Source organism: Ruegeria sp. CL6 (genome assembly GCF_056536465.1).
The window spans coordinates 283,569-337,103 of record NZ_JBQFPR010000003.1 but is presented as its reverse complement, the minus strand read 5'-3'; the positions used below and the strand labels follow the sequence as shown (position 1 = coordinate 337,103).

General features: G+C 58.7%; 62 protein-coding genes (1 of these 62 cut by a window edge). 31 read left to right on the top strand and 31 right to left on the bottom strand.

Features of this window, described 5'->3' with window-relative positions; translation table 11 throughout:
• Positions 1-25: 25 nt before the first annotated feature.
• A complete protein-coding gene (locus ACR0LH_RS11235; RefSeq protein WP_480721011.1) occupies positions 26-208 on the top strand; it encodes a DUF1674 domain-containing protein in 183 nt (60 codons plus the stop codon).
• 4 nt (positions 209-212) lie between these two features.
• Here ACR0LH_RS11235 and ACR0LH_RS11230 read toward each other — a convergent pair whose 3' ends face one another.
• A complete protein-coding gene (locus tag ACR0LH_RS11230) occupies positions 213-1,067 on the bottom strand; it encodes a LysR family transcriptional regulator (RefSeq protein ID WP_170483635.1) in 855 nt (284 codons plus the stop codon).
• A 99-nt stretch (positions 1,068-1,166) separates the two neighbouring features.
• Between ACR0LH_RS11230 and tmpA the strand changes: the two genes are divergently transcribed.
• The 3 genes from tmpA to ACR0LH_RS11215 are packed head-to-tail and all read left to right on the top strand — an operon-like array spanning position 1,167 to position 3,555.
• Positions 1,167-2,303 carry a 2-trimethylaminoethylphosphonate dioxygenase gene (tmpA, locus tag ACR0LH_RS11225; RefSeq protein WP_480721009.1) on the top strand — a complete coding sequence of 379 codons (1,137 nt, stop codon included), beginning with the start codon at positions 1,167-1,169 and terminating at the stop codon, positions 2,301-2,303.
• Entirely contained in the window at positions 2,300-2,890 is a 591-nt protein-coding gene (gene tmpB / locus ACR0LH_RS11220) for a (R)-1-hydroxy-2-trimethylaminoethylphosphonate oxygenase (RefSeq protein WP_170777388.1), read from the top strand. Before tmpA ends, tmpB begins: the two co-directional genes overlap by 4 nt.
• Complete coding sequence (locus ACR0LH_RS11215; protein ID WP_480721007.1) at positions 2,887-3,555, top strand: ureidoglycolate lyase; 669 nt, start codon at positions 2,887-2,889, stop codon at positions 3,553-3,555. The genes tmpB and ACR0LH_RS11215 overlap by 4 nt, the downstream gene beginning before the upstream one ends.
• A 32-nt stretch (positions 3,556-3,587) precedes the next feature.
• Here the strand turns inward: ACR0LH_RS11215 and ACR0LH_RS11210 are convergent, their stop codons facing one another.
• The gene (locus tag ACR0LH_RS11210) at positions 3,588-4,688 is read right to left on the bottom strand and encodes an NADase-type glycan-binding domain-containing protein (protein WP_480721005.1); all 1,101 of its coding nucleotides are present in this window, start codon (positions 4,686-4,688) and stop codon (positions 3,588-3,590) included.
• A 109-nt stretch (positions 4,689-4,797) separates the two neighbouring features.
• Positions 4,798-5,607, bottom strand: a complete 810-nt coding sequence (gene dapB / locus ACR0LH_RS11205; protein WP_480721004.1) for a 4-hydroxy-tetrahydrodipicolinate reductase — start codon at positions 5,605-5,607, stop codon at positions 4,798-4,800.
• A gap of 90 nt (positions 5,608-5,697) precedes the next feature.
• Here dapB and rbfA point away from each other — a divergent pair, with 90 nt between their 5' ends.
• The 8 genes from rbfA (at position 5,698) to ACR0LH_RS11165 (ending at position 11,475) form a co-directional block, all read left to right on the top strand.
• Entirely contained in the window at positions 5,698-6,093 is a 396-nt protein-coding gene (rbfA, locus tag ACR0LH_RS11200) for a 30S ribosome-binding factor RbfA (RefSeq protein WP_170387673.1), read from the top strand.
• The gene (locus tag ACR0LH_RS11195) at positions 6,090-6,827 is read left to right on the top strand and encodes a phosphodiester glycosidase family protein (protein WP_480721003.1); all 738 of its coding nucleotides are present in this window, start codon (positions 6,090-6,092) and stop codon (positions 6,825-6,827) included. The genes rbfA and ACR0LH_RS11195 overlap by 4 nt, the downstream gene beginning before the upstream one ends.
• 60 nt (positions 6,828-6,887) lie before the next feature.
• Positions 6,888-7,793: a tRNA pseudouridine(55) synthase TruB gene (gene truB / locus ACR0LH_RS11190; RefSeq protein WP_480721002.1), complete on the top strand. Its 906-nt coding sequence runs from the start codon at positions 6,888-6,890 to the stop codon at positions 7,791-7,793.
• Between the two features lie 21 nt (positions 7,794-7,814).
• Positions 7,815-8,318, top strand: coding sequence for a DUF1643 domain-containing protein (locus tag ACR0LH_RS11185; protein ID WP_170387679.1), 504 nt, complete (start codon positions 7,815-7,817; stop codon positions 8,316-8,318).
• Positions 8,319-8,413: 95 nt separating this feature from the next.
• A complete protein-coding gene (locus tag ACR0LH_RS11180) occupies positions 8,414-9,409 on the top strand; it encodes a calcium-binding protein (protein ID WP_480721000.1) in 996 nt (331 codons plus the stop codon).
• 145 nt (positions 9,410-9,554) lie between these two features.
• The gene (gene rpsO, locus ACR0LH_RS11175; RefSeq protein ID WP_480720999.1) at positions 9,555-9,824 is read left to right on the top strand and encodes a 30S ribosomal protein S15; all 270 of its coding nucleotides are present in this window, start codon (positions 9,555-9,557) and stop codon (positions 9,822-9,824) included.
• Between the two features lie 255 nt (positions 9,825-10,079).
• Positions 10,080-10,709 (top strand): porin family protein, encoded by a 630-nt coding sequence (locus ACR0LH_RS11170; protein ID WP_170696737.1) that lies wholly within the window; start codon positions 10,080-10,082, stop codon positions 10,707-10,709.
• A gap of 115 nt (positions 10,710-10,824) precedes the next feature.
• Positions 10,825-11,475 carry a sulfotransferase family 2 domain-containing protein gene (locus tag ACR0LH_RS11165; protein WP_480720998.1) on the top strand — a complete coding sequence of 217 codons (651 nt, stop codon included), beginning with the start codon at positions 10,825-10,827 and terminating at the stop codon, positions 11,473-11,475.
• A gap of 78 nt (positions 11,476-11,553) precedes the next feature.
• Here the strand turns inward: ACR0LH_RS11165 and gntH are convergent, their stop codons facing one another.
• Both gntH and ACR0LH_RS11155 read right to left on the bottom strand, forming a co-directional pair.
• Positions 11,554-12,810, bottom strand: a complete 1,257-nt coding sequence (gntH, locus tag ACR0LH_RS11160; protein WP_480720997.1) for a guanitoxin biosynthesis MBL fold metallo-hydrolase GntH — start codon at positions 12,808-12,810, stop codon at positions 11,554-11,556.
• Positions 12,811-12,955: 145 nt separating this feature from the next.
• On the bottom strand, positions 12,956-14,557 hold the full coding sequence (locus tag ACR0LH_RS11155) for a BCCT family transporter (RefSeq protein ID WP_170387687.1): 1,602 nt from the start codon (positions 14,555-14,557) through the stop codon (positions 12,956-12,958).
• 420 nt (positions 14,558-14,977) lie between these two features.
• Between ACR0LH_RS11155 and pnp the strand changes: the two genes are divergently transcribed.
• On the top strand, positions 14,978-17,125 hold the full coding sequence (gene pnp / locus ACR0LH_RS11150; protein ID WP_170387689.1) for a polyribonucleotide nucleotidyltransferase: 2,148 nt from the start codon (positions 14,978-14,980) through the stop codon (positions 17,123-17,125).
• Positions 17,126-17,179: 54 nt separating this feature from the next.
• Here the strand turns inward: pnp and ACR0LH_RS11145 are convergent, their stop codons facing one another.
• Positions 17,180-17,815, bottom strand: a complete 636-nt coding sequence (locus ACR0LH_RS11145; RefSeq protein WP_480720996.1) for a DUF1326 domain-containing protein — start codon at positions 17,813-17,815, stop codon at positions 17,180-17,182.
• Between the two features lie 299 nt (positions 17,816-18,114).
• Between ACR0LH_RS11145 and ACR0LH_RS11140 the strand changes: the two genes are divergently transcribed.
• Positions 18,115-18,837 (top strand): glycosyltransferase family 25 protein, encoded by a 723-nt coding sequence (locus tag ACR0LH_RS11140; RefSeq protein WP_480720995.1) that lies wholly within the window; start codon positions 18,115-18,117, stop codon positions 18,835-18,837.
• Positions 18,838-18,880: 43 nt separating this feature from the next.
• Here the strand turns inward: ACR0LH_RS11140 and ACR0LH_RS11135 are convergent, their stop codons facing one another.
• A complete protein-coding gene (locus tag ACR0LH_RS11135) occupies positions 18,881-19,531 on the bottom strand; it encodes a peroxiredoxin (protein WP_170355987.1) in 651 nt (216 codons plus the stop codon).
• 218 nt (positions 19,532-19,749) lie between these two features.
• Between ACR0LH_RS11135 and ACR0LH_RS11130 the strand changes: the two genes are divergently transcribed.
• On the top strand, positions 19,750-21,189 hold the full coding sequence (locus ACR0LH_RS11130; RefSeq protein ID WP_170387695.1) for an aldehyde dehydrogenase family protein: 1,440 nt from the start codon (positions 19,750-19,752) through the stop codon (positions 21,187-21,189).
• Positions 21,190-21,243: 54 nt separating this feature from the next.
• On the opposite strand, the gene ACR0LH_RS11125 is transcribed toward ACR0LH_RS11130, so the two are convergent.
• On the bottom strand, positions 21,244-22,095 hold the full coding sequence (locus tag ACR0LH_RS11125) for a bifunctional helix-turn-helix domain-containing protein/methylated-DNA--[protein]-cysteine S-methyltransferase (RefSeq protein ID WP_170777378.1): 852 nt from the start codon (positions 22,093-22,095) through the stop codon (positions 21,244-21,246).
• 116 nt (positions 22,096-22,211) lie between these two features.
• Here ACR0LH_RS11125 and nth point away from each other — a divergent pair, with 116 nt between their 5' ends.
• The 3 genes from nth to ACR0LH_RS11110 are packed head-to-tail and all read left to right on the top strand — an operon-like array spanning position 22,212 to position 24,327.
• The gene (nth, locus tag ACR0LH_RS11120) at positions 22,212-22,856 is read left to right on the top strand and encodes an endonuclease III (protein ID WP_170387699.1); all 645 of its coding nucleotides are present in this window, start codon (positions 22,212-22,214) and stop codon (positions 22,854-22,856) included.
• Complete coding sequence (locus ACR0LH_RS11115; RefSeq protein WP_170483609.1) at positions 22,853-23,842, top strand: adenosine kinase; 990 nt, start codon at positions 22,853-22,855, stop codon at positions 23,840-23,842. The genes nth and ACR0LH_RS11115 overlap by 4 nt, the downstream gene beginning before the upstream one ends.
• Positions 23,839-24,327 (top strand): hypothetical protein, encoded by a 489-nt coding sequence (locus ACR0LH_RS11110; protein WP_480720994.1) that lies wholly within the window; start codon positions 23,839-23,841, stop codon positions 24,325-24,327. Before ACR0LH_RS11115 ends, ACR0LH_RS11110 begins: the two co-directional genes overlap by 4 nt.
• Before the next feature lie 2 nt (positions 24,328-24,329).
• Here ACR0LH_RS11110 and ACR0LH_RS11105 read toward each other — a convergent pair whose 3' ends face one another.
• From ACR0LH_RS11105 to ACR0LH_RS11090, 4 genes are all read right to left on the bottom strand, one after another.
• The gene (locus ACR0LH_RS11105) at positions 24,330-25,166 is read right to left on the bottom strand and encodes a DUF547 domain-containing protein (RefSeq protein WP_480720993.1); all 837 of its coding nucleotides are present in this window, start codon (positions 25,164-25,166) and stop codon (positions 24,330-24,332) included.
• A gap of 129 nt (positions 25,167-25,295) precedes the next feature.
• Entirely contained in the window at positions 25,296-26,006 is a 711-nt protein-coding gene (locus ACR0LH_RS11100; RefSeq protein ID WP_480720992.1) for a glutathione S-transferase family protein, read from the bottom strand.
• A 64-nt stretch (positions 26,007-26,070) separates the two neighbouring features.
• Complete coding sequence (gene sigZ / locus ACR0LH_RS11095; protein WP_480720990.1) at positions 26,071-26,610, bottom strand: RNA polymerase sigma factor SigZ; 540 nt, start codon at positions 26,608-26,610, stop codon at positions 26,071-26,073.
• A 6-nt stretch (positions 26,611-26,616) separates the two neighbouring features.
• On the bottom strand, positions 26,617-27,102 hold the full coding sequence (locus tag ACR0LH_RS11090) for an RNA pyrophosphohydrolase (protein ID WP_170696765.1): 486 nt from the start codon (positions 27,100-27,102) through the stop codon (positions 26,617-26,619).
• 138 nt (positions 27,103-27,240) lie between these two features.
• On the opposite strand from ACR0LH_RS11090, the gene ACR0LH_RS11085 reads away from it, so the two are divergent.
• The gene (locus ACR0LH_RS11085) at positions 27,241-29,268 is read left to right on the top strand and encodes an FAD-dependent oxidoreductase (RefSeq protein WP_480720989.1); all 2,028 of its coding nucleotides are present in this window, start codon (positions 27,241-27,243) and stop codon (positions 29,266-29,268) included.
• Between the two features lie 128 nt (positions 29,269-29,396).
• Here the strand turns inward: ACR0LH_RS11085 and ACR0LH_RS11080 are convergent, their stop codons facing one another.
• Positions 29,397-29,837: a DUF4399 domain-containing protein gene (locus ACR0LH_RS11080; RefSeq protein ID WP_480720987.1), complete on the bottom strand. Its 441-nt coding sequence runs from the start codon at positions 29,835-29,837 to the stop codon at positions 29,397-29,399.
• Between the two features lie 228 nt (positions 29,838-30,065).
• Between ACR0LH_RS11080 and ACR0LH_RS11075 the strand changes: the two genes are divergently transcribed.
• A complete protein-coding gene (locus tag ACR0LH_RS11075) occupies positions 30,066-30,971 on the top strand; it encodes a LysR family transcriptional regulator (RefSeq protein ID WP_170387716.1) in 906 nt (301 codons plus the stop codon).
• A 51-nt stretch (positions 30,972-31,022) separates the two neighbouring features.
• Here ACR0LH_RS11075 and ACR0LH_RS11070 read toward each other — a convergent pair whose 3' ends face one another.
• On the bottom strand, positions 31,023-31,940 hold the full coding sequence (locus ACR0LH_RS11070) for a hydrogen peroxide-inducible genes activator (protein ID WP_170615339.1): 918 nt from the start codon (positions 31,938-31,940) through the stop codon (positions 31,023-31,025).
• A 96-nt stretch (positions 31,941-32,036) separates the two neighbouring features.
• On the opposite strand from ACR0LH_RS11070, the gene ACR0LH_RS11065 reads away from it, so the two are divergent.
• The gene (locus ACR0LH_RS11065) at positions 32,037-32,999 is read left to right on the top strand and encodes a sodium-dependent bicarbonate transport family permease (protein ID WP_480720985.1); all 963 of its coding nucleotides are present in this window, start codon (positions 32,037-32,039) and stop codon (positions 32,997-32,999) included.
• A 4-nt stretch (positions 33,000-33,003) separates the two neighbouring features.
• Here the strand turns inward: ACR0LH_RS11065 and ACR0LH_RS11060 are convergent, their stop codons facing one another.
• The 4 genes from ACR0LH_RS11060 to ACR0LH_RS11045 are packed head-to-tail and all read right to left on the bottom strand — an operon-like array spanning position 33,004 to position 35,922.
• Complete coding sequence (locus ACR0LH_RS11060; RefSeq protein ID WP_480720984.1) at positions 33,004-33,909, bottom strand: OmpA family protein; 906 nt, start codon at positions 33,907-33,909, stop codon at positions 33,004-33,006.
• Positions 33,906-34,478, bottom strand: coding sequence for a peroxidase-related enzyme (locus ACR0LH_RS11055; RefSeq protein ID WP_170412156.1), 573 nt, complete (start codon positions 34,476-34,478; stop codon positions 33,906-33,908). Before ACR0LH_RS11055 ends, ACR0LH_RS11060 begins: the two co-directional genes overlap by 4 nt.
• Positions 34,475-35,203, bottom strand: a complete 729-nt coding sequence (locus ACR0LH_RS11050) for a GNAT family N-acetyltransferase (protein WP_170804363.1) — start codon at positions 35,201-35,203, stop codon at positions 34,475-34,477. The genes ACR0LH_RS11055 and ACR0LH_RS11050 overlap by 4 nt, the downstream gene beginning before the upstream one ends.
• Entirely contained in the window at positions 35,200-35,922 is a 723-nt protein-coding gene (locus tag ACR0LH_RS11045) for a molybdopterin-binding protein (protein WP_170696780.1), read from the bottom strand. Before ACR0LH_RS11045 ends, ACR0LH_RS11050 begins: the two co-directional genes overlap by 4 nt.
• Positions 35,923-35,973: 51 nt before the next feature.
• On the opposite strand from ACR0LH_RS11045, the gene sfsA reads away from it, so the two are divergent.
• On the top strand, positions 35,974-36,684 hold the full coding sequence (gene sfsA, locus ACR0LH_RS11040) for a DNA/RNA nuclease SfsA (RefSeq protein ID WP_480720983.1): 711 nt from the start codon (positions 35,974-35,976) through the stop codon (positions 36,682-36,684).
• Positions 36,685-36,710: 26 nt separating this feature from the next.
• Here the strand turns inward: sfsA and ACR0LH_RS11035 are convergent, their stop codons facing one another.
• On the bottom strand, positions 36,711-37,526 hold the full coding sequence (locus ACR0LH_RS11035; RefSeq protein WP_480720982.1) for a class I SAM-dependent methyltransferase: 816 nt from the start codon (positions 37,524-37,526) through the stop codon (positions 36,711-36,713).
• 215 nt (positions 37,527-37,741) lie between these two features.
• Here ACR0LH_RS11035 and map point away from each other — a divergent pair, with 215 nt between their 5' ends.
• Positions 37,742-38,554, top strand: coding sequence for a type I methionyl aminopeptidase (gene map, locus ACR0LH_RS11030; RefSeq protein ID WP_170387731.1), 813 nt, complete (start codon positions 37,742-37,744; stop codon positions 38,552-38,554).
• Here the strand turns inward: map and ACR0LH_RS11025 are convergent.
• The 3 genes from ACR0LH_RS11025 to ACR0LH_RS11015 all read right to left on the bottom strand — a co-directional run bounded on the left by ACR0LH_RS11025 (position 38,542) and on the right by ACR0LH_RS11015 (position 40,558).
• On the bottom strand, positions 38,542-38,721 hold the full coding sequence (locus tag ACR0LH_RS11025) for a hypothetical protein (protein ID WP_170777365.1): 180 nt from the start codon (positions 38,719-38,721) through the stop codon (positions 38,542-38,544). The two genes, map and ACR0LH_RS11025, sit on opposite strands and share 13 nt — an antisense overlap.
• A 68-nt stretch (positions 38,722-38,789) precedes the next feature.
• Positions 38,790-39,350 carry a 16S rRNA (guanine(966)-N(2))-methyltransferase RsmD gene (gene rsmD, locus ACR0LH_RS11020; RefSeq protein ID WP_480720981.1) on the bottom strand — a complete coding sequence of 187 codons (561 nt, stop codon included), beginning with the start codon at positions 39,348-39,350 and terminating at the stop codon, positions 38,790-38,792.
• On the bottom strand, positions 39,347-40,558 hold the full coding sequence (locus tag ACR0LH_RS11015) for an NAD(P)/FAD-dependent oxidoreductase (RefSeq protein WP_480720979.1): 1,212 nt from the start codon (positions 40,556-40,558) through the stop codon (positions 39,347-39,349). The genes rsmD and ACR0LH_RS11015 overlap by 4 nt, the downstream gene beginning before the upstream one ends.
• A 99-nt stretch (positions 40,559-40,657) precedes the next feature.
• On the opposite strand from ACR0LH_RS11015, the gene ACR0LH_RS11010 reads away from it, so the two are divergent.
• The 4 genes from ACR0LH_RS11010 (at position 40,658) to ACR0LH_RS10995 (ending at position 42,190) form a co-directional block, all read left to right on the top strand.
• The gene (locus ACR0LH_RS11010) at positions 40,658-41,143 is read left to right on the top strand and encodes a peroxiredoxin family protein (protein ID WP_170387739.1); all 486 of its coding nucleotides are present in this window, start codon (positions 40,658-40,660) and stop codon (positions 41,141-41,143) included.
• A gap of 102 nt (positions 41,144-41,245) precedes the next feature.
• Positions 41,246-41,491 carry a glycine zipper 2TM domain-containing protein gene (locus ACR0LH_RS11005; protein WP_170387741.1) on the top strand — a complete coding sequence of 82 codons (246 nt, stop codon included), beginning with the start codon at positions 41,246-41,248 and terminating at the stop codon, positions 41,489-41,491.
• Positions 41,492-41,502: 11 nt separating this feature from the next.
• Positions 41,503-41,850: an EF-hand domain-containing protein gene (locus ACR0LH_RS11000; protein WP_480720978.1), complete on the top strand. Its 348-nt coding sequence runs from the start codon at positions 41,503-41,505 to the stop codon at positions 41,848-41,850.
• A gap of 28 nt (positions 41,851-41,878) precedes the next feature.
• Positions 41,879-42,190 carry a hypothetical protein gene (locus tag ACR0LH_RS10995; protein WP_170483571.1) on the top strand — a complete coding sequence of 104 codons (312 nt, stop codon included), beginning with the start codon at positions 41,879-41,881 and terminating at the stop codon, positions 42,188-42,190.
• Here the strand turns inward: ACR0LH_RS10995 and ACR0LH_RS10990 are convergent.
• The 4 genes from ACR0LH_RS10990 to ACR0LH_RS10975 are packed head-to-tail and all read right to left on the bottom strand — an operon-like array spanning position 42,187 to position 44,929.
• Positions 42,187-42,480 carry a 4a-hydroxytetrahydrobiopterin dehydratase gene (locus ACR0LH_RS10990; RefSeq protein WP_170387748.1) on the bottom strand — a complete coding sequence of 98 codons (294 nt, stop codon included), beginning with the start codon at positions 42,478-42,480 and terminating at the stop codon, positions 42,187-42,189. The genes ACR0LH_RS10995 and ACR0LH_RS10990 overlap by 4 nt on opposite strands.
• Positions 42,477-43,664 carry a GNAT family N-acetyltransferase gene (locus ACR0LH_RS10985; RefSeq protein ID WP_170804369.1) on the bottom strand — a complete coding sequence of 396 codons (1,188 nt, stop codon included), beginning with the start codon at positions 43,662-43,664 and terminating at the stop codon, positions 42,477-42,479. Before ACR0LH_RS10985 ends, ACR0LH_RS10990 begins: the two co-directional genes overlap by 4 nt.
• 45 nt (positions 43,665-43,709) lie before the next feature.
• Positions 43,710-44,477, bottom strand: coding sequence for a glycerophosphodiester phosphodiesterase family protein (locus ACR0LH_RS10980; RefSeq protein ID WP_480720976.1), 768 nt, complete (start codon positions 44,475-44,477; stop codon positions 43,710-43,712).
• Complete coding sequence (locus ACR0LH_RS10975; RefSeq protein ID WP_170483563.1) at positions 44,474-44,929, bottom strand: RidA family protein; 456 nt, start codon at positions 44,927-44,929, stop codon at positions 44,474-44,476. The genes ACR0LH_RS10980 and ACR0LH_RS10975 overlap by 4 nt, the downstream gene beginning before the upstream one ends.
• 342 nt (positions 44,930-45,271) lie before the next feature.
• On the opposite strand from ACR0LH_RS10975, the gene ACR0LH_RS10970 reads away from it, so the two are divergent.
• Positions 45,272-46,042: an MlaA family lipoprotein gene (locus tag ACR0LH_RS10970; protein WP_170483713.1), complete on the top strand. Its 771-nt coding sequence runs from the start codon at positions 45,272-45,274 to the stop codon at positions 46,040-46,042.
• Positions 46,032-46,640 (top strand): Tgt2/MlaC family protein, encoded by a 609-nt coding sequence (locus ACR0LH_RS10965; RefSeq protein WP_170696802.1) that lies wholly within the window; start codon positions 46,032-46,034, stop codon positions 46,638-46,640. The genes ACR0LH_RS10970 and ACR0LH_RS10965 overlap by 11 nt, the downstream gene beginning before the upstream one ends.
• Before the next feature lie 66 nt (positions 46,641-46,706).
• On the opposite strand, the gene ACR0LH_RS10960 is transcribed toward ACR0LH_RS10965, so the two are convergent.
• The 4 genes from ACR0LH_RS10960 to ACR0LH_RS10945 are packed head-to-tail and all read right to left on the bottom strand — an operon-like array spanning position 46,707 to position 50,882.
• The gene (locus tag ACR0LH_RS10960; RefSeq protein ID WP_170387758.1) at positions 46,707-47,804 is read right to left on the bottom strand and encodes a sn-glycerol-3-phosphate ABC transporter ATP-binding protein UgpC; all 1,098 of its coding nucleotides are present in this window, start codon (positions 47,802-47,804) and stop codon (positions 46,707-46,709) included.
• Between the two features lie 3 nt (positions 47,805-47,807).
• Positions 47,808-48,713: a carbohydrate ABC transporter permease gene (locus tag ACR0LH_RS10955; protein ID WP_170483557.1), complete on the bottom strand. Its 906-nt coding sequence runs from the start codon at positions 48,711-48,713 to the stop codon at positions 47,808-47,810.
• The gene (locus ACR0LH_RS10950) at positions 48,706-49,578 is read right to left on the bottom strand and encodes a carbohydrate ABC transporter permease (protein WP_170387762.1); all 873 of its coding nucleotides are present in this window, start codon (positions 49,576-49,578) and stop codon (positions 48,706-48,708) included. Before ACR0LH_RS10950 ends, ACR0LH_RS10955 begins: the two co-directional genes overlap by 8 nt.
• A 59-nt stretch (positions 49,579-49,637) precedes the next feature.
• Positions 49,638-50,882, bottom strand: a complete 1,245-nt coding sequence (locus ACR0LH_RS10945; protein ID WP_170387764.1) for an ABC transporter substrate-binding protein — start codon at positions 50,880-50,882, stop codon at positions 49,638-49,640.
• A 220-nt stretch (positions 50,883-51,102) separates the two neighbouring features.
• Here ACR0LH_RS10945 and ACR0LH_RS10940 point away from each other — a divergent pair, with 220 nt between their 5' ends.
• Together ACR0LH_RS10940 and ACR0LH_RS10935 are read left to right on the top strand one after the other, a co-directional pair.
• On the top strand, positions 51,103-51,837 hold the full coding sequence (locus ACR0LH_RS10940; RefSeq protein ID WP_170483553.1) for a response regulator transcription factor: 735 nt from the start codon (positions 51,103-51,105) through the stop codon (positions 51,835-51,837).
• Positions 51,834-53,276, top strand: a complete 1,443-nt coding sequence (locus ACR0LH_RS10935; RefSeq protein ID WP_480720975.1) for a sensor histidine kinase — start codon at positions 51,834-51,836, stop codon at positions 53,274-53,276. The genes ACR0LH_RS10940 and ACR0LH_RS10935 overlap by 4 nt, the downstream gene beginning before the upstream one ends.
• A 4-nt stretch (positions 53,277-53,280) precedes the next feature.
• On the opposite strand, the gene fliP is transcribed toward ACR0LH_RS10935, so the two are convergent.
• A protein-coding gene (fliP, locus tag ACR0LH_RS10930) for a flagellar type III secretion system pore protein FliP (protein WP_480720973.1) crosses the window boundary here: on the bottom strand, positions 53,281-53,535 show its final stretch. It continues 477 nt past the right edge of the window; the window shows 255 of its 732 coding nt (coding positions 478-732); its start codon lies off the right edge, out of view; the stop codon is at positions 53,281-53,283.

Sequence of the window (53,535 nt, the reverse complement as noted above, 5' to 3'; positions counted from 1 at the left end):
CAAGCACGGAAAGGAACCCGATGTCATGAGCGACGACCGCAAAGACCTGCCCCCTGCCGCCCAGCGCGCTTTGGCCGAAGCCGAAGAACGCCGCCGCAAGGCCGAGGCCAAGGGAAAAGAGATGCCAAAGGAACTAGGCGGGCGCGATGGCCCCGATCCGGCGCGTTATGGCGATTGGGAAAAGAAAGGCATCGCGATCGACTTCTGATTGCCTAGCCGCGCAGCGCTTCCAGAAAATCCCATATGAGGGCGCGTTGCTTTTTTGACTTTAACCGATCCTCTGGCCAGGTCAGCCAATACCCGTCTCTGGTTTCAAGCTCCGGCAAGTCCAACCGGCATAGCTGACCGTTCTGCAGGTTGCCCCGGGCCAATGGGACAGAGCCCAGAACAACCCCCATTCCCTGCCGCGCAGCGACAATGGCGTGGCCCATTGAATCAAAGCTCACCGGCATTGGCGGCAGGTCTTCCACTCCGGCTTTCCGCGCCCAATCCCGCCACCCCGGTCTTTCACCGCGCTGATCGACAAGAGGGGCACCCCATTCAACACCGGGCGCAGCCATGGGAACCAGCACTTCTTGCGCGATCAACGCCGCTTCGCGCCCCGGCCAAGCCCCTTTGCCGTACCGGATCTGCAACCAGGTCTTTTCTTCATTCAGTGATGACCTGCGGGCCATTGAATCCGTCAACACCCGGACCTTGGGGCGCATTTCCAGAAAACCTGGAATACGCGGCAATACCAAGGCGTAAATATGCGAGGACAATCCCGCCACGCGCAATTCGCGCGGCGATTTTCCGAAAAGATCCTCGGTATTGCGCTCTAACGCCTGAAGGCTTTCCTGAACCAAGGGCAGATAGCTTTCACCCTCAACCGTAAGCGACACACCGCGCGCCTCGCGCACGAACAATGTCCGACCCAACCACGCCTCAAGGTTCCCGATGCGCTGACTGACAGCCGCCTGCGTCAACCCGAACTCGCGCGCTGCGGCTGAGAACCCGCCCAGTCGTCCGGCTGCCTCGAACACGCGCAGCCAGTCCAACGGCGGCAATCCGATCTTTTTCTTAGACATAAGATTTTCCAACCCTCAGTAGAAATAAGGATTAATTGTGGTAATGCCATAATAGGCGTATCTGCTCAACCAGAGACCGCGCCGAACAGGAGAGACCCCATGCTGCGCTCCGTCACCCATGAACCTTCCGTCGTGACCGTTGAATTTGCCGACGGGACCAGATCGCGTTTTCATGCCATCTGGCTGCGCGACAACGCCCTTGATCCAGAAACGCGCGCGACCGGCAATGGCCAGCGCCTGATCACCATAGGCGACATACCGGCCGAGACCTCGGTCAGCGCTGCCGAAGTTACAAACGGCGATCTTCGGGTCACGTTCCAACCCGAGGATAAAACCGTCTCTTTTCCGGCCAACTGGCTTGCCACCCACAGCTATGACCGGGACCAGAAAGGTGCTTTTGGGCGCATTTCCCCAGACCTGACGACTTGGGAGCGCGGCATGGCAGCGCCCAGCGCAGACTGGACCGAGGTGCACACCGACCCCGCGATCAAGCGCGACTGGCTGGCCTCTGTCGCCGAATACGGGTTCGCCAAACTGACCGCAGGCCCGACCGAGCCAGAGTCGCTGCTCAAAGTGGCCGATCTATTTGGGTATGTGCGTGAAACCAACTACGGCCCATATTTCGAGGTTCGGACCGAAGTGAACCCGACAAACCTGGCCTTTACCGGCCTCGGGCTTCAGGCGCATACCGACAACCCCTATCGCGATCCTGTGCCGACACTTCAAATTCTCTACTGCCTCGAAAACAGCGCCGAAGGCGGGGATTCGATCGTGGTGGACGGGTTCCGGGCTGCCGAACGGCTAAACAGTGAAAATCCCGAAGGGTTTGCATTGCTGGCGGGCTACCCGGCTCGGTTTGAGTATGTTGGTTCCGACGGGGTTTGCCTGCGCTCACGCCGACCCATGATCGAGCTGTCGCCGGACGGAGAGCTGATCGGCATCCGTTTCAACAACCGCTCGACCGCGCCTCTGGTCGATGTCCCGTTCGACAAGATGGAAGCGTATTACACCGCCTACCGCCAACTGGGTGCGATCATCGACGATCCTGCGATGGGCGTGCCGTTCAAGCTGGAACCCGGCGAGAGCTTTATCGTCGACAATACCCGCGTCCTTCATGCGCGGCTGGGATATTCTGGGGCGGGGTCGCGTTGGTTGCAGGGCTGCTACGCGGACAAGGACGGCCTGCTGTCGACCTTGGCGGCAATGGAGTTGGGACAACAGGAGGCAGCGGAATGAAACCGGATTTCTCAACCCTGAACCGCGACAACATCGTCGCGTTCATCGGCGATATCTTCACGCGTCGGGGCGGCGAAGAGTATTTGGGCGAACCCGTCACGATGGCCGAGCATATGCTTCAGGGCGCGACGATTGCCGAACAGAACGGCATGGCCGAAGAAATCATCGTCGGAGCGTTGCTGCATGACATCGGCCATTTCACGTCCGAGTTCGGCACCTATCATCCTGACGACACCGAAGACCGCCACCACGAGGATGCAGGCGCAAAGGTGCTAGAGCAGTTCTTTCCCTCGGTCATCACCGATTGCTGCCGTTACCACGTTGCCGCCAAGCGGTATCTGTGCGCCACAAAGCCGGACTATTTCAACCGCCTGTCCGACGCCTCCGTTCACACTCTGGAATTGCAGGGCGGACCGATGAGCGCCGAGGAAGTCGCCGAATTTGAAGCCAATCCAAACCTGAAAGAGATCGTTCAGGTCCGGTATCTGGACGAGGCCGGCAAGCGGCCAGACATGGAAACACCCGATTTTTCCCATTTTGCGCCGATGGTGCAGCGCATGGTCGACAAGCATATGGAGGTCGCATGAACGCCCCGGAATACATTTTTGAAGCCAGCTCCAAGCCCTCGCTACCCTGGCACGAACTCCCTCTGATCCGCGCCACCGACGAGTCGGTCAAGTGCTATGGCTGTCTGGTCGAAGATCCAAAGGGGTTCGAGATCGAAATCACCCGCTGGCCGCAGCAGGGCTGGCGTCCCATCGACGAAGGGACGGGTGACGAAGGCGGCTGGGTCGAAGGCACATTCAGCGGCGAGTGGAAGGGCGATGTGCTTTACGGCAGGAACGAAGCGGTGGGCGGTCACTATGTTCTCGGCTGGTCGACGGACCCGCAGCAGGCACAGGCGGACAGCCAGACTGCTCCGCGTGATCAGGTGTTGCTGTGGCATATGAATTACCACCCGGACGGGGGGCAGATGTTCTGGCCGCTGGACAACAAGCCCTTTATCGTTCCCGCAGCCCTGCCCGGCGACAACCTGACGCCAGACAAGGTTGTGGCGTTCTGGTGCGACGGTTCGCGCGGGCTTTATATCCATCCCGGCATCTGGCACGAAGGGATCTTCCCCGTGGAAGACAATCAACGGTTCCTTGACAGACAGGGCGCAGTTCATGCGCGGGTCAGCGCGGATATCGGAAAGGAATTCGGGGTTTACCTCGCCTGCCCACTTCGTGCGGACAAGATCAAGTCGCTTTAGGGTTCGACCTCAGAACTGCCTATCGACCGAAATCAGTCGAAGTTCAGCTCGGTTATCGCCGTGTCCTCGTAGTGGGTACCTGGGTAGACATCCGTGATCTCGAACAAGATCCACGAAACAGGCCCGTATTTGGCCAGCGCCGAAGTGCTCTGCCAGTCGGGTGTATCATCCAGCGTGAAGAATGTCTGACGACCATCAGAGAATGTCAGCCGCAGTTTCCGCACCCGGCTATTGCGTGAAAATGACTTTTGAGACTTGGCGTAGCCGTTGCGCAGGCTCCAGGTGTCTACTTGGGTTGGCTCGTCGAAGACCAGCACAAAGGCCTCGCCGACGCCTTGGCCCGACGCACCTTCGACCCAGGCGGTTTGATGATCTCCGTCCGTTGCGGATGAAGGGCCATATCTGTTGCTGCCCTGAGCTGCCAGAACCGAACTGAAACACAGGTCTGCCCAGCTCCCGAGAACCGCGACACCGGTACAACTTCCCATGGCCCAGCGGGGCGGCGGCGGCGCTGCTGGCTCGGGGGGCTGAACAGCCGGGGTCGTGTCGGCCGGTGCCTGCCCCTTGCGCCGTATCCATCCGCGTTCGACCGCCGCAAGACGCTGGTGTTGTGGCGGGTGGGTGGACGACCCTTCTGGCGGCAACGTCGCCCAGAGAGACTGCGCCTCTATCAGGGTCGCGCCCAGCGCGGCCAGCACGAAACCGGCATACTCGTCCGCCTCAAGTTCAGTCGGAGGACGCGAGCCGCCTTCCGTGATGGTATGGCCCTGTAGGTGGTGACCAACCTCATGCGCTATGACACCATACAGCTGCCAGTACGCATTCGGGTCAGCCTCGTATTGCGCCAGCCAATCGGGATTGAAGGCAAGGAACCTTTCTTCGCCCAGGATAACCGCAGCGGCGTTGCCCACCTCATAAGTTTCCACAACCTGGAAATTCGGCAACAGCCCCGACACGGACAGGATCTCGTCCACTACGCCCCAGACCTGCTGCACCGAGAAAGCGCTGGCATCGCTGTAGCGCGGTTTTTGCAGCGAAATTTCCTTGCACCCTTCCACCGTGCAAGCCACCTGCGGCTGAGTAGTTTCATCCGCCCGGGCGCCAACTGCGATCACCGCAAGCACAAACGCCATTGCGACAGTTCTGACCAAATCACACTACCTCTCTACATAGCAACTCGGGTTTGGCCGAGTATCGGAAGAAGGTAAAGCCAAATTGATAAAATCCTTTGGTTGTGTGGGGTTAAAGCCCCAGTACGTCCACCATGTCATACTGCCCCGGAGCCTTCCCCTGCCCCCAAAGCGCCGCCTTCAGCGCACCACGGGCAAAGATGGCGCGGTCGGTGGCGAGGTGACGCAGGACGATGCGCTCGCCGGGGGCGGCGAACAGGACGTCATGTTCGCCGACAATGTCGCCACCGCGAATGGCGTGGAACCCGATATCCCCACGCTTGCGCGCACCGGTGATCCCATCACGGGCTCGGTCAGATACGTCGGCCAGATTGACGCCGCGCCCTTCGGCGGCGGCCTCACCCAGCATCCAAGCCGTGCCCGAGGGGGCATCAACCTTGTGGTGGTGATGGCCTTCGATCACCTCGATATCGAAATCTTCGTCCAGCGCGGCGGCGACCTTTTTGGTCAGTTGCATCAGCAGGTTCACCCCGAGGCTCATGTTGCCCGCCCGAACAATCACAGCGTGGCGTGCGGCAGGCTCCAGCGCGGCGATCTGTTCGTCCGTCATCCCCGTGGTTCCGATCACATGGACGCAACGTGCCTGCGCCGCCAGCGCAGCAAATTCCAACGTCGCTTCGGGCGCGGTAAAGTCGATGACGGCCTGCGCCTGTGCAAATGCCTCAAGCGGATCATCTGTCACAGTCACGCCCAGCGCCTGCCCGCCCATGGCCGTACCGACGTCCTGACCGATCCAGTCATGGCCTTTACGCTCGACCACGCCGACCAGACGCGCCTGATCGCTGTCCGTCACGGTCTTGATCAGCATCTGACCCATTCGGCCCGAAGCCCCTGTGATGACGATCCCCGGAATATGGGTCATGGCGTTCTTTCCCTGTTTCTGTCGGCTCAAAGCCTCCTACCCGGTTCGGGGCCGCTTGGCAAAGGCCGGATTTGGGCTTAGATCGAAGACATGGCAAAGAACAAATTCCACGATGGCCCCGGCCCGTCCCAACGACAGCTACGCGTCGGCGAACTGATCCGCCGCACCCTGTCCGAGGTTTTGGCGCGCGGAGATGTCCACGACCCTGACCTGAACCGCATGTCGATCACCGTGGGTGAGGTGCGCACCTCGCCCGATCTGAAGATCGCAACTGCCTATGTGCTGCCCTTGGGCGGCAAGGGGCAGGATGATGTGATCGAGCTGCTGGCCCGCAACAAGGGTGAGCTGCGGCGCGTGATCGGCAAGAAGCTGAATCTGAAATTCTCGCCCGATCTGCGGTTCCGTCTGGATGACACGTTCGACCGTCTGGACGACACCCGCCGCATGTTTGAACAGGACGCGGTGCGCCGCGATCTGGACGAGTGATCCGCACGCTGGCCACGATTTGCGCGGCTTTCTGGGCCTCGCAAGCCTCAGCCGTGACCTGTGAAAAGGTGACCCACGGGCAAAAGCGGTACACCATCTGCGAAGTGGATACCGCCAACGAAGACCTGCGCCTGTTCCTCAAGGATGAAAGCGGCTCTGTTCTGGGTCATTTTTCCTCGGTGAACGATGCGCTGGCCAGTGAGGGCAAGCGACTGGCCTTTGCGATGAACGCGGGCATGTATCACGACGACCGCTCACCCGTGGGCCACTACGTTGAGAATGGTCAGGAACAGATGCGCGTCATCGCCAATCCCGGCCCCGGCAATTTCGGCCTGCTGCCCAACGGCGTGTTCTGCATTCGCGAGGGCCGCGCCGATGTGTTCGAGACGCTGGATTTCGTTGATCAATCCCCTGACTGCGCGTTTGCAACCCAATCCGGCCCCATGCTGGTGATCGACGGAGAGTTGCATCCCCGCTTTCTGCCCGACTCAACCTCTCGCTATGTACGCAACGGTGTTGGCACCAGTTCCGATGGCACGCGGGCTGTGTTTGCGATCTCGGACGACTATGTCACCTTTCACGAGTTCGGCAGCCTGTTCCGGGATGTGTTGGAAACTCCGAACGCGCTGTTCTTGGACGGTAATATTTCGCGGATGTACGAAAGGGCCAGCAATCGGTCGGACGTTGGCTTTTCGCTTGGGCCGATCGTGGGCGTGGTCGAGGATGCACCCTGAAATTGACAGGGCTTTAGTGATCCGCTAACTCGCGCGCCTTAGCAAGATTCAAGGTGCGATATGGGACGCAAACGCAAGGGCCGCGACATTTCCGGTTGGCTGGTGGTGGACAAGCCCGCGGGCATGACCTCGACCGCGGTGGTCAACAAGGTGCGCTGGGCGATGGACGCCAAGAAAGCGGGTCACGCAGGCACGCTGGACCCCGAGGCAACCGGCGTTCTGGCCGTGGCATTGGGCGAGGCGACCAAAACCGTTCCCTATATCACCGATGCGTTGAAAGCCTACACGTTCACGGTGCGTCTGGGTCAGGCCACCAATACCGACGATGCCGAGGGCGAGGTCACTGCACAAAGCGATGCACGCCCTTCGGATGACGAAATCAAACAGGCGCTGGCCCCGTTTCTAGGCGATATCATGCAGGTGCCGCCGAATTTCTCCGCCGTGAAGATCGACGGCCAGCGCGCCTACAAGCTGGCCCGCGATGGCGAGGATGTGGAGCTGTCCGCCCGCCCTCTGTGGGTTGAGGAACTGATCCTTGTCGATCGCCCCGACGATGATCATGTGGTGCTGGAAATGACCTGCGGCAAAGGCGGCTATGTCCGGTCCATCGCCCGCGATCTGGGCGCGGCTCTGGGATGCCATGGCCACGTCAAAGAGCTGCGTCGCATCTGGTCCGGCCCGTTCGAGGTTGAAGATGGCCTAAGTATCGAACAGATCGACGAGATGGCGAAGACCACTGCTTTGGACGACTACCTGCACCCGCTGGAAACCGGCCTCGCCGACCTGCCCGAGCTGAAATGCACCCCCGAAGGCGCCACCCGTCTGCGCAACGGCAATCCGGGCATGGTTCTGGCCTCGGACGTGGAATACGGAGACGAGGCATGGGCATCTTTGGATGGCAAAGCCGTGGCGGTTGGCGTCTATAAATCCGGCGAACTGCATCCCAGCCGGGTGTTCGTCGCCTGAGCCACGTGCTAGGCCGTGGGCATGATCACCCGAACGCATACCAAGGGCGACGCGCCCTCGACCGCCATCTATTCGGATTGCGAAAACTACCGCTATAGCCTGACCCGCGTCTGGGATGAGGGCGGGCGCAAGGCGCTGTTCGTGATGCTGAACCCGTCCACCGCGACCGAGGTGCAGAACGACCCAACCGTCGAACGCTGCGAACGCCGAGCGCGCGCATTGGGGTTCGGGGCGTTTCAGGTCACCAACATCTTTGCTTGGCGCGACACCGACCCGCGCAAGATGCGCGCCGCCGCCGATCCTGTAGGGCCGGAAAATGACGCAGCCATTCTGGACGGTGTCCAATGGGCCGATCAGGTCATCGCCGCTTGGGGCACCCACGGCGCACATCTGGACCGAGGACCGGCGGTTGAAACCTTGCTGCGCGGCACCGGGCAACCTCTGTTTCATTTGGGGCTGACCAAGGATGGCCACCCCAAACACCCTCTGTATATCGCTTATACCCAGCAGCCCGAACCATGGTGATCAAAGGTTAACCACAAGCCCAACTCAGCTTTGACCAACCAACTGGCAACATGAGACAAATCACCCTCGATGCAGCGCGCTTGCGGAGGGATGTCATGTTTCTGTTCGGATTGCTGGGCCTTGCCGCAGTCGGCGGCGCCGCCTACGCGATAAGCGATGTTTTTGAGGCCGACGACGACCTTGAGGACGAGAAAATCGTCGAGGATGAGGCTGAGGACGTTTCAGAAGGCAACCTGCTGGATGTTGGCGAAAACATAGACACCCCCACAGAACCGTCGACCGGGACAGTGATATCTGAATTCCAGGATGATCTGATCATTGCAGGCTCAAAGGGTCAGGATCTTTTGACGGGGCAGGACGGCGACGACCAGATCAACGGGTACGGCGGCAACGACAGTGTAATCGGCGGGGAGGGTGACGACACTCTGCATGGTGGGGCCGGTGAAGACCACCTTCTTGGCGAAGGCGGCAATGATGTCCTGCACGGCGAAGGTGGGGCAGATCAAATTGCCGGGGGCGCAGGGGATGACGCGCTGTTTGGGCATTTCGGCAACGACATTCTGGACGGTGGCGCGGGTAATGACGAGCTATATGGCGGGCAGGACGACGACACTTTGACCGGTGGCGAAGGCGATGATGCTCTGCATGGCGGCTATGGGGACGATCATCTGGACGGTGGCAAAGGGCAGGATGTCCTGTTTGGCGGAGATGGCAACGACGTCCTGATAGGTTCGGACGGTAGTGTGGATTTCCTGAACGGCGGCACCGGGGATGATACGATTTTGGCCGATAGCAACGACATCGTGACAGGTGGTGAAGGCGAAGACGAAGTCGTCGTCCAAGCGTCTCAGGACGGCACGGCTACGACCGTGATGGATTTTCAACCCGGTCAGGACAAACTTCTGGTTTCATGGGAAGGCGAAGAAAACCCGGTTGTTCAGGTCGAGCCTGATGCCGAGGATGAAAACCTGACAAATGTGATGATCAACGGCCAAAACGTCGCTCAGTTGCTTGGGGCCGAAGGTTTGACCCCGGATGATATTCAGTTGATCGGCGCGTTCGACCTGACGCAGCTAAGCGCGCTGGGCTGATCCAACAGAATCCTTTTGCCATTCGCCGCAAATACGCTTATACGCGCGCATCCGTACCGGAATCGGTGCGGTTTTCTCCATGGGCCTGTGCTGGACGACATCCCGGCCTGCGCCATCAACTCTAACCTTTTACAAGGAGACCCCGATGTCGATTACTGTCGCTGATAAAGCACGCGTCATGAAAGAATTCGCAACCAAGGACGGCGACACTGGTTCGCCTGAAGTCCAGGTTGCAATCCTGACCTCGCGCATCAACACCCTGACCGAGCACTTCAAGACCCACAAAAAAGACAACCACGGTCGTCGCGGTCTGCTGAAAATGGTCGCCCAGCGCCGTAAGCTGCTGGACTACCTGAAGGGCAAAGAAGAAGCGCGCTATCAGGACCTGATCAAAAAGCTGGGCATCCGCCGCTAATCGCCACTTTGCGCGGTTATCCGGGCCAGACCCCAGATTTACGATTTGTACGCCCACCCTTGCGGTGGGCGTTTTCATTTTAGGCGCGTCGTGATTGCCCCCTGATCCGGCAGCGTGTTTTTCAGCATCAAATCTCACGAATTTTTTCGCAGGCGACCACAATTCCTTTGCCGGCATTTGCGACGGCCCTATGATTCCAGTTAGTCCGAAAAACGGGCCGCCATGTAAAATGTGAATTGTTTGAGGAGAGTTTGAATGAGGAAATTTGCCCTCTTGTCCCTGATACCATTGGTGCAGGTGGCTCCTGACTTGGCGTATGCGGACAATTCTGCGGCTGCAAGCGCTTTTCAGGGCGCATATGCGGGATTGGAACTAGGGGCAGCAACAGCCGACGGAATGACTGATTTCCCAGTTTTGTCGGGCGGCACGAGGAACACTTCATTCGACCCTGACACAGGCCGCAGTTTCGGGGTGGCGCTGGGATATAACGTACAGCGCGGCGACATGATCTACGGTGCGGAAGTCAGGTACTCGAACCTGTCGCACGTTGTGGAAAAGGGCAACCCGGAAACACGCGAAGTCATGGACTTTGCGGACTTGCGCGGTAGGGTCGGCTACGTGAACGGTGATTTCATGTTTTACGGCGCCCTTGGCTGGTCATGGTCCAGGCTGCGGGTCCACCCAAGTGCCCAATTTGACCGGGACAGCCAAACCACGCTGGACGGGTTCAACATCGGTCTGGGCATGGAATACAACTTCAATGACCGGTGGTCCTTGGGCGCAGATTATACCTATAGGGACGTAAGCGGCGAGTTTGACGACGCGCCCAATGACTCGGACTTCGACCTCAGCACCCTCACCGCCAGGGTCGCCTATCGGTTCTGAGCGAACACCCACGTGGCAGGCCAGATGTTTTCTGGCCTGCCACGTCACCCGACGACACGAATTCGGCGCAGTCCAAACGGATCATTCGGTTTCCCTGCGCCATGATGGAAGTCCAATGCCCATATTTCCGAACATCAAAGTGATATTTGTACACATCCCGAAATCGGGCGGCTCGACGGTGACGACAGTATTGAAGCGTGATCGCTTCTTGGGGCGGCGGGTAAACCCAAGAGATCCGCGCGACACCGACATCGACTATATCTCGCAGTATTTCGATTTACTTGGGAATGAAGCCAACAACTATTACAAGTTCAGCTTTGTGCGGAACCCTTGGGATCGCTTCGTGTCTGGCTATCACTACGTCTGTCAGCGACGACCTGAAATCACAGAGGTCAGCTCTCACGGAACATTTGCCGAGTTTGTTCACGCCTTTTCGCAAGAACCGGACACGTTTCTCAAAATCCGCTATTTTCAACCACAACATATCTACCTGACCGACAGTTCAGGAGAGATGCCCATTGATTTCGTGGGCCGCTTTGAACGGTTTGACGAGGACCTCAAGGTCGCCTTGAAGCAGATCGGTATGCGAAGGGCACTTGTTCGTCACCGAAAACAATCAAAACGCACTGACTACCGCGACTACTACGACCAAGAGACTCAGGACATCGTTGGGCGCGTTTATGCGAAAGATGTGGACCTGTTCAGCTACAAGTTTGATGACGGTCGCCGCCGCGAGAAATCAGGGCTGTTTGGGATGCTGAAATAGCCCAGCGACCCCAGTTGCTCTCGCGCTTCTATCGGCGACCGCAACAGCCGGAATCGTCTGCTGCGAAAATGTTATCCGTCACTCGACAAACGGAAGGCTGGTGTATGCACCGACTTCGTTATTTCCCGATCGTTCGTTGAACGCCTCGATCATGTCGTTGGTGGCTTTTGCGGCATCCAGGTCAATACTCTCAAGATCGAACTCGGAGAACGGGAACTCGGCCGCAGAATCTGGCGGCTGTTTGACCATCTGAACTGGCGCGGGAAAAGATTCTTCGTTGGGGACGCCCTGGCGGGTGCGGATGCTGTCTTTGGTGACGTTCCACGTCATGAAATCGGTCGCCAGATCAAGCGGGCCGTCATAGGTTTCCCGAATGGCCGAATAGACCGCCAACGCAATGTCGTGGTCGTTCTGAAAATGGTAACAGACCGCCAGTCTTGGCTCTGTATCCGACATGATCTTGCCAAATGCCTGCGCAGCGGTGTGACCTTGCGATCCGACAAAAATCGCCTCGGAGGGCGCAAAACCGTATTTTTCGATCATGAATTCAGGAGGCGTGAAACACTCGTGAATCGCGAGGTCCGCACCGGCCGCGTGTTCTCTCCACCACCGGGTCGGAAGCGTGTCGGAAGAAAAGGCAAATGTCAGATCGTTCCATTCCAGAAGAAAGCTGACAGCCTGTTCGCCGTGAATAGCGGGAAGGGTTCTGACCTGAACACCGTTTTCGTCATAAATGACGTTGTTCACAGCCTTCCAGTCGAACTCATTCACCTCAAGCTGCAGGCCGCGCGGATCAACGGCTGCGCCTCGGGTTGCTTCTTCCCATGCCCACATCTTCATCATGTGATCGGCCCAAGCCTTTGTACCCCATTCAGGCTTAATGCCTTCCGGCCCCCAAAGGCGCACAGGTGTGAGGCGGTTATTCACCGGGCCGGTGAAGTAGAACGCGGGGAAATCGCCTGCGTGGTCAAGATGCAGGTGACCCAGGAACACCTTGTCGAGTTGATCCAGAGGAATTCCAAGCGCCATGATCCGCTCAAAGGACCCTTCCCCTATGTCAAAGATGAATTTGTCGCCGTTCCCCAGCTCGACCAGGAAACAGGCCGCAGCCTGTTTCAGGCGCGGCTGCGGCATGCCAGTTCCGCAGGCAACAACCCGCATTTCGTCCGGACCCAGCGTTTCAGTGCCGGGATAGTAAACGGTTTGGTTGGGGTAAGGTTCGGTGCGCGACCATGCCTTGGGTTCAGAAGATTGTGCCATTGCTGTTCCTGTCGCGGTGACGGCAAACGCCGCGCCAAATAGCGCTGCTCTGATCAGTCCTGTGTTCAAACGCATCCAAAATCCCCCCACGCAACCAAACGTAATGCTCAAAGATATGAGAGCACTATATCAACAACCGGGAATTTTTGAATACTTTTAGCAGCTATACGCGATGGAAGCGCCCGCCATAGGACAGGCGCTTCGCTTTGTTTCGTTTGGCCTACATTTTGGCTTTCTCTGATTTCAGCGCCAGCCACAGGCAATAGCACATGACCAATACGACCAACGTAAACGGAATACCCGTTGAAACCGCCGCACCTTGAAGGGCAACCAAGCCGCCTCCCAGCAAGAGAGCGATTGCGACCAGCCCTTCCAAAGTGCACCAGAACACGCGCTGGATCACCGGGGCATCCATCTTGCCGCCCGCGGTAATCGTGTCGATCACCAGTGAACCGGAATCCGACGAGGTCACAAAGAACACTACGATCAGGATCAACGCGATTGGCGCCACGATACCATAGAGCGGAAGCTCTTTCAGGAAGCCAAACAGCGCGCCTTCAGGGGCATAGCTGTCGATCACGGTGGCGCGGACACCTTCTGCTCCGCCTGCGTTCAGCATGTCAATCGCGGCACCGCCGAAGGTTGACATCCACAGGGCGCAGACCGCCGTGGGTGCCAGCAGCGCGCAGATAACGAACTCTCGCACCGTGCGGCCCTTTGAGATACGCGCGATGAACATGCCCACAAACGGCGACCATGCAATCCACCACGCCCAGTAGAAGGTCGTCCAGCCGTGGAAATAGCTGGTGTCTTCACGCCCGAACGGGTTGGACAAGGCTGGCAGGTGCAGCACGTAATCTGTCATCACGTTGAAGTACCGTGCAATGGCCGTTCCAATACCGGTGACCGCAATCACGAACAGGAACAAGCCGACGGCCATGATCATGTTGATCTCACTCAACCGTTTGACACCTGCATCCATGCCCAGAAGGACCGAGCCCAGCGCAATCATTGTGATCCCGATGATCAGCAGCACCACAACTGTCGGGCTGGGTTCGATGCCGAATACCTCGTAAAGGCCCGCGGCTACCTGCTGCGCGCCCAATCCAAGCGAGGTTGTCAGGCCGAATAGTGTGGCAAACACGGCCAGGGTATCAATGATGTGGCCCCACCAGCCCCAAACGCGTTCGCCCAGTATCGGATAGAAGGCCGACCGCAGGGTCAACGGTAAGCCAAGGTTATAGCTGAAGATGGCCAGCGCAAGTCCGACGGCCGCGTAAACGGCCCAGCCCTCAAGCCCCCAATGGTGGATCGTACCGACGATACCTGCATATTCATTGCCGGGCACCGCAATATCAATTCCCAGTGGAACAGCATTCCCGTCCTCGGCAAAGTTGTAGTACACCGGCTCCATCACGCCGAAGAACAGCAAACCGATCCCGATCCCTGCCGCGAACATCATCGCGATCCAGCCAGCATAGGAATAGTCGGGCTTGGCGTCCTTACCGCCGATCCGCACCTTGCCGACGGGTAAGACGATCAGCACCAGACAGAACAGGGTGATTGCATCCACGGAAAGAACAAGGAACCAATCGAACGTACTGGTCAGCCATGGCCGAAGCCATCCAAAGAAGGTCGCTGCTGCCTCCTGATTGGCCAATGCGATCAGGACGAACGCAAAAATGAGGATACTTGAGATCAGGAAAACCGGGTTGTGGATGTCCAAACCGAACGGTCGGACGTTGTCCTGCCCAAGTTCGTATTCGGTTTCAAAGTCATAGATCCGGGGATCCGGATCCAGCATTTTCTTTGTCTGAGCCATTCGACTGCCCCTCTGTCCGCTAGGTGCAATCGCCAAGGTATTCGGTCGACTGACGGATATGAGTATTGTACCCCCTTGGCGCGTTTCCGTCTTTTCGACCGCGGGTTCAGTGGTAACATCTTACACTGACATCATATTTTTACAAAACGCATTCAAGTTATCGCATTTGTTTGGTCAAATTCGCGTAAAAGCCTGACTATCTCGACAACGCTGTTCCAAACGGTGGAATGGCCGTCAACTGTGCCACTATGCGGTTTCTCTTTCCTTTGAGAGGAATCTCATGTATGCGCGCAGCATCTGAGACGTTGTGCCCTGACCCCGGCACTCGAACGGAAGATAAAATGGGGTCGGCGGCAATGGGGCCGCCATGCAAAACGGGAGACCCGGAGGGCCGGGAGTGCTCCCTTTTAGGATACGCAAATGTTTGATGTAACAAAGAAATCGATGCAGTGGGGCGAAGAGACGCTCACGCTGGAAACCGGCAAGGTTGCGCGTCAGGCCGACGGCACCGTGATTGCCACGCTGGGCGAAACCAGCGTCATGGCGAACGTGACTTTTGCCAAGCAACAAAAGCCCGGTCAGGACTTTTTCCCGCTGACCGTGCACTACCAAGAGAAATACTATGCCGCCGGTAAGGTTCCGGGCGGCTTCTTCAAGCGCGAGGCGCGCCCGACCGAGAAAGAAACGCTGACCGCGCGTCTGATCGACCGTCCGATCCGCCCGCTGTTCGTTGACGGCTTCAAGAACGAAGTTCTGGTCATGTGCACCGTGCTGTCCCACGATCTGGTCAACGATCCCGACATCGTTGCGATGATCGCAGCATCCGCTGCCCTGACCATTTCCGGCGCGCCGTTCATGGGCCCGATTGCCGGTGCCCGCGTTGGTTTCGTCGATGGCGAATACGTCCTGAACCCGACCGTGGACGATATGCAGGACCTGCGCCTGAACCCTGAACAGCGTCTGGATCTGGTTGTGGCCGGTACCAAGAACGCCGTGATGATGGTGGAATCGGAAGCGTACGAGCTGTCCGAGGCCGAAATGCTGGGTGCCGTGAACTTTGCGCACGAGCAGATCCAGCCGGTTCTGGACCTGATCATTGATCTGGCCGAAGAAACCGCGAAAGAGCCGTTCGACTTCCAAGCCCCCGATTACTCGGACCTGTACGCCGCTGTTTCGGCTGCCGGTGAAGAGCAGATGCGCGCCGCCTTCGCGATCACCGACAAGCAAGAGCGCACCGCCGCTGTTGCCGCTGCCCGTGAAGCGATCAAGGAAGCGCTGACCGAGGAACAGCTGGAAGACGCGAACCTTGGTTCCGCGATGAAAAAGCTGGAAGCCGGCATCCTGCGCGGTGACGTCGTCAAAGGCGGCAAGCGCATCGACGGTCGCTCGACCACCGACATCCGTGGGATCGAAGCCGAAACCTCGATGCTGCCCCGGACGCACGGGTCTGCCCTGTTCACCCGTGGTGAGACACAGGCGCTGGCCGTAACCACGCTGGGCACCGGTGATGATGAGCAATTCATCGACGCGCTGCACGGCAACTTCAAATCGAACTTCCTGCTGCACTACAACTTCCCTCCCTATTCGGTGGGTGAAGTGGGCCGCGTGGGTGGCCCCGGCCGTCGCGAGATCGGCCACGGCAAGCTGGCATGGCGCGCCCTTCAGGCAGTTCTGCCTGCGGCAACCGACTTCCCCTACACGATCCGCATCGTGTCGGAGATCACCGAATCCAACGGTTCCAGCTCGATGGCGTCGGTCTGCGGTGGTTCGCTGTCGATGATGGATGCGGGCGTTCCGTTGAAAGCACCGGTTGCCGGTGTGGCCATGGGTCTGATCCTGGAAGATGACGGCAACTATGCCATCCTGTCAGACATTCTGGGTGACGAAGACCACCTGGGCGACATGGACTTCAAAGTGGCGGGTACCGAAAACGGCATCACCTCGCTGCAGATGGACATCAAGGTCGCAGGCATCACGCCCGAGATCATGGAAAAAGCCCTGGCGCAAGCCAAGGACGGCCGGATGCACATCCTGGGCGAGATGGGCAAAGCCCTGTCCGAGACCAACGAATTCTCGGTCCACGCCCCGCGCATCGAGACCATGAACATCCCGACCGACAAGATCCGCGAAGTGATCGGCTCGGGCGGTAAGGTTATCCGCGAAATCGTCGAGGTTTCGGGTGCAAAGGTCGACATCAACGACGACGGCGTGATCAAGATCGCCTCGCCGGACGGAGAGTCGATCCAGAAGGCATACGACATGATCTATTCGATCGTGGCCGAGCCGGAAGAAGGTCAGATCTACACCGGTAAAGTGGTCAAGATCGTCGACTTCGGTGCCTTCGTGAACTTCTTTGGCAAGCGCGACGGTCTGGTCCACGTGTCCCAGATCGAAAACCGCCGTCTGAACCATCCGTCGGATGTTCTGAAAGAAGGTCAGGAAGTAAAGGTCAAGCTGCTGGGCTTTGACGACCGCGGCAAGGTCCGCCTGTCGATGAAAGTCGTCGATCAGGAAACCGGCGAAGAGATCGTTCCCGAGAAGAAAGAAAAGAAAGAAGACGCAGAATAATCTGCGCCTCTTTTTGAATAGCGAAAAACCCCGGTTTTGGCCGGGGTCTTTTGTTTAGTGCGCCACCCCGGACGGTCCGTGCTTCATGATATGCCACTGGCCAAAGCTGTCGTTCAGATCCAGCTTGATCGCGGCATTCGCCTTGGTCGACGCACTGCCAATTTCCGCCAGAGTGAACTCGATCCCGCCGGGGATGTCGATCCGAACCCTATGCTCACCGCCCCCATGCGGTGCCTGAATCGGGCGACCGGTCGAGTTTAGCACATCGCCGATAGTGACCTTGGCCGTGCGGCCTTCCACATCCATCTCGAAATCAATTGGCAGATACAGCGTCTCGTGAACGGTTTTGCACATCGCCCGAAAGACGAACCAATGGGTCGCCATTTCTTCGGTTTCTTCGCCGTGAAAGACCTTTTCCAACGCGGATCGCTGCGCGTCCGAGGCGCTTGGGTCGATGATAACCTGCATCTCGCCACCGCCCTCAAAAATCGGTCCGGGCCACGCGTAGATCAACGCAGCCTTCGCCCCGACAAGGTCCGTGTCGCCGAAATGTCCCTTGGAGATATTCAGAACTTCAAACCCACGGCAATTCCCATGGGTCGGTACTTCCTCGAACTGGCAAGGGCAGGCATAGCCGCAATTGCAGTTCCCGAAAGCCTCACCTTCGACATACCAATCTGTAAATGCCATCGTCTTCTCCTGTGATGCACAGTGTGAATGCTCGATGTTTGTGGCCTTGCGCCTGTAGCTCTGCTGAACAGCTATACCCTACCATAACTGGCTGGATTCACGAACCGAGCAACATTTCCCGATGCGAGAGAGGCACCCGGGGGTGGGTTCTAAAACAAGGTCATCCAGTCCCTCCGACACGCCATTCGCACATGTCTTGGGTGAAATCCCGCGTCCACCAAGACCTATGATTGTATTTTGGCTGTCTTACCCACTTGTTTCTCTTTCCCAGATTGCGCTCGTGCTCTATGCACTTGGGCATGCGCTCTTTCGTAATTCACATGTCCTCAAGTACGGCCCGGCGGCCTAACGCAGAAAAGCTGTGCGCTGACCTGCCAAACGCCGAGTTGTTCGAGGCCGTGAATGGGCGGAATTCTGACCAGATCGCGAATGTCGAGCTGTTTCCCGGCAATTTGCATCAGCCCGAATACCCGTTCAATTTGCGACCTGCTGAAATTGGTGTTTTTGAAAGCCACCGCCGAATCTGGCGCAAGCTGGTCGATGAAAAGATAGACATGGCAATCATCACCGAGGACGACCTGCGCGTTGACCCGTGCCGGATGACCGAGGCGCTAAAGATGCTCGCGCCGATCGCGACACCAGATCACTATATCCGCATTCCCGTGAAACAACGTGAGATCGCCGCCCAGGTGCTGGCGAAACACAACGACATGCGATTGATCCTGCCCAAAGTGATCGGGCTGCAGTGTGTGTGCCAGTTGGTCGGTCGGCGTGCGGCCGAACGGTTGCTTGAGGCAACCAACAAAATCGACCGTCCGATTGACACGTTTCTGCAAATGCACTGGTTGACGGGCCAGCCGATCCTGGCACTGCAAGGCAGCGGCAATCAGGAAGTTGCCAACGAGATTGGCGGGTCAACCATTCAGGCCCGCCCTCCGCTGGGCGACAAGATATCCCGAGAGTTCAAGCGCGCGGCTTATCGCGCGAAGCTCTACCAACACCCACAGCGACCGGCCGCCTGATACGCAGATTGGTCAAGCGGGGCATATAGCCCCGCTTTTTGTCTTAGCTGGGCGCTTTGGTCTTGCGCAGGTACGGGAAAATCGTTTCAAACTCGCCGAACTTTTCCTTGGCTTCTTCGTTGGAAACCGCTGGCGGGATGATCACGTCTTCGCCCGGCACCCAGTTTGCAGGGGTCGCAACGCCCTTGCTGCTCATCTGCAAACCATCCAGTGCGCGCAGGATTTCCGCAAAATTGCGGCCTACGGTCATCGGATAGGTCATCGACAGCTTCAGTTGCTTATCGGGACCAATGATAAAGACCGAACGAACAGTGGCGCTGTCAGCCGGTGTACGGCCATCCGGCAGGTATGCTTCGGCCGGTAGCATGTCGAACGCCTTCGAGACAGCCAGCCCGTCATCCGCGATGATGGGGAACCCGGGGTTGGCATTGCCATATGCCTCAATGTCCTTTTTCCACTTCTTGTGGTCCTCGACTCCGTCGACGGAAACACCCAGGACTTTCGTGTTTCGCGCGGCCCATTCGTCGTTCAACTGAGCAACAGCCGAAAATTCGGTGGTGCAGACAGGGGTAAAATCCTTGGGGTGCGAAAACAGAATGGCCCAGCTGTCACCAATCCAATCGTGGAATTGAATGGTGCCCTGATCCGTTTCTGCTGTGAAGTTGGGAACCGTGTCGTTGATGCGCAAACCCATGAGGCATCTCCTTTTCTGCTGATGAGCGTGATCGGTTGGTGCAAACTTAATCACTTTGCAATCAAGTTAAACCGTTCTTTTGTGACTTGCCGGATATTTCCCTAGCCCAACGCGTAGCGTCACGTTGAATTGTTACTTGCCCCTTTTGGGACAGAGTGACAGAGTGCCTCACAAAACCGACCGGGCGGTCGAAATAACTCAGTTCAAAAGGTGGAGCCATGATCGACAAACGCAATTTCTACATCAACGGACAATGGGTCGCTCCGGCGCAGGCCAATGATTTCGAGGTGATCAACCCCTCGACTGAAGACCCGTGCGCGGTCATCTCACTGGGCGGGGCAGAGGACACAAACGCAGCCGTCGCCGCTGCCAAAGCCGCACTGCCCGGATGGATGGCCACCCCGGTTGAGGACCGCATCGCGCTGGTTGAAAAACTGGTTGAGATCTACCTATCTCGCTCGGAAGACTTGGCGCAGGCAATGTCGCTGGAAATGGGCGCTCCGATTGACATGGCGCGTACACAGCAGTCTGGCGCCGGCGTCTATCACCTGAAAAACTTCATCCGCGCCGCCAAGGCGTTTCAGTTTGATCGCCCCTTGGGGGATCACGCCCCCAACGACCGGATTATCTACGAAGCCGTAGGTGTTGCCGCCCTGATCACGCCTTGGAACTGGCCGATGAACCAGATCACGCTCAAGGTGGGCGCGGCTGCGATCGCGGGTTGTACCATGGTTCTGAAACCGTCCGAGCAAAGCCCGCTGAACGCGATGATCTTTGCCGAGATGATGGACGAGGCCGGGTTCCCCGCCGGTGTGTTCAACCTTGTAAACGGCGACGGCGTGGGCGTCGGCTCGCAACTGTCGGCGCATCCGGATGTGGATATGATCAGCTTCACCGGCTCGACCCGCGCGGGTACGGCGATTTCCAAAAACGCAGCAGATACGTTGAAGAAAGTGCATCTTGAGCTGGGCGGCAAGGGCGCAAACGTTGTCTTTGCCGATGCCGATGAAAAGGCCGTCAAACGCGGCGTGCTGCATATGATGAACAACACCGGTCAAAGCTGTAACGCCCCCAGCCGCATGCTGGTGCAGCGCCCGATCTACGATCAGGCGGTCGAGACGGCCGCGCAGGTGGCCAACATGGTGTCGGTCGGGAACGCTCAGGAAGAAGGGCGGCACATTGGCCCGGTTGTGAACGAGCTTCAGTGGAACAAGATTCAGGATCTGATCCAGAAGGGCATCGACGAAGGCGCGCGCCTTGTCGCGGGCGGCACCGGTCGGCCCGAGGGTCTGAACAAAGGCTACTATGTTCGCCCCACGGTCTTTGCAGATGCCAACAACCAGATGACCATCGCGCGCGAGGAAATCTTTGGCCCGGTCCTGACCATGATCCCCTTCGATACCGAGGAAGAAGCCGTCGAGATCGCCAACGACACGCCGTATGGCCTGACCAACTATGTCCAGACGCAGGACGGAAGCCGTGCCAACCGCATGGCGCGCGAGCTGCGTTCGGGAATGGTTGAGATGAACGGCCAGTCGCGCAGCGCGGGGTCTCCGTTTGGTGGGATGAAACAGTCCGGCAACGGGCGTGAAGGCGGCGTCTGGGGTCTTGAGGATTTCCTTGAGGTCAAGGCGGTCGGCGGCTGGGCCGCTGAATAACCGCGCCATAACGTGATCCAGTAGTGAGGCACCCAAGGGTGCCTCGCTTTATTTTCAGGCATCTGCTTGCGCGGCTTCATAGGCAAGCATGGCGCGTTTGACCGGCAAGCCCCAGTGATACCCGCCCAGACCGCCTGACTTCCGCAAGGCGCGGTGGCAGGGGATCAACCAACTGACCGGGTTGCGCCCGACCGCCGTACCCACGGCGCGGACGGCTTGAGGCGAACCCACTCGCTGCGCGATCTCGGAATAGGTCGTGACCTGACCAGACGGGATATGCATCAGCGCCTCCCACACCTTTATTTGAAGCGGAGAACCGATCAGGTAGAGAGGTGTCGGCTCTAAACGGTCGCTTACTGATCCGAATGCGCTTAGCACCCAAGGACGCAACCGCATCGGGTCCTCTACGAAATCCGCAAGGGGCCAGCGTGAGAGCATATCCTCCATCGCCGCTTCCTCACCGGATTCCGCAGCAAAGGCCATGCCGCAAATGCCTTTGTCTGTTCCCATCACCAGCGCAGGCCCGAAGGGGCTTTCAAACCAGCCCCAGTAGATCGTAAGACCCGCGCCCTTGCGGGCGTATTCGCCGGGGCTCATGGATTCCCATTTCAGAAACAGATCATGCAGGCGACCGCTGCCAGACAGACCTACGTTATGCGCAGTCTCAAGGGTCGTGAACCGTTCGCGCAGCAACGCCTTTGCATGGCCCAGCGTCAGATACTGCTGATACCGTTTCGGCGACACCCCGGTCCAGCGCGAGAACAGGCGTTGGAAATGGGCTGGGCTCATATCCATCTGACGCGCCAACTCCTCCAGAGACAGGGATTCTCCGCCCTGATCAATCAACTCGATCGCGCGGCGCATGACGTTATAGTGGTATCCGCTTTCCGGGGTCTGGACGTTCATTTCGCACCTCATCTGCTGAACCGGATCATAGCGCGTTGGTCGTATCCGAGCGACCCGGAACGTGCGCATTGGCTTAGGGCTTGTGTCACCAGCCCTTGGGCGGCATTAAGGCCTTGATGGCAAAGCAACTCGATTATCATACGATCCGCGAGATCTTTACTCGTTTTCAGGACGCCGACCCCGAACCCAAGGGCGAGTTAGAGCATGTGAACGTCTATACCCTTGTCGTGGCCGTGGCGCTGTCGGCGCAAGCCACAGACGCGGGCGTCAACAAGGCCACGCGCGAATTGTTCAAGATCGCCGACACGCCGCAAAAGATGCTGGATCTGGGCGAAGAAGGTCTGATCGAACATATCAAGACCATCGGCCTGTTCCGCCAGAAGGCGAAGAATGTCATCAAACTCAGCCGTATACTGGTCGAGGATTACGGCGGCGAGGTGCCCAATTCCCGCGCCGCGCTGCAATCGCTGCCGGGTGTCGGGCGAAAGACGGCCAATGTGGTGCTGAACATGTGGTGGCGGCAACCGGCGCAGGCGGTGGATACGCATATCTTCCGCGTCGGCAACCGCACCGGCATTTGCCCCGGCAAGGACGTGGACGCGGTCGAGCGTGCCATCGAAGACAACATCCCCGCCGATTTCCAACTGCACGCGCATCACTGGCTGATCCTGCATGGCCGCTATCACTGCAAGGCGCGCAAACCTTTATGCGGAACCTGTATCATCCGCGATCTCTGCCAATTCGAGGACAAGAACCTATGAAAACCTACCAGCTCACCGGTATCGGCAACGCCGTCGTGGACGTGATCTCTCAGGCCGATGACAGTTTTCTAGAGCTGATGGGCATCGAAAAAGGCATTATGCAACTGATCGAGCAGGAACGCGGCGAGGTTCTTTATGCGTCGATGGAAGGGCGCGTGCAGACCCCCGGCGGTTCGGTCGCCAACACCATCGCGGGTGCAGGTGCGTTGGGTCTGGATTCGGCGTTCATTGGACGTGTGCACGACGATGCATTGGGTCGGTTCTACGCGGACGCGATGAACGAGGATGGCGTCGATTTCGTGAACCCTCCGGTCCCGGGTGGGGAGCTGCCAACCTCGCGCTCGATGATCTTCGTGTCGCCGGATGGTGAGCGGTCGATGAACACCTATCTGGGGATTTCCTCGGAACTGTCATCGCAGGACGTGTCCGCAGATGTGTCGGGCAACAGCCAGATCATGTTCCTTGAGGGCTATCTGTTCGACAAGGAAAAGGGCAAGGCTGCATTCCTTGAGGCCGCCCGCACCTGTCACAAGGGCGGCGGCAAGGCCGGGATCGCCATTTCCGATCCGTTCTGCGTGGAACGCCACCGGGTCGATTTCCTTCTGCTGATCGAGAACGAATTGGACTTCGTGATTGGCAATGAGGCCGAGATCAAATCCCTGTTTGAAACCGATGACCTTGAAGATGCGCTGGCGAAAACCGCCGCGATCTGCCCTCTGGTGGTGTGCACACGCTCGGGCGATGGTGTGACGGTGTTGCATGAGGGACAGCGCATCGACGTGCCCGTTGAAAAGGTTGTGCCGGTCGACGCCACTGGCGCAGGCGATCAATTCGCCGCCGGGTTCTTGTTTGGTATGGCGACAGGCCGCGACTACGAGACTTGCGCCAAAATCGGCAATGTCTGCGCGCGCGAAGTGATCAGTCACATCGGCCCGCGCCCCGAGGCAAACATGTTGGAACTCCTGCGCGAAGAAGGCTTGCTGTGATCTATCAGAACCGCGTCCCGGGCTCAGGGACACCCAAGCGACTGCTGCTCGCGATGACGGCTGTTTTCATGATGCCCGCCCTTACACCCGCACAAGCGGTCGATGGCCCCTGCGAAGGCTGGAAGGAAAGCGGCGACAAACCCTATTGCGGCGCGTTCCTTGAATGGTTGCCGCAATTCGCCGAGGATTTCGACATTCGAAACACCGAAGGCCGATATGCCGTGGACTGTTCGGTTCCCGGTGGCATCGAACTGTCAGGCACAGGTCCGGGTGAGACGTTTGGGCTGGTTGTGGATGGCGCGCGCATCCCCGACGTGGAAATGTGGGTCAGCTACTACGGCAACCAAAGCAACCCGATCACCTTTGTATACGGCCTCTGGCCGGAATCTTTTTCTTACGGGCTGGTTGTCAACGGCGATCAGGGCGGGTTCTACATTCTTGAGGACAAAGAGAACGGACACCGCCTGAGCCAGTGCCTCGGCTAAGGCTACGATCCGGTTGCTGCGTCGTTCAACGCCCAGTCATATTTGTAGGCACTAACACCTGACACTTGCTGCAACCGCGCGCGCAGTTCCGGATCTGCCGCCGTCTGGAGGTAGGCCAGAACCGATTTCTCATCCTGCCCGAAATCTTCGCGGAACCAGATGAAGATTTTGGACAGGATCAGCCGTCCGCGATCATCGAAACGAACTCCGCGCGGGTCGTTGATATAGGCGCTCTCGACCGCAGCAAAATCGCGTTCCAGAGTTTCAGCCTGCCATGCGCGCGCCATCAGGTTCGGGCACCCGACGGCCGCACAGTTCAGGGCATAGTGGATGCGCGGTTCGTCATAGTTTGGACGAATGACGCGGTGTTCGATGTCGTTCAGGCTCAAGGTGTTCCCGGAGACCTGCACCAGAGGACGGCTCCAAGGACCAATAGAAAACGGCCCGTCTTTAATATCTCTGATCGATTCTACCGGGTAGCTGTCCAGAACCACAACCACCGTTGCCGCGTTGTAGAGGTTGATCCAGTAGGCCAGTTGCTGTTCGCGGGTCAGGCGACCGGGATCGACGGATTGAAGCTGGGTCAGATACCCATCCAACACGTCCCGATCAGCTTGCGTCACCTGCCCATAAGCCAATCGGTTCACACCCTGCGCATCCTGGGAAATGTAGCGGCCCAGAAATACCGTCCATGCCGTGTGGTCCACTTTTTGCCCCGCTTGAGTGGAGGCACGGGTCAAAGAGGCGTCCGGCAAAGGGGTGGCCGAGGGCAAAGCCAGACGTTCAACGCTGGCACAGGCCGTAATCAGAGGCAGCAGCAAGATCAACAGTATACGCATAAGGTGGCCCCCGATCATTGACGATAGACCGGGGGCAACGCCGCAAGGTCTGGCGGATACTCATCAGTTAGAGGCAAGCCCCGGACAGGGCCACGCCCCCTCACGCCAACGTGCAGGACGGTGATCGCATCACCCGCAACATCCGCCTGATTGACGTGTCTGGACCGATGTGGGGGCTTCGTTCTGGTTGGCTCCTCGGCCTAGCCAGGTGCGGTCGGCCAGATAGAAATCTGTGAACCGAACGGCAAAATCTTCGGATACCGACTTTTGAGGAATCCCCGTCGCCATCACAGCCTGTTGCCATGACTTGACCCTGGGATAGTGCGCCAGCATGTCATGACCGCTATGCGCTTCGACGATCGAGGCGCGGTGCAGCAACGGCAGCCACGCCATATCGACATTGCCCAGCGCCTCTCCGCCAAAGAAGGGGCCGCTGCCCAATGTCTGTTCTGCCCTCGCAAAGGCGGCATTCAGTTTTGACATACGCTCGGCAAACGTCGCCATATCGGTGCTTTGCATCGCGCTGCACTGGACAAGATAATGCTTGCTGGCCTGATAGCTCCAGGCGCGGTTCAGGGCGCGTTGCTCGGGCATCAAGTCCGGTTGCAAAGGCGCGGATATGTCGTCGAGATATTCCGCAATCGCGTCAGACTCGAAAAGTGGCGTGCCGCCTTCGGTCACCAGAACGGGCACCTGACCAGTAGGCGAGAGCTCAAGGAACCAGTCAGGTTTATCGCCGAGACTGATGTAGTCGATCTGATAAGGTATCTGCTTGGCCTCAAGCAACGCGGTTACGCGCTGCACGAAAGGGCAGATTTTAAAGCTAACGATACGGATCATCTTTGTTTCCTTTTGGTGGTTTCATCTGTCAGACGAAGCCCGCGCCAAAAAGACGACGTTCAGATCAACATTTTTTGCAGCTTTCCGATTTTTCCTGCACATCCGCGATGTTTCCGCGCGCGTCCATTGTGATGTCGCAGCAGTTTTCAAACGCTTTGCGCAACTCGGCCCGACCTTTCTGCACGCGGGATTTGAGTGTCGAATACGGGAGACCATGCGCCATTGCGTAGTCATTCTGAGACATGCCGTTGATGTCGATGGCCATCAGCATATCCGCCGTTTCCGCGGGCAGACCGCGAATGAACGGCTCGACGCAGCGTTCCAGATCCTGCCGGGTTTCGGGATCATCGCGGTGATACCAAAGGTCATCCGGGTGCGCCTGCGCGCGGCCGAACTTACGGTAATAGTCTATGATGGTGCGATCTGCGGTCTGAAAAAGCCACGGCTGCAACTTGGACGGATCATTCAGCGCAGGCAAACCTGTAAACACTTTGACCGAAATCTCTTGCAGCAAGTCGTCCACATCCGCCGCATTCGAGACGCGAGAGTGCAGAAACGCCTTCAGGCGCGCACGGTATTTGGGCCAGATATCCTCAATTTGCATGGCACTTTATGACAGGTGTTCAGCAAAGGCGGCAACCACCTGCTGGTAGACCTCACGCTTGAATGGCACGATCTCGTTGATCAGGTTGCCTGGCTCCTGCCATTTCCAGCGGGTGAACTCGGGGTGTTCGGTCTGGATATCGATTTGATCATCGCGCCCGGTAAAGCGCAGCAGGAACCATTTCTGTTCCTGCCCACGATAGCGCCCTTTCCAGATTTTCGGGACGATATCATGGGGCAGATCATAGGGCAGCCATCCGGGGGTTTCGGCCACAACCTGCACCAGATCGGCGGTGACGCCGGTTTCCTCCCAAAGTTCACGCAGGGCCGCATCGCGAGGGTCTTCGCCCTTGTCCACGCCACCTTGCGGCATCTGCCAGGCCTCGGCGTGGCGGTCATTGCGCTGGCCCACGAAAATCTTGCCCTCGGCATTCATCAACATTAGCCCGACGCAAGGACGGTAGGGCAATTTGGCAATCTGGTCCGGGGTCATTGGCGGCCTCATATCGGTGTCCCGGTTCGTCTGTATCAAGTGCCGCAGCGACAGCAAAGACTTTGACGCTAGGTTTCGCGTGACAATGTTGACGCGAAGGTCAATCTAACGCTGCAATTCCGGGAGGGAGAGTTCGCCATGACTGCGTACCCAAATATGCTGGCCCCGCTTGATCTGGGCTTTACGACCTTGAAAAACCGCGTGCTGATGGGCTCGATGCACACTGGCCTTGAAGAAACCGGCGATTGGAACCGGGTGGCCGAGTTCTATGCCGATCGCGCACGCGGTGGTGTGGGCCTTATGGTGACAGGCGGGATTGGTCCGAACCTTGAGGGTTCGGTCCTGCCGGGCGCATCAATGATGACCAATGACAAAGAGGTGGCGAACCATTCCATCGTCACCCAGCGTGTGCATGAGGCGGGCGGCAAAATCGCCATGCAGATTCTGCATGCGGGTCGCTATGCTTATGGCCCCAAATGCGTGGCCCCCAGCCCAGTGAAATCGCCCATCTCTCCTTTCCCGCCGAATGAACTGGACGAGGACGGGATCGAGAAGCAGATCAGCGACATCGTCAACGCTGCTGCGCTGGCCCAAAAAGCGGGCTATGACGGGGTCGAGATCATGGGCTCCGAGGGGTATTTCATCAACCAGTTCCTCGTGACGCACACCAATAAGCGTGAGGATCGCTGGGGTGGCTCGTATGAAAACCGCATGCGCCTGCCAATCGAAGTCGTGCGCCGCACGCGCGAGGCCGTAGGCACCGATTTCATCATCATCTATCGCCTGTCGATGATAGACTTGGTCCCCAACGGCTCGACCTATGATGAGGTGGTCGAGCTTGCACAGCGAATCGAAGAAGCGGGCGCCACGATCATCAACACCGGTATCGGCTGGCACGAAGCGCGGATTCCGACGATCGCCACCAGCGTACCCCGCGCGGCCTTTGCCTGGGTCACGAAAAAGCTGATGGGTCAGGTGAACATTCCGGTAATCACCTCGAACCGGATCAACACGCCCGAGGTCGCCGAAGAGGTTCTGTCGACCGGCTGCGCCGACATGGTGTCGCTGGCGCGCCCGATGCTTGCGGATGCGGATTTCGTGAACAAGGCCATCGCGGGACAGTCTGCCCAGATCGCACCTTGTATTGCCTGCAACCAAGCCTGCCTTGATCATACGTTCGGCGGCAAATTGACCTCGTGTCTGGTCAATCCACGCGCCTGTCATGAGACCGAGCTGGTGATCGAACAGGCCGAAACCCGCAAGACCATCGCCATCGTCGGCGCAGGTCCGGCGGGTCTGTCCACCGCGATGACCGCTGCCCAGCGTGGACATGACGTAACCCTGTTCGACCGCGCCGCCGAAGTTGGCGGGCAGCTCAACATGGCCAAGCAGGTTCCGGGTAAAGAGGAATTCTGGGGTCTGGTCGACTGGTATCGCACTATGATTGCGGATCTGGGTGTGAAGGTCGAACTGAACCGCGAGGTCAGCGCCGACGACCTGACCGGTTTTGATGAAGTCGTCATCGCCACCGGCGTCAACCCGCGCGACCCGGAAATCCCCGGGCAAGACCGCGAGAACGTTATCAACTACATCGACGTTCTGCGCGACAAGGCCGAGGTCGGCAAATCCGTCGCGGTGATCGGTGCCGGCGGCATCGGGTTCGACGTGTCCGAGTTCCTGCTGGAAGACGGTCACAGCATCACTACGGACCTGCCTGCGTGGATGAAGGAATGGGGCGTGACTGACCCGGCCGAGCACCGCTCGGGCCTAGCGCCCGAAGGACCGCAGCCAGCGGCCCCGGCGCGCGAGGTGACGCTGCTGCAACGCAAGAAACAAGCGCATGGTAAGGGTCTGGGCAAAACCACCGGCTGGATTCACCGCGCGACGCTCAAGATGAAGGACGTGAACTTCGTTGGCGGCGTCAATTACGAGCGTATCGACGACGACGGCCTGCATGTCAGCTTTGGCGAGGAGCGCGCGGACCCAACCGTTATCGCGGCAGATACAGTTGTTCTGTGCTCCGGTCAGGTCTCGGAACGCAGCCTTGCGGATGCGCTGATCGAACGCGGCATCACTCCGCATGTGATCGGCGGCGCGGATTTGGCCGCAGAACTGGACGCAAAACGCGCGATCAACCAAGGAACACGCTTGGCCGCTACTTTCTAACGCGACGATAACTTTTGCACCCAGCGAAGCCGCCTCGAATGGGGCGGCTTCCTAATGTTCGTCTGCTATTGGCAGAGGTGCAGAGTGACCCTTCGCGATCTGATCAAGCAAGGCGGAATGCGCGCCTCCTACTCGACCGTGATCGTAATCACATCTGACACAATCGGCGTTGCGTGCGGCACATGCCCGGCATCGCCAAGCACCAGTTGCAGCGTATGCTCGCCCGAGGCAAGGTCCAGTGTCACTTCGGTTTGTCCACCGCCGAAATGGATGTGGTTGTCATCGGCAGGCAGACCATAGGCCAACTCATCTGCGCCATCTTCCCCCTCGCCCAGCGGCGGACGGTCGATCAGAAGGTGGTGGTGGCCCGTGTTTTCTTTCTCTGTACCGGCTGGGGCGACGCCCATTCCGCTTAGGCCGAACACGATCGTTACCGGTGACTTTACGGTATCTCCATCCGACAAATTCACGAAATAGACCGTGGCATCCGGGTTGGAAGGCGTCTCACCCCCGGCCTGAGCAAACGTGGCTGAAAGGGTCAGGGCGACGATGGCGAAAAAGGCTTTCATGATCTCCTCCGTGGTCACAAATTTGCCATTCTCATCCTAACATATTCACGCAAAATCTACTAAAACCCTACATGTATTGAGTTTGTGGCGATTTAAGAAACCACCGTTTCCGCGTTTCCTATACGCAAACGATCCGAATTAAATCCCTGATATTATCCCATGTCTGCCCAGTTTCCGCCCAGATTGGCCAGCAAGATCGGTCAACGAACCAAGACCTGGGGAACGAGTATGGACAGACTGACCGAAATGGAAGCCTTTGCCAATGTGGTGGACCAGGGTGGCTTCACGGATGCGGCCAAGAAAATGGGCATCTCCAAGTCGGCCGTGTCAAAGCACGTATCGAGCCTGGAAGCCCGCCTGGGCGCCCGCCTGTTAAACCGCACGACACGCCGCGTTTCGCCGACAGAAATCGGCCTCGCCTACTATGACCGGGCACGTCGTGTTCTGAATGACGCGGGCGAAGCCGACGCTTTGGTGACCTCGATGCAATCCGCACCATCCGGGCTACTTAGAATCAGCGTCGCGACAGATTTCGGCGTGAATCACCTGTCGCCGGTTTTGTCAGGGTTTCTGGCAGCTTACCCGGATATCACGGTGAACATGGTTCTGAACAACCGGTATGTAGAGCTGATCTCGGAAGGCTTTGACGTGGCTGTACGAATCGGCGAGCTGGAAGACAGCACCCTGCGCGCCCGCAAGCTGACCGAAACCGTGAAACGCATGGTCGCCGCCCCAAGCTATATCGAGAAATACGGACGCCCGCAGAAGATCGACGATCTGAACGAACACAAGCTGTTGCACTATTCCAGCCAGTCGTCGGGCAACGTGTGGAAGCTGACCGCGCCTTCGGGTGAAAAACGTCAGGTCCGCACCGCAGGGTGGTTGAGCGTCAACGACGGTCAATCCCTGCTGAACGCGGCGATCTCGGGCCTTGGGATCGCCCATCTGCCCAGCTATCTTTATGCCGACGCGCTGAAAACAGGTCGCGTTATGGACGCAATGCCGTCACTGCCCGACGAGGTTCAAGGCGTCTATGCTGTCTACCCGCCCGGCCGTTTCACGCAGCCCAAAGTACGAGCATTCATTGATTTTCTGGTCGAGTCCTTCAACGACAAGGGTCCGATGGATTGGTAATTTCTCCCCGGTGAAGACTGTACGACCCGCGCTTCCTGTGCGGGTCTTTTTTTATTCAAACGGCACCGTCAAACCCATATCCCGTGCAACTTTGCGCAGAGATTGCGTCAGAATATTTCGGCCTTGCAGGTCGTCTTCCCCTCGGCGCGCCAACAACGCGATATCGCGGTTGGCATTGGGAATGGCCAAGGGGCGCAACCGAACCTCATCGCGGTAGATCCCCTGCCGGCGCGCGTACAAGTCGGGCAAAACGGCAACGCCAACCCCCGAAGCCGCCATCAGAACGATCGAATCCAGCGTTGTTCCTTCATATTCGTCTGACACGACCCCACCGCATTCGGCGGCCAGAGCGTACACGATCCGGGACAGGCGATGGCTTTGATCCAGCGTCAGAATCAAACGGTCGCGCAGGTCTTCGGCGGTGACGCCGTGCAAATCCCGCGCCAGCATGTCGTCAACGGCCACGCCGATCCACAGGGTTTCATTGAACAGACGCTGCTGCATCGTATTCGGATGATCCTCGGGGGTTGAGATAATCAGGTCAAAGCGCCCTGATTTGAGTCCTTGCTCAAGGTCACGCGTGTTTTCCTCACGCACTACGATACGCAGGCCCGGACGCTCCTGATGGATTTTCTTGATGGCCTGCGGCAACAGATAAGGACCGATTGACGGCAGCACACCCAGTCTCAAACGTCCGCCCACCGGCGCGTCGCTGGTCACGGCGTGGCGTAGGTCCTGAACCTCGGCCAATATCTTCTGGGCGCGTGAAATGAACTCCTCGCCTTTGGCTGTTGCGTAAACACCGCCCCGATTGCGTTCAAAGATGCGCAGGCCAAGCTCTTGTTCTACGGCCGATATCTGCGCCGAAAGGCTGGGCTGACTGACATTCAGCACGTCCGCCGCAAGCCCGAACCGGCCAAGGCGACTGACGGTGACGACATATTCAAGCTGACGCAAGGTTGGGCGCATTTCATAGCCTTAAACTATGTTAAATTTAGAAAGATAATATTGGGATAATACAATTCGGCAAGGCACCTAGCCCAAAAACCGGGACAGGAGCCGCAAATGCCCAGCGTAATCGAAACACTGTCCAGCAATTTGCTGGTGCCTACGATCCTTTTCTTCGCGCTGGGATTGCTAGCCGCCTTTGTGCGCAGCGATCTTTCGATTCCTACGGGCGCGGCCAAGTTCATGTCGCTGTATCTGCTGCTGGCCATCGGGTTCAAAGGCGGCAGCAATCTGGCCGAACATGGCATCCATCTGGACTTGTTTCTAACCTTGCTGGGTGGTGTGGCGCTGTCCTTCGCCATTCCGTTCGTTGCCTTCGGGTTGCTGCGGGTCATGACCCGACTGGACCCGCTGAACGCGGCTGCGGTCGCCGGGCATTATGGGTCGATTTCGATCGTTACCTTCGTGACTGCCACAAGCCTGCTGGACCTTGTCGGCCTCAGCCATGACGGGTTCATGGTCGCTGTCGCCGCAGCGATGGAGGTGCCCGCCATCCTGTCCGCGCTGTGGCTTGCCCACAGATCAAATGGCAACGGCATCAAGGACAAAGGGCTTTGGCGCGACCTTCTGGCGAACGGGTCCATTGTTCTGCTGACCGGCGCCTTCCTCATCGGAGCCATCACGGGCGGTGAAGGCATGCAAATGATCGCGCCGTTCATTGTGACGCCCTTTACCGGAATCCTCTGCCTGTTTCTTCTGGACTTGGGCCTTTCAGCCGGGCGGAGCCTGCTGAGTAACCGCGATAAACTGTCGGTGGGGCTGTTTGGCTTTGGCGTGCTGATGCCCCTGATCGGAGCGATGATGGCCTGGGTCGTCGGTGCAATGATCGGCCTGTCCGAAGGCAGCCTGTTCCTGCTGATGGTACTGTCTGCGTCGGCGTCTTACATCGCGGTACCAGCGGCAATGAAGATCGCGCTGCCCAAGGCCGAGTCCGGGATTTACCTGACCCTGTCACTGGGCGTTTCGTTCCCGTTCAACATCACGGTTGGTCTGCCGCTTTACCTGTGGTGGGTGATGTGACGGATCAGTTGACCAGCAAAATCGCCTCGACCCGGCGGTTCAGGTCCCTGCCCTCGGGCGTGGCGTTTGAGGTCAACGGGGCAAGATAACCGATCCCGCGCGCCTCAAGCCGGTCTGCCACGACACCGTATTTTTCAATCAAACGGACGCGAACCGCCTGCGCCCTGCCCGTGCTGACCGAGATGTTTGCCTCGAGCGTGCCGGTGTCATCTGTGTTGCCCACAAGCGCCATCCGCACGTCCGGGTTTTCTTTCAGGTATGCTGCGATCAGGGCAAGCGACGCAAACGGGCCGTCTCCCAGAGTGATCTCACCGGTGCGAAAATGCAGATCGTCCAGAATGACATGGCCGTTCTGTTCGAGATCAGCCAGCAGCCCCTGCGACTGTTCCACCGTCTCTTCGATGACAAGCGGCGGAGGGGCTTCGGCATCCGCAGGTGTCACGCGGATCATCTGCACATAGCCATCTGGCGGGTTGCGGCTGACCAGAAGGCTCAGCGCCTCGTCCCCGCGGGTGGCGGACAGAAAGCGATAATCCTGAATGGCCACATACATGTCGGGCGTTGGCACGACCTCGGTTCCAAAACGAAAGTCAAAGCCGCCGCAGGTGCGCGCCTCGCATTCAAACAGCACGTCGAACCCTTGCGCCTGAATCTGATCCCGCAGCGGCTCGAGCAACTGCAGCGTCGTGCTGGACCCCGCCTGCAAGCGCCACGTCAAACGCTCGACCCGGCCCTCGACCGTTCGGACAGGCACAGAGCCATCGGCAAAAACCCCGGTCGGCATGTCATAGCTGTCCAAGGCACTGGTCCGGTCGCTGACCTGCCGCGCACCAGAGGGCAGTGTCAGGTCTTGCGCGGCAACCGGCCCGACCCAAAATAGGGCCAGTATGAGGGTGAGGTTTCGGATCATCGGGCCTGCGCGTGATACTCATCATTGGGGGCCATCGCCGTGGCGCTGGCAACCCGGTTCGACATGTTGAAAAAGCCGGTCACATTGGCGATGTCCCAGATATCACGATCCGAAAAACCCTCGTCGCGCAAGCGCTGACGATCAGGTTCTTCGATCTCGGTACTGGCGGTCGTCATCTTAGCCGCAAAGTCCAGCATCGCGCGCTGACGCGCATCCAAAGGGGCGACACGGTAGTTCATCACCAACATCTCACCCAATTTCGGATCGCCCGATAGTTGCCGGACCGCCGCGCCATGGGCCACAAGACAGTAAAAGCACTTGTTGATGGCCGAGACCACAACGGCGATCATTTCACGTTCCAGCTTGGACAGACCGCTGTCGCCCAGCATCAGGTCGTTATACATCCCTGTAAAGCCGTTCAGCTTGTCGATATCGAAGGCATACGCCTTCAGCACATTGGGCACGAAACCCAGCTTTTCGACGCAGATATCAAAGTACTTTTGGGTTTCAGGCGGCAGCGGGTCGGCCATCGGCAGGTTCAGCGCTGTAGGTAGTGTTTGATCGGTCACGTCGGGCTCTCTCCTTGGGTAAGCTGACGGTAATGGTATTCTCCGACGATCTCCATCCCGAGCGCATGATAGAGACCATTGGCCCCATCATTGGCCTTGGTACAGATCACGCTAAGCGTTTCAACGCCTTGCTCCTGCGCCCAGAACGCCGCAGCGCGCATCGCCCACCGACCCAAGCCGTGACGACGGTGCGACGGCAAAATCTCTAACGCGTGCACCATGGCAATCGAGCCATGCACCGCGACAAAGGCAGTACCCGCAGGCTGATCCGCGCGTCGCAGCAGCAGTCCGGTTTTCGGCCCGGGTGCGCGATCCATCACGGCCAGACGGTCGGGTCCGATACCTCCCTTTGCCCAGATTTCGTTCATGATTGCCAACGGATCCCAGATGGCAAAGGCCGTGACGCGGGGGATTGGAATATCTGTCAGATGCTCGACCGGGCAGGAATAGATGTTGACCGGATCAAGTATGTCGTATCCACGGTCGGCAAGCTGATGATCCAGCGCCTCGTCGCCCGGCCAAATACAGAAAATCCGCTTTTGCCCCATGGACCGCATCGCGGCTTCGGCGGCGTCGATCTCAGTCTCGCTCGCTTCACCCAGGGCGCTTGCGGCCGATACGCGAGATCCCCCACCCAATCCTTGCCGCAGCCGGAATGGACCCAGCCGATCATAACGCGCGGCAGGCCATGTGCCATCGACCACATCCGCCCAGCTCGGGGTCACAGGTCCAACTCTTTCGCCAGTCGGATTGTGGCCGCGTCAACCTGCGCACCGTCGGTTCCGCGAATGACGACGTTTGACCCGAACACACCGTTGACCTGAAACGGATAGCTGCCAATGGAAAGGTCCGGGAAGTCATCGGCCAACACGGATAATGTTCCGGCGATATCCCCTTCGCCCCGGTCTACCCGCAGGGTTTGAGACAATAGCGGTCTGCCTCCGCTCAGGCCGTGCAGAACGCTTGCAACCATAGCCTGGAAAACCGTCGGCACCCCGGCCATGACATGCACATTCTCAAGTGTAAAACCCGGCGCGGTCGAAACCGGATTGTCGATCAGCTCTGCCCCGTCCGGGATACGGGCCATGCGCAAGCGGGCTTGGTTCAGTTCCAGACCCGAGTTCTTGTAATGCGTCTCCAGCAAGGCGCGGGCATCCGCGCGCACGTCGATTGACGCCCCGAAAGCTGCTGCGATGCAGTCAGCCGTGATGTCATCATGAGTCGGACCGATGCCACCGCTTGTAAAGACGTGATCATGTGCAGCTGACAACGCCTTGACCGCAGACTCGATCGCGGCGGCATCATCGCTGACGATACGAACTTCCTTGAGGTCGATGCCCAGCTTGGTCAATTCTCCGGCAAGGTAGTGCATATTGGCGTCTCGGGTGCGCCCTGAGAGAATTTCATCCCCGATCACAAGCATTGCAGCGGTTGGATTGGCCATGGCGCGTGCCCCCTCTTGATCGACCCTTGGGGCAGGTATAGGCCGTTGGCCATGCGATTTGAAACCCCTCTTGTCCCCGCCCGCCTGATCCGCCGCTACAAACGCTTTCTGGCCGATTGCACGCTGGAGGACGGGCGCGAGGTGACAGCCCATTGCGCCAATCCGGGGTCAATGACGGGGCTGGCAGAACCAGAGCAGAAAATCTGGCTGGAACCCAATGATGATCCGAAGAAAAAGCTGAAATACGGCTGGCGGCTTGTGGATCACGAAAACGGTCACTTTACAGGGGTCGATACCTCGGTTCCCAACAAAGCCCTGCGCGCGGCACTGCTGGCGCGTGAAATCCCTGAACTGGCCGCCTATGAAACCATCCGACCGGAGGTGAAATACGGCGAAAACAGCCGCATCGACTTTCTGTTGACCCAACCCGGCCTGCCGGATGCCTATGTCGAGGTCAAAAGCGTGACCCTGTCGCGCCAGCCGGGTCTGGCCGAGTTCCCCGACAGCGTCACCGCACGCGGCACCAAACATCTGGGCGAACTGTCAGCGATGGCGGCACAGGGCCACCGGGCGATCATGCTGTATCTCGTGCAGCGCACGGATTGCGACCAGTTTGCATTGGCCGCCGATATCGACCCGGCTTATGCCGACGCCTTCAAGACTGCACAGGCGCAAGGGGTTGAGCGCCTTGTCATCGGCACCCGGATTTCATCCGAAGGCGTTTGGGTAGATACGAAGCGATTTAACTATGAACAAGGCTAGCTGACTGGCCCAAAGCTCTGCTGCGTTCAACTTGGCGCGCGGCATACAAAGGTGGTGGACGCAAGCGGCATCGTCATATCGCTGGCCTCAAATTGCGACCGAAGCGCCGACAGCATTTCGGTCACAACCTCGTCCGGGTCGACACCCCCGCGCGCCCTGATTTCGTCGATCATCGGGTTCCCGTAAACCAGAGCAGTGGCAAACCTCTCGGGATCAACGATCGGTTTGTTGATCCTGATGGTTTCATGAGTGACGTCCTTCCATCCTGCTTCCCGCAGATCCTTGTAGACAGCTTCCGGGTCGCCATAGTGAAACGGAACCTTGTAAAATCCCGGCGGATCATCGGGGAAGAACCGCGCCGCCGCATTGTGCGCCGTCTCTGAGAAAGGGTTCTCTGCCATAGAGTTCCAGACGTTAAAGACATAGCGGCCGCCGGGTCGCAGGACACGCGCCGCCTCACGGTAAGACTCGGTTTTGTCCGGAAAGAACATCACGCCGAACTGACAGACCATCAGGTCGAATGAATTGTCGTCGAATGGCAACTCCATTGCGTTGGCGACCGAAAACTCAACATTATCCCGGTCTGAAAACTTGCCTTTGGCTATTTCCAGCATCGGAGCGTTCAGATCGGTAACAACCAGCGACGTCTGCGGGTGCAACTGATCCCGCAATTTACGGCTGACAATCCCTGTCCCCGCAGCAAGTTCAAGTACCTGCCGTGCGTCCAGCCCGCCGCACAGCGCTGCAATCTTATCTGCATAATCCACGAATATATTCGGACCCAGCCCTTGATCGTAATGGGCCGGAATATCACCAACAAATTCTGCCGAATTACCTGACATGACCACCCTCCCAAGTGTTCGCAACCCGTTAAAAGTCGCTAGTCTATCCCAGTTTCCGAGTTTAGGCGAACACAGCAGGCCGCGTCTGGCCTTGAACTTTGCCCTGTCAGAACCATTTGAACGGTTGAAAAAGCCCGCGACCCATCGCCCTCTGGTACTTTCTGCACAAGCAGCGTAAAAGAAATGCCGCGCGAAACATTTGGAGCCTCGCACCGATGAAGGAACATCGTGGCCGTCTGACAAAGGACGGTATCCGCATCTATGAACAGGGCGACTTTGCCGGCATGCACGCGGCAGGGGCGTTGGCTGCGCGGATTCTGGATGACATTGCAGAGCATGTCTTTCCCGGTCAAACCACCGGCGCGATAGATGGCATGATCACCCAGATGGTCGAGGACGCAGGCGCGACATCGGCAACCATCGGTTATAAAGGCTATCAGCACGCAAGCTGCATCAGCGTCAATCATGTGGTTTGCCACGGCATTCCCGGCGACAAGCGGCTGAAGGATGGCGATATCCTGAATATCGACGTCACCGTCATCGTCGACGGCTGGTTCGGCGACACGTCGCGCATGTATGTGGCGGGCAAACTGCCCCGCAAGGCGGAACGCCTGATCCAAGTGACACACGATGCCTTGTTCAAGGGAATTGAGATGGTCAAGCCGGGCAACACGTTCGGCGATATTGGCCACGCGATTCAGGCGTATGTCGAAGCACATCGTATGAGCGTTGTGCGCGACTTCTGCGGCCATGGACTGGGTCGGGTGTTCCACGCGCCGCCCAACGTCCTGCACTATGGCCGTCCGGGGACCGGGGCGGTTCTGGAAGAAGGCATGTTCTTCACGATCGAGCCGATGGTGAATCTGGGGCGGCCTGAAACCAAAACCCTGTCCGACGACTGGACGGCAGTGACGCGGGACAAGTCCCTGTCCGCACAGTTTGAACATTCGGTTGGCGTTACGGCAGATGGGGTAGACATCTTTACCCTATCACCGGGCAACAAGTACCATCCGACCTATTCGTCCTGATCGGCGGCCTGATCCCGCAAGAGCTTCAACAGCAGTGTTTCAGCCCCCCACGGCGTCACCGCGTCGTGGATGAAGATAGGCGCGCGCATCGGTGGGCGCTCGGGGCCGGTATCGGCTGCGGCCACCTGTGACGATGCCCAGATCGAAGGGGTCAATGCGCGGTCCATGAAGGCAGCCTACCACATTCGGTCAACTTCCCCAAAGACCCGGACGCGGCATGCAGGAAAGCCCGGCCTCATGCGTCCGAGGCACCCTTCCACATCAACGTGATATGCGTATCCCCATATTTGCGGCTGTCCTGCAGTGAAAACCCCTCGGGCGGCTGCATCGGGGCGTTTTCTTCCCACACGATCAGCGCGCCTTCGGATATCCATCCGCCGGACAAAGCGGCCAGAGCCTTCTGTCCCATGGATTTCCCGTAAGGAGGGTCCAGGAAAATCAAGTCATAGGGCGCCTCTGGGTTTTCGCCCAACCGGGTCGCGTCGCGGCGGATCAGGTGGGTCTGGCCAGAGCTACGGGTCAGGTCGATATTCTTGCGGATCAACCCCTGCGCCACGCGCCCGTCATCCACGAAGGTCACATGGGATGCGCCGCGCGACAGCGCCTCCAGCCCCAGCGCACCTGTGCCCGCGAACAGGTCCAGCACGCGCAGACCGTCAAAGTCGATCTGATGGGTCAGCACGTTGAACAGGCTTTCGCGGACACGATCCGTTGTGGGCCGCAGATGTGCGCCCGCGTCCCCTTTGCCGACCGAGGCCAATGCGCGGCCCCGGAATTCTCCGGCGATGATCCTCACGCCTTGAGCAGCGGCTTGAGGTCCGCTTCGGGGTCGGCAACCACGGCTGGATCGGCGGTTTTTCCTGCGTCGATCAGGCGTTTGCCGACCATATAGGCGCGCGGGTCGTTCATCGCGTCCACAGCGATCAACTGATCGCCTTTGTAGTACCAGAAGGACACCGTTGCGCCCTCACCCTGCCGCGTCACAACGCGATCATAGCCGGTGTTCAGCCCCGCGATTTGTAGTTTGACGTCATACTGATCCGACCAGAACCACGGTGTCGCGGTATAGTCCTTTGCCGCGCCCAACATGTTCTGAGCGACGACCTCGGCCTGATCAATCGCGTTGGGCACGCTTTCCAGCCGGATACGCCCCCCGGCATGGGGGAAAGACGCGCAATCGCCCGCCGCCCAGATCGAGGGGTCCGAGGTGCGGCCATGGGCATCGGTCTTGATGCCATTGTCCAGCTCCAGCCCGGCCAATTCCGCAAGAGCGGTCGAGGGGGCGATACCCACGCCAACGACGACAAAATCGACCTCTAGTTCGGTCCCGTCCGTCAGGATCGCACCTGTGACCTTGCCGTCCTCGCCCACCAGACGATCCAGACCGACGCCCTCGCGGATATCCGCCCCGTATTGCGTGTGCAGGGCGCGGAAATAATCGCTGGTCTCTGGCGCGGCGACACGTTGCAGGATGCGGTCGGCCATCTCGACCAGAGTCACCTTGACCCCGCGCTTGGCACAGACCGCCGCGGCCTCAAGCCCAATATAACCGCCGCCCACGATCAAAGCGCGGGCACCGTTGGTCACGCGCGGCTCCATCTCGTCGATATGGGCGAGATCGCGCACCACATGCACACCAGCCAGATCACCGCCAATCGAGGCAGGCAAGCGGCGTGGGTCGGACCCGGTGGTCAATGCCAGCTCGTCATAAGAAATGACCTCATCACCCAACGAAACGGTCTTGGCCTGAGGATCGATCCCGGTCACGCGCTGACCCAAACGAAGCGCGATGTTGTTCTCGGCATAAAAGCTCTCGGGGCGCAGAAACAGGCGTTCCAACTCCATCTCGCCCAGCAGATAAGCCTTGGACAATGGGGGGCGCTGATAGGGCAGATGCGGTTCGGCCCCGATCAGGGTGATGTCACCTTTGAACCCGTCTTTGCGCAGCTTTGCGACAAGCGAAGCGCCCGCTTGTCCGGCACCGATTACGACAATATGGCTCATCTTCCCCTCACCCTGTCGAATTCCCGTGGTCTCCTCCACGCGTCCACCTATATTGCGGCAAAGCCCGACTCTGCAAATCCAAACGACAGGAGCACAAAAATGATTTCAACAGGTGATATGCTGCCCGACGCCACGCTGATCCAGATGGGTGCAGATGGCCCCGAAGAAGCGCGGGTTTCCGACAAGACCAAAGGGCGCAAGGTCGTAATTTTTGCCGTCCCCGGCGCGTATACTGGAACCTGCACAACCGCGCATGTGCCAAGCTTTATCCGAACCAAGACCCAATTTGACGCCAAGGGCGTTGACGAAATCATCTGTATCTCGGTCAACGACCCGTTCGTCATGGGGGCATGGGGCGAGTCGACGGGTGCGACGGCCGCCGGATTGTCGATGATGTCCGATCCTGCATCGGAGTTCACCAAGGCCATCGGAATGGACTTTGACGCCCCGCCCGTGGGCTTGTTCGGGCGTTCAAAGCGCTATGCGATGCTGGTCGAGGATGGCAAGGTTACCGCCCTGAACCTCGAAGAAAACCCCGGCGCATGTGAGATTTCTGCCGGCGAGGGTCTGCTCGAGACGATCTAAGCAAGCATGGCCCCGGCCCCGGTCGGGGCCATGAATTCTATTTAACTTGATGCAACGCCCTGATGCGCGAATACTGATCCTATTCGTTCAGGGAGTTCTGTGATGAAACTAAGGGTATTTACTATCTTCCTCGGCGCGGCAGGCGCTCTGGCTGCCTGCGGGCCTGCCCCCACTCCACAGCAGCAAGCGGCGCGACAGCATGAGATCGCCTGTCTCAGCGGTACGCTGGGCGGTGCACTGATCGGAGGAGCCATCGGCAACCAGTTCGGCGGCGGTTCGGGCCGCGACATCCTGACTGCGGCAGGCGCCGTTGCAGGCGGCCGGGGCGGTCAGCTTTACGCATGCTGAGGAGGACAACGATGAGACTTGGATATGTGGCGCTTGTTGCCATTTTGGTGGCCGGGGCAGTTTCAGCCGAAACAGCGGCCGAGCTGCACGAACAGCAACTGAACGCGATCGACGCGAACAACGACGGATTTCTGTCCAAAGACGAATTCAACGCCTTTTCCGACTATGCGTTTCAGGCGATGGATGAGGACAAGAACGGAACACTCGGGCTGAATGAAGCCAAGCCGTTTCTGGACATAAAACAGTTCCAAAGCGTTGACCGCAATCGGGACAACCTTATCTCTCGTGCAGAATACGACGCGCAGATGAATGATGATTTTATATCCGCGGATCAGGACGGCAACGGGCTGTTGGACTAGCACCCGTCGAACCGAACAGGAGCGTGCAATGAACAAATGGATTTCTCTGGGCGTTCTTGGCGTGCTTGCGGCCTGCGATGTGCCACAAGCACCCGTGGTCACAGGTCCGGGCGGCCAACAACAAATCCAGATCAGCACCAGCGGTCTGACGTGTTATGAGTCGCGCTGCCTCGACATCAACCCGGCCGCAAGGTCCGTGCGCATGGTCGGGAACCGAAGAACCGGAATACCCGGCAACATCGATGTCAGCGACGGCACGATTACCCCTGCCGAATTCAGGCGTCTGGGTGAAGTCGCCAGCCTTGCCGGAGGTATGGGCTCACGCGGGGATCGCGGCTAGGCCAGGCTGTCCATCTTGCGGGCAAGTTTTGCGTCAAGCGACGACAACCCGCCGACGTCATGCGTTGAAAGCGTCACCTCGACCGTGCGGTAGACATTGAACCATTCAGGGTGGTGATTCCACTTTTCAGCAAAAATCGCCACCTGCGTCATCCAGCCGAACGCGTGGACGAAATCCTCGAAAATAAAGGTTTTTGTAATCGCATCCCGGTCCTTGACCATGGTCCAGCCGTTCTTGAACAGCGGGTCCAGAAGGGGGCCGCGGGTCTCGGTCGACAAAAGTTCGGTCATTGCTGTTCCTCCGGGTTCGATTTTCTAAACGGACCGTAATCCGTTAGAATCTCGATCTCTTCTCCCACTGCGGCTGCCTCGGCGTCCAGATATTTCTTGATCGCATCGGCAAAGCCGGGGTCGTTCACCCAATGCAGGCTATGCGTGCGCGTGGGCAGATAGCCGCGTGCCAGCTTGTGTTCCCCCTGTGCACCGGCTTCGACCCGCGCCAAGCCCTGTGAGATGGCGAAGTCGATCGCCCTATAATAGCACAGTTCAAAATGCAGGCAGGCATGGTGTTCGACGCACCCCCAATAGCGGCCAAACAAAGTCTCGCGCCCGATGAAGTTCAGCGCTCCGGCAATCGGGTATCCGTCGCGCTCGGCCAGCACCAAAGCCATGTCACCGGTCATGGTTTCATGGGCGATATCAAAGAATTGCCGCGTCAGATACGGCATTCCCCATTTGCGCGAGCCGGTGTCCTGATAAAACCGCCAGAACGCATCCCAATGTTCAGGCCGCAGGTCATCGCCGGTATAGGTGCGGATCTCACCGCCAAAACTGCAAGCCTGTGCGCGTTCCTTGCGGATATTCTTGCGTTTGCGCGACGACAGCGCCGCAAGAAACCCATCAAAGTCACCGTATTCGTCATTCAACCAGTGGAACTGCTGGGAATGACGAACCATAAGGCCCATTTCTTCGCCCACAGCGGCCTCTGCTTCGGTGCAGAAGGTCGCGTGGATGGATGAGACCTGATTGTCCGCCGCCAGTTGCACCGCTCCCTGGACCAAAGCGGACATACCGACGCCTTCATAGCCCGGCCGCACTAGGAACCGCCGCCCCGTGGCGGGTGTAAAGGGCACCGCGATCTGTAGCTTGGGGTAATAGCGCCCGCCTGCGTTTTCATAGGCATGCGCCCAGTTGTGGTCGAAAATATACTCGCCCTGAGAATGCGACTTGGCATACATCGGCGCCGCACCGATCAGCATCCCATCCAGATAAGCAGTCAGATATTGTGGCTGCCAGCCGGTGCCGCGCCCGACTGAACCGCTTTCCTCCAGCGCCAGCAGAAACCGATGCGTGGTGAAAGGATCAAACGGGCGCCCCCCGTCCAAGGCTTCGGGGCAGGCGCAACTGTCCCACTCAGCCGCAGGTATCTGCGCGAGTGAATTCAGTACCCGAACCTCGATCTGTGCCTGATCCATGTGCCCTCCGCGTCTGGTCTTTATCTGTGACGGACGGGGTTGGGTTCAACCCGGATGGGCGGCCAAATACCCCTCGAAGGTCACATTATCGGCAACCTTGCGGGCCTCTGCCTCTTGTTCGGGCGTGCGGACGGTCCAGCACAGGATCGGAACGCCCTGCGCCTTCAGCTCGGCCACGCGGGGACGCATGAGGTCAGCGGCTTCGTGACTGATAAAGCTGGCTCCGACCCGGTCGAAATCCGGGATGCCACGCAGATGGTCGCACACATCCTGCGGCAACAGCTCGACCTTCGGCTCATAGGCGCAAGTTGTGATCCCACGCGGCAAATGCGGAGCCAGACGCGCCAGTTCCGCCACCGAATTGGGGTTGAACGACATCAGAGCCACCGGGCCTTCATAGCCCAGCAAGGCGCGGACAGTGTCGTGCTCTAACGGGCCGATATTAGGACCCATCGCGCCATCCTGATCCTTGAGCTCGATCAAAAGGGGAACCTGACCCGCAACGATGTCCAACACCTCGTCCAGTGTTGGAATACCGTCATCGCCAAACAACAATGTCAGCTTCGAGGCCTCAGCCGACGAAACCTGCCGGATGGGACCCGGCTGGCCGGTCAAACGCGCCAAGTCATAGTCGTGGAACACCACAGCCCGGTCATCTGCGGTCAGTTGCAGGTCGATCTCAATTCCGTATCCGGCCCGGATCGCGGCACGAATGGCCGCCCGGCTGTTTTCCGGGCGGTTGTCCGAGATGTCATGCAAGGCCCGATGCGCAATCGGAGCCCGCAGGAAAGCGGCTGGTAACGCAGGCGTCATGCGATCTCGAAGATACCTTCGATCTCAACCGCCACGCCCAGAGGCAGCGACGCGGCACTGACGGCCGAGCGCGAATGACGGCCCGCTTCGCCCAGCGCCTCGACCAGAAAATCAGATGCGCCGTTGATGACCTGCGGCTGCGCAGTGAAATCAGCGGTCGAGTTCACGAACCCGGTCAGCTTGATCACGCGCACCAGCTTGTCGATATCCCCGCCGCAGGCCGCCTTGACCTGTGCCAGCAGGTTGATCGCGCAGACCTTGGCGGCGGCGGCTCCGGCCTCGACACCCATATCATCGCCCAGCTTGCCGGTGATCAGGTCGTCATCCTTGGAAATCTGGCCCGAGACATAGACAATGTTCCCGACGCGCACGAAAGGGACGTAATTCGCGGCCGGAGCAGGCGCGTCCGGCAAAGTGACGCCCAGGCTTTCCAGTTTTGCTGCGATGCTCATGTGATGATCCTCACCTAAATTCGACTCGGTCGGACGCTAACCGGGTTCAGGGATTTGGAAAAGCACGAAACCGGCAGTTTTGTTGCTGCCCGCGCACTAAGCATAACTTCTCTTATTCGGGACGCTTCCATTCTGGTCACTTTACCTTGACCCTAAGCGCAGGTTAAACGCTGGCTGTTTCTGTGTATTTGTGAAACATCTGAGTGACGTCGAATTGTGCCGCCTCAAACGGCCAAAGGCAGTATTGATTAAATGTTCGGGCGCATCGTCCCCGAGCAGGTTGGAGTGGCAAAACCCGTGTTGAGCAGAATTCGCTTGAAGCCCCTGATCGTCCTGTCCGTTATGACAGTTCTTGGTGCATGTGCCACGCGCCCGCCCGAAGGAACGCCTCCGGGGGAAACATTCGATCCCTATGAAAACGCCAATCGGGGCATCCACAAGTTCAACCTTGGCGTTGACCGGTTTTTGTTCCGTCCGGCCTCGAAGGGCTATGTCAAGATTGTGCCCGATCCGATGGTCACCAGCTTCAACCATTTCGCCGAAAACCTGACGATGCCGGGGCAGGCATTGGACTACCTGCTGCAAGGCAATATCAAACAGTCCGGGAATGCCTTGCTGCGGTTCGCGATCAATACGACGGTCGGCGGCGCGGGCCTGTCCGATCCCGCCAGCGAATTGAACTTGCCGCCGGTGGACACGGATTTTGGCGAGACACTGCACGTGTGGGGCGTGGGTGAGGGCGCTTATGTCGAGCTGCCGTTCTACGGCCCGTCAACCCAGCGGGATTCGATTGGCGTGATCGTCAATCTGTTCTCGAACCCCATCAACTTTACGCCTGTTCGCCCGGTCGACAATATCGGCGTCTACGCCGAGGTTGTGCGCCGCATGGGCGATCGCGGCCGGTTCTCGGATACGGTCGATTCGATCCTGTATGAAAGTGCCGACAGCTACAGGCAGGCACAGACCATCTACCTGCAAAACCGGCGCTTTGAACTGGCAAGAGACGATGAAGACGCCTATTTGGGTCTGTATGATGACCCCTATGCCGAAACCGGGACCGACCCAGTCAGGGACCCCTACCTAGACCCCTACGAGGACCCCTATGCCGAGTAACCACTTGAACCGACGCAGTTTCGTCGCCACTGGCCTTGCCGGTGCGCTGATGACCGCCCTCCCCGCTTTCGCCCAGACCGAAGCCAGCGCCAAGGCATTGGTTGTCAGCGTCGTGGACGAAATCAACCGCGTGATCGCCTCGGGCAAGTCCGAAAAAGCGATGATCCGCGATTTTGAGAAAATCTTCGTTAAATATGCCGACGTTCCGATTATGGCGCGCTATGTGCTGGGCGCTGACGGCCGTTCGGCCAGTTCATCGCAGCTAAAACAATTCACCAGGGCGTTTCAGGGCTATATCTCAACCAAATACGGCCGCCGTTTCCGGGAATTCATCGGCGGTCAGGTTACAGTTCGGAACGCCCGCAAGATCAAGGCCGGGTACGAGGTTCGTACGTCGGTCAAGCTGCAGGGCTCGTCCCCGTTCGAGGTGACCTTTCTGGTGTCCGACAAGTCCGGGCGTGATCGGTTTTTCAATATGTTCATCGAAGGGGTGAACATGCTGCTGACCGAACGGACCGAGATCGGCGCCATGCTGGATGCGCGTGGCGGTGATCTGAACCGACTCATCAAGGACATGAACCAGAATAAGCTCAGCTAAACTGGCCCATAGGTGCAAAAAGCGCCGCGCGACCCGGATCGCGCGGCGCTTTTTCGTTCTGCTGCCTTAGTTCAGGCGCTCACCGGTTTCCTTGGCGAAATAGGAAACTTTGCTCATGTCAAAGGCCAGATTCAACATCTTGCCCGCCCGCGCGCTGGTTTCCGCGTGAAGGCGCGCGGTGACCTGCTTGCCTCCCAGTTCCGAAACCACATAGGTGTCAGCCCCCGCCGGTTCGACCATATCGACAAGGCACTCGGCCTCTTGCACGCCATCGCCTGCGCGGAACCCGGCCTCGGCAATATCCTCGGGGCGCAGGCCAAGGATCACATCCTGCGGCAGCGACAGATCGCGGGCATCGTTCAGCACCAGAGTCTCTCCACTATCGCGTGCGATGGCGATCTGGGTACCCGGCCCGTTCTTGCGCGCCTGAGCCGGGATAAGGTTCATCGCGGGGGAACCCATGAAATCGGCCACAAACAGGTTCGCCGGGTTGTTGTATATCTCGGCCGGGCTGCCGATCTGCTGCACGATCCCACCTTTGAGAACAACGATCTTGGTGGCCAGCGTCATCGCCTCGATCTGATCGTGGGTGACGTAGACGATGGACGCATCCAGTGTTTGATGCAGTTTCTTGATCTCGGTCCGCATCTCGACCCGCAGCTTGGCGTCGAGGTTCGACAGCGGCTCGTCGAACAGGAACAGCTTGGGGTCACGCACCAGCGCCCGGCCCATCGCAACCCGCTGACGCTGACCGCCTGACAACTGGCTGGGGCGGCGGTTCAGCAGAGGTTCAATCTGCAACAGTTGGGCAACCTCTTTCAGCTTGGCGTCCTGCGTCGCCTGATCGACCCCGCGCACCTTCATACCAAAGGTGATGTTCTTGGCGACCGACATGGTCGGGTACAAGGCATAAGACTGGAAAACCATCGCGATGTCACGGTCCTTGGGGCTGACATGGGTCATGTCGTTCCCGCCGATGGACAACGTCCCACCGGTGATAGGCTCTAGACCTGCGATACAATTCAGCAGGGTGGATTTGCCGCAACCCGACGGGCCGACCAACACCAGGAAATCACCCGGTTCGATCGAGATGTTGATGTCCTTGAGAATCTCGGTCGCGCCGTAATTCTTGTACAGGTTTTGGATATCGAGGATCGGGGCCATGATTTATCCCTTCACGGAACCAGCGGTCAGACCGCGGATGAAATACTTACCGGCAACGACATAGACGAGCAGCGTCGGCAGCCCCGCGATGATCGCGGCAGCCATGTCGACGTTGTATTCTTTGACGCCGGTGGTGGAGTTTACGATGTTGTTCAGTGCCACGGTCACGGGCTGCGTCCCCGCCTGGCTGAAGGACACGCCGAACAGGAAGTCGTTCCAGATCTGCGTGAACTGCCAGATCACGGTCACCACGATGATGGGCAGCGACAGCGGCAGGAAGATCGACCAGAAGATCCGCAGGAACCCGGCCCCATCGACGCGCGCAGCCTTGGTCAGCTCGGCCGGGATGGTAACGTAGTAGTTGCGGAAGAACAGCGTGGTGAAGCCCAGCCCGTAGATGACGTGAACAAAGATCAGTCCCGGAATGGTCCCGGCGATCCCCATCAAGCCCAGCAGGCGCGCCATCGGCAGCAGAACCACTTGAAACGGGATAAAGCAGCCAAACAGCATCAGCGAGAAGATGATGTTGGCCCCTTTGAACCGCCACTGCGCCACGACATAACCATTCAGTGCGCCCAGCAGGGTCGAGATCGCCACCGCAGGCACCGCGATCAGGACCGAGTTCCAGAAATAGGGCCGCAGACCTTCACACTGAATACCGGTGCAAGCGCCGGACCATGCCGTTTTCCAAGCGTCGAAACTGACCTCACGCGGTAGAGAAATCAGAGACCCGGTTCGGATTTCCTCAAGGCTTTTCAGCGACGTGGTCAACATCACGAACAGCGGCATCAGGTAATACAGCGCAAACAGTCCCAGCAGGACATACAGCAGCCAACGCAGGGCAATCTTGCCAGCGGCGCTTTGGCTACGAGGTTGCGTTCGGGATTGGGGCATCGACAGATCAGTCATTTTTCGCCCTCAGCTCTGAGTAAAGATAGGGAACCACGATGGCAAAGACGACCAGCATCATGATCATCGCAGACGAGGCCGCCTGACCGATGTCACCGCGCGAAAACGCCATGGCGTACATGTAGGTTGCCGGTAGATCGGTCGCGTAGCCCGGACCGCCGCCTGTCAGGGCGATGACCAGATCAAAGCTCTTGATCGCAAGGTGCGCCAGCACGATGAAGGCCGACAGGAAGATCGGGGCCATCGAAGGGATGATAATCGCCGTATAGATGCGCCATGTGGGGATACCATCGACCTGCGCGGCCTTGATGATCTCTCCATCCACGGATCGCAGACCGGCCAGAAAAAGCGCCATAACGAAGCCCGAGCTTTGCCAGATCGCGGCCATGACGATGGTGTAGATGGCGTAATCGGGGTTTACCAGCCAGTCGAACTCGAAGTTTGTGAACCCCCAGCCCTGCACCATGGATTCAATGCCCAAACCGGGGTTCAAAATCCACTTCCACGCTGTACCGGTTACGATCATCGACAGCGCCATAGGGTACAGGTAGATGGTGCGGATCGCCCCTTCGACGCGGATTTTCTGATCCAGCAGGATGGCCAGCAACAGGCCCAGCACCATCGCGATCACGATGAACAATGCGCCAAAGATATACAGGTTGTTAATCGCCGTATCCCAGCGGGGCGAGTCGAACAGGCGTTCATACTGGATGAAGCCCTTGATCTCGTATTTCGGCAGCAGTTTCGATCGGGTCAGCGACACCCAAGCCGTCCATCCGATAAAGCCGTAGACAAAGATCAATACGGCAATGAACGACGGTGCCAGCACCACCTTGGGCAGGTGGTTTTCCAGCCATTCGGACATTTTTTCCTCCGGGAGAAAAGAGGCTCTGCCCCACAGTATAGGGGCAGAGCCGGTTCGGATCAGTAGCTGTTTGCCACCGCGTCCGCCAGTTGCTGAACCGCGTCAGCCGAGGACATTTCCGAGTTGAAATGTGCGGTTACAACATCGGTAATCGCACCGGACTGCGACCCGCGCAGCGCCATGCCATGCGCATAGGATGGCAGCAGCGACCCTGCCGCCGAGGTCGAGCCCATGTCTTCGGCCGACAGGTTGGCGCAGATGTCGAAATCATCCAGCGCCACGTCGGTCCGTGCCGGGATCGAGCCCTTGTTCAGGTTGAACACCTTCTGGAAGTTCGGCGCGACGATCAGCTTGGCCAGCAGATCCTGTCCGGCTTTCTTGTCATCTCCGTCCACGTTGAACATGGCAAAGCTATCGACGTTGTACAGGTAACCGTCACCGGGGGTCGAGGCACACAGGAAGTCCTCACCCGGCTTTTTGCCAGCCGCCAGGAACTCACCCTTGGCCCAGTCACCCATGATCTGGAAGGCTGCTTCGCCGTTCATCACCATGGCCGTCGCAAGGTTCCAGTCACGGCCCGAGAAGTTTTCGTCCACGTAGCCGCGCAGGGTGCGCATCTGGTCAAACACCTGCACCATTGTGTCCGAGGTCAACGCCTCGGGGTCCAGATCGACCAGCGCCTTTTGATAGAACTCCGGTCCGCCGATGCCCAGCAATACAGCCTCGAATACGGTCGCGTCCTGCCAGGACTGACCACCATGAGCCAGCGGGATCACACCGGCATCCATCAACTTGACGGCAGCCGCGTTGAACTCGTCCCACGTGGTCGGCATCTCGATACCATTGGCAGCCAGAACGTCCGCATTGGCCCAGATCCAGTCCACGCGGTGGACGTTCACAGGCGCGGCGCACCATGTGCCTTCACACATCATATGACCGGCGATCGAGGCAGGCAGAACATCTGCCCAGCCTTCGGCTTCGGCAACGGATGAAATGTCGGCCAGAACGCCTTCTTCATACCATTCCTGAATCGCCGGGCCTTTCAACTGAACAGCGGTCGGCGCGTTTCCGGCCAGAACGCGGGCACGCAAGGCGGTCATCGCAGCGTCACCACCACCACCGGCGACCGGCATATCGGTCCAGGTGCCGCCATTCGCTGCAAACTCCTCCTGCAGAACGGCTACCGACTTGGCCTCACCGCCCGACGTCCACCAATGCAGAACCTCGGCCTCGGGCCCGGCCAACGCTGTCGACCCGGCAACCACGGCCAATGTCGAAACGGTAGCAAATGCAAAACGCTTCATTTCCTGTCTCCTCCCTGGAAATTCGGAGCCGCTGTCAAAGCGGCGATGACGGCCATACTGATGCGCACAGGCCGTCTGGCAACTTGGAATCTTTCGCAACATGCAGAAATAGCCCAAATTTTCACCGCTTTTGTTACACCGTGTTACGTTGACATTGAATCCGTTTCCGTTCGTTACAATTGACGACACCGGAGGAGCAGAAACAGGGAGGACAAGCCGCGTGAGCATTCCGCGACTTTTGGTGGTGGACGACGACCCAGAGATGCGGTCGATGATGACGCAGTTCATGCAGCAAAACGGTTTCATCGCCCTGCCCGCCCGATCTGAATCCGAAATCCGTGATCATCTTACCTCAGGCCGTATCGACCTGATCCTGCTGGACGTGATGCTGGGGGATGAAAACGGAGTCGAGATTTGCGCCCGTCTCAGAGCCGAACAGGATGTGCCGATCATTCTGGTTTCAGCCCTGTCCGCCGATCACCAAAGAATGGCCGGATACGAGGTCGGGGCCGACGACTATATCGCCAAGCCGTTCAACCCCCAACTGCTGCTGGCGCGAGTTCGCGCGGTTATGCAGCGCGCACGTCGGACGCCTTCGCTGGCCTATCGCCGCCGCACACGCAGTTTTCGGTTCGACGGGTGGCTTTATGACGGCAAGCGCGACGAAGTATTTTCGCCCGAAGGTTATCTTGTTTCTCTGTCGCAACGAGAAACCGCGCTGCTCAAGGTTTTGCTGGCCAACCCCCACATTCCCCTGACCCGCGACGAGATCGTGGCCGCGCTGGACGTGACAGGCGACAGCGACAAGCCCGAAGCGCAAGGTCGCGCGATTGACATGCTTGTCGGGCGGTTGCGATCCAAGATCGAGGCCAACCCGAAAGATCCACAGATGCTGCGGACAGAACGGGGCGTCGGATATGTCTTTGCCGCCGAAGTCTCGGTGCAAGAGGAATGACACGGCGTCTGCGCAACTTGGGCTGGCTGTGGGTTCTTTCAGCCTTTGCCGCAGGATTGCTTTCTGCCGGGTTATGGTTCGCCTCTGCCCGTGCCTGGAACCAATTCCTGACGCGCTCTTTCGTTGCCGGATTCACCATCTATGAAGACCTGCGCACCGGTATGGCCTCGTCCACTGCGTTTTCAATAGAACCCCTGTCACCGCAGGATTCGTCCCTGGCGGAATCGGGTGATTTTCAACAGTTGCCGGGTTTCGCCGACCGACGTTTCGTGACCAATCTTTCCATCCTGACAGACAGTTCATCCCCGCTCAGTGGGCGCGAGCTGACTCTGGCTATCCTGTCCGACCGGCTGGTCTATCCGGTATCGGACATCGTCTCTGGCACGGATCAGACCGGCCCCGAGAAGATGGGCAATCTGACCCGTCTGCTGGCCACCTACTGCAGCGAGCCGATACTGATCGCCCAATTCGGACGTGGGCGGTGGTACAGAGTAGACGGAACCTCGATCTGGGGCTGCGGGGCCGCTCCGGTTGATCTGCGTCTGCCCGCAATCTTGTTGGGCATCGTTGCGCTTGCCGTGATCCTGACCTCGGTGGGCAATGTGTCCGATACGTTCACCCGCTTCGCCCATGCCCTTCGCGAGAGGCGGCGGCGCGGTGGACCAGAAAGCTATGACACGGATGGCCCGGAAGAATTGCGCGACATCGTCTCGGCCGTGAACGCACATCTTGAAGCCGAGCGCATGCAGCTTGAAAAACGTGCCACTGTCCTGTCCGGGGTCAGTCACGATTTGGGAACACCGGCGACCCGCGTTCGCCTGCGCGCCGCCCTGATTGCCGATGACGAACTGCGCGAAAAGCTCGAAGCTGACGTCGATCAGATGACCGGCATGATCGAAAGCGTCCTGACCTACACGCGGTCCGAGCTAAGCGTCGAGGAACCACGACAGATCTCGCTGACATCGCTGGTCGAGTCGGTCGTGGCCGACTATCAGGACATGGACCTGCCCGTCACGCTGCAAAAGGTTGATCCGGTCGCGGTCGAGGGCGCTCCGTCGGTCTTCATGACCCGGCGCGGACATGGATCGCTGCCGGAGACTCGGCGCATGTTGGTTACTGGGCGCCCGATCTCGCTGAAACGCGCGCTGACCAACCTGATCGACAACGCCCTGAAATACGGCCGCCACGCCGAGGTGCAACTGGAAACTGATGCGCACACAGCGATCATTACCGTCGAGGACAAGGGTACGGACTTGTCTGTCGCCGACATCGAAACGCTGATGGCCCCGTTTCGGCGCGGCTCGAACACCGGATCGTCTGACGGGTTTGGCCTTGGCCTGACGATTGCCGCCACAGTCGCCGAGCAGCATGGCGGCGAACTAACCTTCGAGGCAGGAGATCGCGGGCTACGCGCGTGCCTCCAGATCACCCGGCAATAATCCTTTAGCTCATATAGCTGCGCACCAGCGCTCCTGCGATCAGGGGCCACCCATCCGCGATGACAAAAAACGCCAGTTTGAACGGCAGAGATACCGTTGCCGGCGGCACCATCATCATCCCCATCGACATCAGCACCGCAGCGACAACCAGATCAATAATCAGAAAAGGCAAAAAGATCAGGAACCCGATCTGAAAAGCCCGAGCAATCTCGGACAGCATGAAGGACGGCATCAGGATCGAAAGCGGAGCTTGCGGCGA

What these genes read in the sequence shown, in the direction of transcription:
- pnp (WP_170387689.1), top strand. Translation starts at nt 14,978, where the DNA reads ATGTTTGATGTAACAAAGAAATCGATGCAGTGGGGCGAAGAGACGCTC.
- ACR0LH_RS11045 (WP_170696780.1), bottom strand. Translation starts at nt 35,922, where the DNA reads ATGGCCAATCCAACCGCTGCAATGCTTGTGATCGGGGATGAAATTCTC.
- ACR0LH_RS10960 (WP_170387758.1), bottom strand. Translation starts at nt 47,804, where the DNA reads ATGGCCCCGATCCTCGATATCCAAAACCTGTACAAGAATTACGGCGCG.
- sigZ (WP_480720990.1), bottom strand. Translation starts at nt 26,610, where the DNA reads ATGCAAATTGAGGATATCTGGCCCAAATACCGTGCGCGCCTGAAGGCG.
- ACR0LH_RS11210 (WP_480721005.1), bottom strand. Translation starts at nt 4,688, where the DNA reads ATGGCGTTTGTGCTTGCGGTGATCGCAGTTGGCGCCCGGGCGGATGAA.
- ACR0LH_RS11170 (WP_170696737.1), top strand. Translation starts at nt 10,080, where the DNA reads ATGAGGAAATTTGCCCTCTTGTCCCTGATACCATTGGTGCAGGTGGCT.
- ACR0LH_RS11035 (WP_480720982.1), bottom strand. Translation starts at nt 37,526, where the DNA reads ATGTCAGGTAATTCGGCAGAATTTGTTGGTGATATTCCGGCCCATTAC.
- ACR0LH_RS11165 (WP_480720998.1), top strand. Translation starts at nt 10,825, where the DNA reads ATGCCCATATTTCCGAACATCAAAGTGATATTTGTACACATCCCGAAA.
- ACR0LH_RS11125 (WP_170777378.1), bottom strand. Translation starts at nt 22,095, where the DNA reads ATGAACGTCCAGACCCCGGAAAGCGGATACCACTATAACGTCATGCGC.
- ACR0LH_RS11070 (WP_170615339.1), bottom strand. Translation starts at nt 31,940, where the DNA reads ATGCGCCCAACCTTGCGTCAGCTTGAATATGTCGTCACCGTCAGTCGC.
- ACR0LH_RS11075 (WP_170387716.1), top strand. Translation starts at nt 30,066, where the DNA reads ATGGACAGACTGACCGAAATGGAAGCCTTTGCCAATGTGGTGGACCAG.
- tmpA (WP_480721009.1), top strand. Translation starts at nt 1,167, where the DNA reads ATGCTGCGCTCCGTCACCCATGAACCTTCCGTCGTGACCGTTGAATTT.
- map (WP_170387731.1), top strand. Translation starts at nt 37,742, where the DNA reads ATGAAGGAACATCGTGGCCGTCTGACAAAGGACGGTATCCGCATCTAT.
- ACR0LH_RS11215 (WP_480721007.1), top strand. Translation starts at nt 2,887, where the DNA reads ATGAACGCCCCGGAATACATTTTTGAAGCCAGCTCCAAGCCCTCGCTA.
- ACR0LH_RS11185 (WP_170387679.1), top strand. Translation starts at nt 7,815, where the DNA reads ATGATCACCCGAACGCATACCAAGGGCGACGCGCCCTCGACCGCCATC.
- ACR0LH_RS10945 (WP_170387764.1), bottom strand. Translation starts at nt 50,882, where the DNA reads ATGAAGCGTTTTGCATTTGCTACCGTTTCGACATTGGCCGTGGTTGCC.
- ACR0LH_RS11065 (WP_480720985.1), top strand. Translation starts at nt 32,037, where the DNA reads ATGCCCAGCGTAATCGAAACACTGTCCAGCAATTTGCTGGTGCCTACG.
- ACR0LH_RS10950 (WP_170387762.1), bottom strand. Translation starts at nt 49,578, where the DNA reads ATGTCCGAATGGCTGGAAAACCACCTGCCCAAGGTGGTGCTGGCACCG.
- ACR0LH_RS10975 (WP_170483563.1), bottom strand. Translation starts at nt 44,929, where the DNA reads ATGAGCATCGCAGCAAAACTGGAAAGCCTGGGCGTCACTTTGCCGGAC.
- ACR0LH_RS10970 (WP_170483713.1), top strand. Translation starts at nt 45,272, where the DNA reads ATGACAGTTCTTGGTGCATGTGCCACGCGCCCGCCCGAAGGAACGCCT.
- ACR0LH_RS10935 (WP_480720975.1), top strand. Translation starts at nt 51,834, where the DNA reads ATGACACGGCGTCTGCGCAACTTGGGCTGGCTGTGGGTTCTTTCAGCC.
- rbfA (WP_170387673.1), top strand. Translation starts at nt 5,698, where the DNA reads ATGGCAAAGAACAAATTCCACGATGGCCCCGGCCCGTCCCAACGACAG.
- sfsA (WP_480720983.1), top strand. Translation starts at nt 35,974, where the DNA reads ATGCGATTTGAAACCCCTCTTGTCCCCGCCCGCCTGATCCGCCGCTAC.
- ACR0LH_RS10990 (WP_170387748.1), bottom strand. Translation starts at nt 42,480, where the DNA reads ATGACCGAACTTTTGTCGACCGAGACCCGCGGCCCCCTTCTGGACCCG.
- ACR0LH_RS11135 (WP_170355987.1), bottom strand. Translation starts at nt 19,531, where the DNA reads ATGGGTTTGCGCATCAACGACACGGTTCCCAACTTCACAGCAGAAACG.
- ACR0LH_RS11090 (WP_170696765.1), bottom strand. Translation starts at nt 27,102, where the DNA reads ATGACCCCGGACCAGATTGCCAAATTGCCCTACCGTCCTTGCGTCGGG.
- ACR0LH_RS11010 (WP_170387739.1), top strand. Translation starts at nt 40,658, where the DNA reads ATGATTTCAACAGGTGATATGCTGCCCGACGCCACGCTGATCCAGATG.
- truB (WP_480721002.1), top strand. Translation starts at nt 6,888, where the DNA reads ATGGGACGCAAACGCAAGGGCCGCGACATTTCCGGTTGGCTGGTGGTG.
- dapB (WP_480721004.1), bottom strand. Translation starts at nt 5,607, where the DNA reads ATGACCCATATTCCGGGGATCGTCATCACAGGGGCTTCGGGCCGAATG.
- ACR0LH_RS11005 (WP_170387741.1), top strand. Translation starts at nt 41,246, where the DNA reads ATGAAACTAAGGGTATTTACTATCTTCCTCGGCGCGGCAGGCGCTCTG.
- ACR0LH_RS11230 (WP_170483635.1), bottom strand. Translation starts at nt 1,067, where the DNA reads ATGTCTAAGAAAAAGATCGGATTGCCGCCGTTGGACTGGCTGCGCGTG.
- ACR0LH_RS11130 (WP_170387695.1), top strand. Translation starts at nt 19,750, where the DNA reads ATGATCGACAAACGCAATTTCTACATCAACGGACAATGGGTCGCTCCG.
- ACR0LH_RS11025 (WP_170777365.1), bottom strand. Translation starts at nt 38,721, where the DNA reads ATGGACCGCGCATTGACCCCTTCGATCTGGGCATCGTCACAGGTGGCC.
- tmpB (WP_170777388.1), top strand. Translation starts at nt 2,300, where the DNA reads ATGAAACCGGATTTCTCAACCCTGAACCGCGACAACATCGTCGCGTTC.
- ACR0LH_RS11140 (WP_480720995.1), top strand. Translation starts at nt 18,115, where the DNA reads ATGCGCTCTTTCGTAATTCACATGTCCTCAAGTACGGCCCGGCGGCCT.
- ACR0LH_RS11155 (WP_170387687.1), bottom strand. Translation starts at nt 14,557, where the DNA reads ATGGCTCAGACAAAGAAAATGCTGGATCCGGATCCCCGGATCTATGAC.
- ACR0LH_RS11115 (WP_170483609.1), top strand. Translation starts at nt 22,853, where the DNA reads ATGAAAACCTACCAGCTCACCGGTATCGGCAACGCCGTCGTGGACGTG.
- ACR0LH_RS11060 (WP_480720984.1), bottom strand. Translation starts at nt 33,909, where the DNA reads ATGATCCGAAACCTCACCCTCATACTGGCCCTATTTTGGGTCGGGCCG.
- gntH (WP_480720997.1), bottom strand. Translation starts at nt 12,810, where the DNA reads ATGCGTTTGAACACAGGACTGATCAGAGCAGCGCTATTTGGCGCGGCG.
- ACR0LH_RS10995 (WP_170483571.1), top strand. Translation starts at nt 41,879, where the DNA reads ATGAACAAATGGATTTCTCTGGGCGTTCTTGGCGTGCTTGCGGCCTGC.
- rpsO (WP_480720999.1), top strand. Translation starts at nt 9,555, where the DNA reads ATGTCGATTACTGTCGCTGATAAAGCACGCGTCATGAAAGAATTCGCA.
- nth (WP_170387699.1), top strand. Translation starts at nt 22,212, where the DNA reads ATGGCAAAGCAACTCGATTATCATACGATCCGCGAGATCTTTACTCGT.
- ACR0LH_RS10965 (WP_170696802.1), top strand. Translation starts at nt 46,032, where the DNA reads ATGCCGAGTAACCACTTGAACCGACGCAGTTTCGTCGCCACTGGCCTT.
- ACR0LH_RS11015 (WP_480720979.1), bottom strand. Translation starts at nt 40,558, where the DNA reads ATGAGCCATATTGTCGTAATCGGTGCCGGACAAGCGGGCGCTTCGCTT.
- ACR0LH_RS10985 (WP_170804369.1), bottom strand. Translation starts at nt 43,664, where the DNA reads ATGGATCAGGCACAGATCGAGGTTCGGGTACTGAATTCACTCGCGCAG.
- ACR0LH_RS11085 (WP_480720989.1), top strand. Translation starts at nt 27,241, where the DNA reads ATGACTGCGTACCCAAATATGCTGGCCCCGCTTGATCTGGGCTTTACG.
- ACR0LH_RS11080 (WP_480720987.1), bottom strand. Translation starts at nt 29,837, where the DNA reads ATGAAAGCCTTTTTCGCCATCGTCGCCCTGACCCTTTCAGCCACGTTT.
- ACR0LH_RS11180 (WP_480721000.1), top strand. Translation starts at nt 8,414, where the DNA reads ATGTTTCTGTTCGGATTGCTGGGCCTTGCCGCAGTCGGCGGCGCCGCC.
- ACR0LH_RS10955 (WP_170483557.1), bottom strand. Translation starts at nt 48,713, where the DNA reads ATGACTGATCTGTCGATGCCCCAATCCCGAACGCAACCTCGTAGCCAA.
- ACR0LH_RS11100 (WP_480720992.1), bottom strand. Translation starts at nt 26,006, where the DNA reads ATGATCCGTATCGTTAGCTTTAAAATCTGCCCTTTCGTGCAGCGCGTA.
- ACR0LH_RS11105 (WP_480720993.1), bottom strand. Translation starts at nt 25,166, where the DNA reads ATGCGTATACTGTTGATCTTGCTGCTGCCTCTGATTACGGCCTGTGCC.
- ACR0LH_RS11000 (WP_480720978.1), top strand. Translation starts at nt 41,503, where the DNA reads ATGAGACTTGGATATGTGGCGCTTGTTGCCATTTTGGTGGCCGGGGCA.
- ACR0LH_RS11145 (WP_480720996.1), bottom strand. Translation starts at nt 17,815, where the DNA reads ATGGCATTTACAGATTGGTATGTCGAAGGTGAGGCTTTCGGGAACTGC.
- ACR0LH_RS11235 (WP_480721011.1), top strand. Translation starts at nt 26, where the DNA reads ATGAGCGACGACCGCAAAGACCTGCCCCCTGCCGCCCAGCGCGCTTTG.
- ACR0LH_RS10980 (WP_480720976.1), bottom strand. Translation starts at nt 44,477, where the DNA reads ATGACGCCTGCGTTACCAGCCGCTTTCCTGCGGGCTCCGATTGCGCAT.